The organism is Stenotrophomonas sp. TWI602 (genome assembly GCF_039674045.1).
Taxonomy (GTDB): domain Bacteria; phylum Pseudomonadota; class Gammaproteobacteria; order Xanthomonadales; family Xanthomonadaceae; genus Stenotrophomonas.
In genome coordinates this window covers 56899-112129 of the sequence record NZ_JBDJMT010000001.1, presented here as the reverse complement: position 1 = coordinate 112129, position 55231 = coordinate 56899, and the positions used below count along the sequence as shown (strand labels likewise).

Annotated in this window: 57 protein-coding genes and 1 tRNA gene (1 of these 58 cut by a window edge); 23 read left to right on the top strand and 35 right to left on the bottom strand. The window is 64.7% G+C overall.

All coding sequences use genetic code 11. From position 1 onward, the window contains the following. A protein-coding gene (locus ABE483_RS00550; RefSeq protein WP_313218660.1) for an SOS response-associated peptidase family protein crosses the window boundary here: on the top strand, positions 1-89 show its final stretch. 868 nt of this gene lie to the left of the window's left edge; the window shows 89 of its 957 coding nt (coding positions 869-957); the start codon falls outside the window, past its left edge; it ends in the stop codon at positions 87-89. Between the two features lie 7 nt (positions 90-96). On the opposite strand, the gene ABE483_RS00545 is transcribed toward ABE483_RS00550, so the two are convergent. Continuing rightward, positions 97-477, bottom strand: a complete 381-nt coding sequence (locus ABE483_RS00545) for a response regulator (RefSeq protein WP_313218662.1) — start codon at positions 475-477, stop codon at positions 97-99. A gap of 124 nt (positions 478-601) precedes the next feature. Here ABE483_RS00545 and ABE483_RS00540 point away from each other — a divergent pair. Continuing rightward, positions 602-688 (top strand) — tRNA-Leu (locus ABE483_RS00540). A gap of 355 nt (positions 689-1043) precedes the next feature. Continuing rightward, entirely contained in the window at positions 1044-2672 is a 1629-nt protein-coding gene (locus ABE483_RS00535) for a site-specific integrase (protein ID WP_346480836.1), read from the top strand. Positions 2673-2767: 95 nt separating this feature from the next. On the opposite strand, the gene ABE483_RS00530 is transcribed toward ABE483_RS00535, so the two are convergent. After that, on the bottom strand, positions 2768-3604 hold the full coding sequence (locus ABE483_RS00530; protein ID WP_346480835.1) for a hypothetical protein: 837 nt from the start codon (positions 3602-3604) through the stop codon (positions 2768-2770). Positions 3605-3812: 208 nt separating this feature from the next. Then, on the bottom strand, positions 3813-4244 hold the full coding sequence (locus ABE483_RS00525; protein WP_346480834.1) for a hypothetical protein: 432 nt from the start codon (positions 4242-4244) through the stop codon (positions 3813-3815). A gap of 389 nt (positions 4245-4633) precedes the next feature. Here ABE483_RS00525 and ABE483_RS00520 point away from each other — a divergent pair, with 389 nt between their 5' ends. Next, positions 4634-4966 (top strand): helix-turn-helix transcriptional regulator, encoded by a 333-nt coding sequence (locus tag ABE483_RS00520; RefSeq protein WP_346480833.1) that lies wholly within the window; start codon positions 4634-4636, stop codon positions 4964-4966. A gap of 302 nt (positions 4967-5268) precedes the next feature. Here the strand turns inward: ABE483_RS00520 and ABE483_RS00515 are convergent, their stop codons facing one another. Further along, positions 5269-5826: a recombinase family protein gene (locus tag ABE483_RS00515; protein ID WP_346480832.1), complete on the bottom strand. Its 558-nt coding sequence runs from the start codon at positions 5824-5826 to the stop codon at positions 5269-5271. Positions 5827-5999: 173 nt separating this feature from the next. Between ABE483_RS00515 and ABE483_RS00510 the strand changes: the two genes are divergently transcribed. The 6 genes from ABE483_RS00510 (at position 6000) to ABE483_RS00485 (ending at position 9104) form a co-directional block, all read left to right on the top strand. Continuing rightward, positions 6000-6377, top strand: a complete 378-nt coding sequence (locus ABE483_RS00510) for a TIR domain-containing protein (protein ID WP_346480831.1) — start codon at positions 6000-6002, stop codon at positions 6375-6377. Further along, the gene (locus ABE483_RS00505; RefSeq protein ID WP_346480830.1) at positions 6335-7327 is read left to right on the top strand and encodes a caspase family protein; all 993 of its coding nucleotides are present in this window, start codon (positions 6335-6337) and stop codon (positions 7325-7327) included. The genes ABE483_RS00510 and ABE483_RS00505 overlap by 43 nt, the downstream gene beginning before the upstream one ends. After that, the gene (locus ABE483_RS00500) at positions 7324-7791 is read left to right on the top strand and encodes a hypothetical protein (RefSeq protein WP_346480829.1); all 468 of its coding nucleotides are present in this window, start codon (positions 7324-7326) and stop codon (positions 7789-7791) included. The genes ABE483_RS00505 and ABE483_RS00500 overlap by 4 nt, the downstream gene beginning before the upstream one ends. Beyond that, positions 7788-8321 carry a hypothetical protein gene (locus ABE483_RS00495; protein WP_346480828.1) on the top strand — a complete coding sequence of 178 codons (534 nt, stop codon included), beginning with the start codon at positions 7788-7790 and terminating at the stop codon, positions 8319-8321. The genes ABE483_RS00500 and ABE483_RS00495 overlap by 4 nt, the downstream gene beginning before the upstream one ends. 103 nt (positions 8322-8424) lie before the next feature. Next, entirely contained in the window at positions 8425-8703 is a 279-nt protein-coding gene (locus ABE483_RS00490) for a hypothetical protein (RefSeq protein WP_346480827.1), read from the top strand. Beyond that, positions 8700-9104 carry a hypothetical protein gene (locus ABE483_RS00485; protein ID WP_346480826.1) on the top strand — a complete coding sequence of 135 codons (405 nt, stop codon included), beginning with the start codon at positions 8700-8702 and terminating at the stop codon, positions 9102-9104. Before ABE483_RS00490 ends, ABE483_RS00485 begins: the two co-directional genes overlap by 4 nt. A gap of 111 nt (positions 9105-9215) precedes the next feature. Here the strand turns inward: ABE483_RS00485 and ABE483_RS00480 are convergent, their stop codons facing one another. From ABE483_RS00480 to ABE483_RS00430, 11 genes are all read right to left on the bottom strand, one after another. Next, positions 9216-9749: a hypothetical protein gene (locus ABE483_RS00480; protein ID WP_346480825.1), complete on the bottom strand. Its 534-nt coding sequence runs from the start codon at positions 9747-9749 to the stop codon at positions 9216-9218. A gap of 542 nt (positions 9750-10291) precedes the next feature. Continuing rightward, positions 10292-12139 carry a methyl-accepting chemotaxis protein gene (locus ABE483_RS00475; protein ID WP_346480824.1) on the bottom strand — a complete coding sequence of 616 codons (1848 nt, stop codon included), beginning with the start codon at positions 12137-12139 and terminating at the stop codon, positions 10292-10294. Positions 12140-12436: 297 nt separating this feature from the next. Next, positions 12437-14635 (bottom strand): PAS domain S-box protein, encoded by a 2199-nt coding sequence (locus tag ABE483_RS00470; protein WP_346480823.1) that lies wholly within the window; start codon positions 14633-14635, stop codon positions 12437-12439. 251 nt (positions 14636-14886) lie between these two features. Further along, positions 14887-17262, bottom strand: a complete 2376-nt coding sequence (locus ABE483_RS00465; RefSeq protein WP_346462611.1) for a Tex family protein — start codon at positions 17260-17262, stop codon at positions 14887-14889. Between the two features lie 206 nt (positions 17263-17468). Beyond that, positions 17469-17684 (bottom strand): hypothetical protein, encoded by a 216-nt coding sequence (locus ABE483_RS00460; protein WP_313211150.1) that lies wholly within the window; start codon positions 17682-17684, stop codon positions 17469-17471. A gap of 159 nt (positions 17685-17843) precedes the next feature. Next, positions 17844-18302: a hypothetical protein gene (locus ABE483_RS00455; protein WP_313211149.1), complete on the bottom strand. Its 459-nt coding sequence runs from the start codon at positions 18300-18302 to the stop codon at positions 17844-17846. Then, positions 18299-18502 (bottom strand): PspC domain-containing protein, encoded by a 204-nt coding sequence (locus tag ABE483_RS00450; protein ID WP_123729552.1) that lies wholly within the window; start codon positions 18500-18502, stop codon positions 18299-18301. Before ABE483_RS00450 ends, ABE483_RS00455 begins: the two co-directional genes overlap by 4 nt. Before the next feature lie 47 nt (positions 18503-18549). Beyond that, positions 18550-18921, bottom strand: a complete 372-nt coding sequence (locus ABE483_RS00445; protein ID WP_346480822.1) for a YfeK family protein — start codon at positions 18919-18921, stop codon at positions 18550-18552. After that, complete coding sequence (gene phaC / locus ABE483_RS00440) at positions 18918-19988, bottom strand: class III poly(R)-hydroxyalkanoic acid synthase subunit PhaC (RefSeq protein WP_313211147.1); 1071 nt, start codon at positions 19986-19988, stop codon at positions 18918-18920. The genes ABE483_RS00445 and phaC overlap by 4 nt, the downstream gene beginning before the upstream one ends. Beyond that, complete coding sequence (phaE, locus tag ABE483_RS00435; protein ID WP_346465952.1) at positions 19985-21073, bottom strand: class III poly(R)-hydroxyalkanoic acid synthase subunit PhaE; 1089 nt, start codon at positions 21071-21073, stop codon at positions 19985-19987. Before phaE ends, phaC begins: the two co-directional genes overlap by 4 nt. A gap of 52 nt (positions 21074-21125) precedes the next feature. Continuing rightward, positions 21126-21740, bottom strand: a complete 615-nt coding sequence (locus tag ABE483_RS00430; protein ID WP_070474651.1) for a CDP-alcohol phosphatidyltransferase family protein — start codon at positions 21738-21740, stop codon at positions 21126-21128. Between the two features lie 375 nt (positions 21741-22115). Here ABE483_RS00430 and ABE483_RS00425 point away from each other — a divergent pair, with 375 nt between their 5' ends. Continuing rightward, positions 22116-22766, top strand: a complete 651-nt coding sequence (locus tag ABE483_RS00425) for a methyltransferase domain-containing protein (RefSeq protein WP_313211145.1) — start codon at positions 22116-22118, stop codon at positions 22764-22766. An 18-nt stretch (positions 22767-22784) separates the two neighbouring features. Here the strand turns inward: ABE483_RS00425 and ABE483_RS00420 are convergent, their stop codons facing one another. The 3 genes from ABE483_RS00420 to ABE483_RS00410 form a co-directional block, all read right to left on the bottom strand. After that, positions 22785-23273: an 8-oxo-dGTP diphosphatase gene (locus tag ABE483_RS00420; protein ID WP_313211144.1), complete on the bottom strand. Its 489-nt coding sequence runs from the start codon at positions 23271-23273 to the stop codon at positions 22785-22787. A 57-nt stretch (positions 23274-23330) separates the two neighbouring features. After that, positions 23331-23840, bottom strand: coding sequence for a DUF1249 domain-containing protein (locus ABE483_RS00415; protein WP_313211143.1), 510 nt, complete (start codon positions 23838-23840; stop codon positions 23331-23333). A gap of 83 nt (positions 23841-23923) precedes the next feature. Continuing rightward, positions 23924-24745 (bottom strand): pyruvate, water dikinase regulatory protein, encoded by an 822-nt coding sequence (locus ABE483_RS00410; protein WP_019184148.1) that lies wholly within the window; start codon positions 24743-24745, stop codon positions 23924-23926. A gap of 143 nt (positions 24746-24888) precedes the next feature. Here ABE483_RS00410 and ppsA point away from each other — a divergent pair, with 143 nt between their 5' ends. Then, positions 24889-27267 carry a phosphoenolpyruvate synthase gene (gene ppsA / locus ABE483_RS00405; RefSeq protein ID WP_313211142.1) on the top strand — a complete coding sequence of 793 codons (2379 nt, stop codon included), beginning with the start codon at positions 24889-24891 and terminating at the stop codon, positions 27265-27267. 128 nt (positions 27268-27395) lie between these two features. Continuing rightward, the gene (locus ABE483_RS00400; protein ID WP_346480821.1) at positions 27396-27899 is read left to right on the top strand and encodes a transposase; all 504 of its coding nucleotides are present in this window, start codon (positions 27396-27398) and stop codon (positions 27897-27899) included. A 251-nt stretch (positions 27900-28150) separates the two neighbouring features. On the opposite strand, the gene ABE483_RS00395 is transcribed toward ABE483_RS00400, so the two are convergent. The 5 genes from ABE483_RS00395 to mntR form a co-directional block, all read right to left on the bottom strand. Further along, entirely contained in the window at positions 28151-29263 is a 1113-nt protein-coding gene (locus tag ABE483_RS00395; protein ID WP_346480820.1) for an alkene reductase, read from the bottom strand. 118 nt (positions 29264-29381) lie between these two features. Next, a complete protein-coding gene (locus tag ABE483_RS00390; protein WP_345784559.1) occupies positions 29382-30242 on the bottom strand; it encodes an EcsC family protein in 861 nt (286 codons plus the stop codon). 114 nt (positions 30243-30356) lie between these two features. After that, positions 30357-30926, bottom strand: a complete 570-nt coding sequence (gene orn, locus ABE483_RS00385; protein ID WP_346480819.1) for an oligoribonuclease — start codon at positions 30924-30926, stop codon at positions 30357-30359. 100 nt (positions 30927-31026) lie between these two features. Continuing rightward, the gene (gene tadA, locus ABE483_RS00380; protein WP_313211138.1) at positions 31027-31551 is read right to left on the bottom strand and encodes a tRNA adenosine(34) deaminase TadA; all 525 of its coding nucleotides are present in this window, start codon (positions 31549-31551) and stop codon (positions 31027-31029) included. Then, entirely contained in the window at positions 31544-32002 is a 459-nt protein-coding gene (gene mntR, locus ABE483_RS00375; RefSeq protein ID WP_313211137.1) for a manganese-binding transcriptional regulator MntR, read from the bottom strand. The genes tadA and mntR overlap by 8 nt, the downstream gene beginning before the upstream one ends. Positions 32003-32243: 241 nt before the next feature. On the opposite strand from mntR, the gene ABE483_RS00370 reads away from it, so the two are divergent. The 3 genes from ABE483_RS00370 (at position 32244) to ABE483_RS00360 (ending at position 33457) form a co-directional block, all read left to right on the top strand. After that, the gene (locus tag ABE483_RS00370; RefSeq protein WP_313211136.1) at positions 32244-32858 is read left to right on the top strand and encodes a TlpA disulfide reductase family protein; all 615 of its coding nucleotides are present in this window, start codon (positions 32244-32246) and stop codon (positions 32856-32858) included. A 175-nt stretch (positions 32859-33033) separates the two neighbouring features. Then, positions 33034-33213 carry a hypothetical protein gene (locus ABE483_RS00365; RefSeq protein ID WP_313211135.1) on the top strand — a complete coding sequence of 60 codons (180 nt, stop codon included), beginning with the start codon at positions 33034-33036 and terminating at the stop codon, positions 33211-33213. A gap of 61 nt (positions 33214-33274) precedes the next feature. Continuing rightward, positions 33275-33457, top strand: a complete 183-nt coding sequence (locus ABE483_RS00360; protein ID WP_313218681.1) for a hypothetical protein — start codon at positions 33275-33277, stop codon at positions 33455-33457. 45 nt (positions 33458-33502) lie between these two features. Here ABE483_RS00360 and ABE483_RS00355 read toward each other — a convergent pair whose 3' ends face one another. From ABE483_RS00355 to ABE483_RS00340, 4 genes are read right to left on the bottom strand one after another with little or no spacing between them, the layout of a single operon-like run. After that, positions 33503-34621, bottom strand: coding sequence for a hybrid sensor histidine kinase/response regulator (locus tag ABE483_RS00355; protein ID WP_313218683.1), 1119 nt, complete (start codon positions 34619-34621; stop codon positions 33503-33505). Beyond that, positions 34618-35202 (bottom strand): chemotaxis protein CheB, encoded by a 585-nt coding sequence (locus ABE483_RS00350; protein ID WP_282257514.1) that lies wholly within the window; start codon positions 35200-35202, stop codon positions 34618-34620. The genes ABE483_RS00355 and ABE483_RS00350 overlap by 4 nt, the downstream gene beginning before the upstream one ends. Then, positions 35202-36050, bottom strand: a complete 849-nt coding sequence (locus tag ABE483_RS00345; RefSeq protein ID WP_346462618.1) for a CheR family methyltransferase — start codon at positions 36048-36050, stop codon at positions 35202-35204. Before ABE483_RS00345 ends, ABE483_RS00350 begins: the two co-directional genes overlap by 1 nt. After that, a complete protein-coding gene (locus ABE483_RS00340) occupies positions 36023-39133 on the bottom strand; it encodes a response regulator (protein WP_313211132.1) in 3111 nt (1036 codons plus the stop codon). The genes ABE483_RS00345 and ABE483_RS00340 overlap by 28 nt, the downstream gene beginning before the upstream one ends. A 154-nt stretch (positions 39134-39287) precedes the next feature. On the opposite strand from ABE483_RS00340, the gene ABE483_RS00335 reads away from it, so the two are divergent. The 4 genes from ABE483_RS00335 (at position 39288) to ABE483_RS00320 (ending at position 43005) form a co-directional block, all read left to right on the top strand. After that, positions 39288-40445 carry an ATP-binding protein gene (locus ABE483_RS00335; protein ID WP_346462620.1) on the top strand — a complete coding sequence of 386 codons (1158 nt, stop codon included), beginning with the start codon at positions 39288-39290 and terminating at the stop codon, positions 40443-40445. Next, positions 40438-40806 carry a response regulator gene (locus ABE483_RS00330; protein ID WP_121037386.1) on the top strand — a complete coding sequence of 123 codons (369 nt, stop codon included), beginning with the start codon at positions 40438-40440 and terminating at the stop codon, positions 40804-40806. The genes ABE483_RS00335 and ABE483_RS00330 overlap by 8 nt, the downstream gene beginning before the upstream one ends. Positions 40807-40946: 140 nt before the next feature. Next, entirely contained in the window at positions 40947-42701 is a 1755-nt protein-coding gene (locus ABE483_RS00325) for an EAL domain-containing protein (protein ID WP_346480818.1), read from the top strand. Between the two features lie 64 nt (positions 42702-42765). Beyond that, entirely contained in the window at positions 42766-43005 is a 240-nt protein-coding gene (locus ABE483_RS00320) for a DUF1653 domain-containing protein (protein ID WP_346480817.1), read from the top strand. 38 nt (positions 43006-43043) lie between these two features. Here the strand turns inward: ABE483_RS00320 and ABE483_RS00315 are convergent, their stop codons facing one another. After that, positions 43044-44039, bottom strand: a complete 996-nt coding sequence (locus tag ABE483_RS00315) for a GAF domain-containing protein (RefSeq protein WP_346480816.1) — start codon at positions 44037-44039, stop codon at positions 43044-43046. A 160-nt stretch (positions 44040-44199) separates the two neighbouring features. On the opposite strand from ABE483_RS00315, the gene ABE483_RS00310 reads away from it, so the two are divergent. The 3 genes from ABE483_RS00310 to ABE483_RS00300 all read left to right on the top strand — a co-directional run bounded on the left by ABE483_RS00310 (position 44200) and on the right by ABE483_RS00300 (position 48687). Continuing rightward, on the top strand, positions 44200-44418 hold the full coding sequence (locus ABE483_RS00310; protein WP_346480815.1) for a hypothetical protein: 219 nt from the start codon (positions 44200-44202) through the stop codon (positions 44416-44418). A gap of 163 nt (positions 44419-44581) precedes the next feature. Beyond that, positions 44582-45796: an MFS transporter gene (locus ABE483_RS00305; RefSeq protein ID WP_313211126.1), complete on the top strand. Its 1215-nt coding sequence runs from the start codon at positions 44582-44584 to the stop codon at positions 45794-45796. A gap of 146 nt (positions 45797-45942) precedes the next feature. Then, positions 45943-48687: a UvrD-helicase domain-containing protein gene (locus ABE483_RS00300; protein WP_346480814.1), complete on the top strand. Its 2745-nt coding sequence runs from the start codon at positions 45943-45945 to the stop codon at positions 48685-48687. A gap of 18 nt (positions 48688-48705) precedes the next feature. On the opposite strand, the gene ABE483_RS00295 is transcribed toward ABE483_RS00300, so the two are convergent. Genes ABE483_RS00295 through ABE483_RS00265 form a run of 7 tightly spaced genes read right to left on the bottom strand, consistent with a single transcriptional unit; the run spans position 48706 to position 54975 of the window. Beyond that, positions 48706-49494: a CHAD domain-containing protein gene (locus ABE483_RS00295; RefSeq protein ID WP_346480813.1), complete on the bottom strand. Its 789-nt coding sequence runs from the start codon at positions 49492-49494 to the stop codon at positions 48706-48708. 55 nt (positions 49495-49549) lie between these two features. Next, a complete protein-coding gene (locus ABE483_RS00290) occupies positions 49550-51493 on the bottom strand; it encodes a response regulator (RefSeq protein WP_346480812.1) in 1944 nt (647 codons plus the stop codon). Then, positions 51480-52340, bottom strand: coding sequence for an ATP-binding protein (locus ABE483_RS00285; protein ID WP_313218699.1), 861 nt, complete (start codon positions 52338-52340; stop codon positions 51480-51482). The genes ABE483_RS00290 and ABE483_RS00285 overlap by 14 nt, the downstream gene beginning before the upstream one ends. Beyond that, a complete protein-coding gene (locus ABE483_RS00280) occupies positions 52337-53353 on the bottom strand; it encodes an ATP-binding protein (RefSeq protein WP_346465943.1) in 1017 nt (338 codons plus the stop codon). The genes ABE483_RS00285 and ABE483_RS00280 overlap by 4 nt, the downstream gene beginning before the upstream one ends. Continuing rightward, positions 53344-53745 carry an anti-sigma regulatory factor gene (locus tag ABE483_RS00275; RefSeq protein ID WP_121037420.1) on the bottom strand — a complete coding sequence of 134 codons (402 nt, stop codon included), beginning with the start codon at positions 53743-53745 and terminating at the stop codon, positions 53344-53346. Before ABE483_RS00275 ends, ABE483_RS00280 begins: the two co-directional genes overlap by 10 nt. Continuing rightward, positions 53742-54113: an STAS domain-containing protein gene (locus tag ABE483_RS00270; RefSeq protein WP_019184175.1), complete on the bottom strand. Its 372-nt coding sequence runs from the start codon at positions 54111-54113 to the stop codon at positions 53742-53744. Before ABE483_RS00270 ends, ABE483_RS00275 begins: the two co-directional genes overlap by 4 nt. Position 54114: 1 nt before the next feature. Next, positions 54115-54975, bottom strand: coding sequence for an STAS domain-containing protein (locus ABE483_RS00265; protein WP_313212650.1), 861 nt, complete (start codon positions 54973-54975; stop codon positions 54115-54117). Positions 54976-55231: the final 256 nt, after the last annotated feature.

The following is a 55231-nucleotide window of genomic DNA, read 5'->3' as shown; positions in this document are numbered from 1 at the left end:
TGAACCCGGACCCGCACGACCTCGCTGCGCTGTACCGGATCCTGGACGATCGCGAACCGGTCACACTGGCGCACGCCGAAGCGGCGTGAGAGCTGCTCAGCCGACGACCGAATCGCCTATCCGTGCCCGCCCCAGCGCGGCATTCAACTCGGCCGTCAGGTAGGGCTTGGTCAGGATGATGCCTGCCCGGAAGGCTTCGGGGAGGTGCTCGGTCGCCATGCCGGTGGCCAGCACGAAGGGAATCTGGCGCGCGGCCAACGCCGCAGCAACCGCTTCACTGGTTTCATTGTTGGCCAGGCGGTAATCCAGCAGCACCACCTGTGGCTGGGTCTCGCCGAGCAGACGCAGCGCCTCGGATACCGAGGCCGCCAGCCCCACCACCACCGCGCCGGACTGCACCAACTGCATCTGCAGCAGGGCGGCACTCATTTCGTCGTTCTCGACCACCAGCACCCGAAGATCCTGCAGCGCGCTCATGACGACTCCCTGTATGGTTCAGCGCGATGAGTATAGCGTCCTGCGTAGGTGAAACCCTGACAGGAACTTAAGCATTCAGGTCTGCACAAACGTCGACATCTTGTATACACTACGCGGCCAGCCAGCCGAAGTGGCGGAATCGGTAGACGCAGCGGACTCAAAATCCGCCGCCCTTAAAAGCGTGTGGGTTCGAGTCCCACCTTCGGCACCATGGAATCAGAACGCCCTTTGTCATCAATGACTTAGGGCGTTTTTTCTTGTATGGAACCGAGTTGTGACCAGCGGCTGTGCCAACCCTTGGAGGTTGGATGAAGTCTCCGTCGCACCTGTACCGCCGCAATGGCACCTTCTACTTCCGCTGGGCCCTGACGCCGCCATGCCGAGCGAGACTCGCGCCCTGCCCGGCTGATGTTCGCCTAAGCCTCGCCACGCATCGACGCGCAGTTGCCCTGCAGCGCGCAGCTACCCTGTGGCTGCACGCACTGGCATTGGCGAGCCGCATCATTGCGGGAGGACCACCCTTCAGCTACAACAGCCTGCTTCATGAACTAAGAGGGAAGCTGGACGTGACTGACGCTACCGAAGCTGATGCGGGCGAAGCAGCGCCGAAAAAGGTCGCATTGGCGTCCCTTCTGGGAACGTCGGCCATGAAGGAGCTCCAGGAGGCCGTGGGCCTCCTCTATGCCCGGGGCGTCCCCCTAGCCATTCCAGTTCGATGCGCCGCTGACGTCTATATCCAAGAGGCGGTAGATGACCAGGAAACGGTGGACCGGCTATCAGAGAGGGTGCACAACTTCGTCGCTGAGGTCCGGTTGACCAGCGACCACATTGCGGAGGTCCTCTCGGCCGACAGCTATGAGTTTCATATCAAGGAGTTCTACTGGCATGCGAACCCAGCCGACGATGCACGCCCGCAAGACGGTCAGCTCATTGTCCCGGATGAGCCAATTCCATGCATGCTGCTTGACATCACCACCACGACAAAAGCCCTCGACTACCTGAAGGCAGCGCCTCCCAGAGCAGCTCTAGCAGCGCCAGTGCAGGCTGCGCCGCCCTCACTTCCACCCTTGTTCCAGACGACTCTATCGCGAGGGCTGGAAGAGTGGCTCCTGGCAAATCCCGATTGGGTACCATCCACCAAAGAGGCTGCCGGTTCGGCAGTACGTCATCTGGTTCAAATAGTAGGTGACAAGCCGCCAGCAGAAGTCACACCTCTCGAGCTGGCGGAGTTCGCAGCTTTTCACCAGAAATTGCCTTCCGACTACTTCTCTCGCCGCCAGAAGTACCAGGGCATGAGCATCAAACAAGTCATCGCAAACACAGAGAAGTCAGGCGTAGCAACTTTCAGCAGAAGCACGGCCGCCAACAAGGCCGAGTGGGTCAGTCGATTCTTCGCTTATCTTGAGAGCAAGGGGTACGTCGTTAAAAACGTAGCCGGTGGACTTGCCCCATCCACCAAGAAGCAGGATGGAAAGGAAGCCCGACATCCCTTCAGCAATGACGACATCCAGAGAATATTTGGACAGGCCGGCATCGACCTCATCTCAAAGTACATTGACAGAGAGAAGAAGCAGATAGCCATCTGGGGACCCCTAATCGGACTTTTCACAGGTGCGCGAGCGCAAGAAATTGCCCTGCTTACAGTCGAAAACGTCTACACCTACATCGACGGCACTGAAGTCATCGCAATAACTGACCAAAACTCCAATCAGTCGGGAGCTGCTCGCCTCAAGACCAGCGCAAGCAAGAGGCTGGTCCCGGTACACCCGACCCTGATAGAGCTTGGCTTCATGTCATTCGTTAGCGCCAGAAGACGCCAAAGTAGCAACGCCCTGCTATTCCCAGAGGTCGAAAACTACGCCGTGGTCCATAAGCGGCACACAGCGATGACGAAGTGGTTCAATGATGTTCTGCTTAAAAAGCTAGCTGTAAAGACAGCCAAGAAATCGTTCCACAGCCTTCGTCATTCGGTCATTCAGAAGTTCTTCGAAGATGGAACGAAGGCGTACAAGGCGCACCAGTTCACGGGTCACGAATTGTTCTTGCCTGCTGGCACCAAAGCAAGCACTCAAGTGAACACATATGGCCGCCAGTTCGAGCCCAATGAGTTGGTTGAGCTCCTCGTGCTACTGGATTACGAGGTCGATTGGTCAATCACCAAGGACCTTACCAAATCACTTGGATACAAGGCTTGATGACGTTGCACGCCATCTCTGGGGGCTTACCGCCCCCGAGAGATGGTACCTTCCCTGCGCGACTCGCAATAAAGCCAAACTTGTTAGGGGTCTCCCTAGCCTTCCTGCACAAAGCGACTGTCAACATATCGCCATGCCTTCTTGTCCGGAAGGGAGCGCACTTTTGGCGTGCTACTGGCCCCATCCAGGTAGAAGTTGGTTCCCCGAAATCGAGCGACATCTTCCTGGTACCCCGGGAGGACTTCTCGGCTGACATTGCGCCACTTTCCTTCAGCGTAGCGGTAGGCGGTCAGCTCATGGATGCCGGAATTTCCATCATAGTAGGCAACCAGCGTGTCGGTGGAGCCAGAGGGCAAGTACATCTGTGTAGCCGCATCAAGCTCAGCCAGCCCGGTAACCGCATCTATGCGAGCAAAGTCCGATGCGCTCAAGGTGTCGAAGTCAGGATGTGCTTTTAGCGCAGCTATGGCGTCATGGATGTTGTTGAAGCTGGACGATGCGCCTTCTGTCGTCTCGCAGTTCGGGGTCAGCGGCGACACTATTCGGTTGTCCTTCACCGATACCAGACGAGCCTGCAGGCGCGCGTCATACATCTCGTCCTCCGGAAGCAACGTCAGCGCGGTCAGGCCGACAGACGCTACGCCCTTTGCATCGTATCTGCATCCAGACTTTGCAACACCTCGTGGAAGGCCGAGCAACTTTGCTCCAGCAGAAGGGTTGCTCACGCACAGGGCACCGCCGTGCTGACGGAGCTGCGGACTCCGCGCGATGGAAGCTGAGTCCATCTGGAAGCAGAGATTCAGTCCCTCGTCCGTCTCCATCTTCGACGCATCTCGGTACTCCCACTGGCCGCTGACGTTAAGTAGGGCCTGTGCTTGAGACGCAAAGGGTACAAGTGCAAGAGCCGAGACCAATGTCATTCGCTTCAGCATCTATTCGTCCTTGATTCGGTCAGTTTGAGTAGGGAAGTCGGTAGACGGATTGTGCCCTGTAGCCAGGGTTCTGGGCTTCGGCTGTGCTTCGGGCCTGGTCTGGAGTTGCGGCATGGACCGCCACCACGAACGTGCCACTTCCACCGCCGGGACGACTCATTCTCACTTCATACGTTGCCATTGCGATGCACCTTCATCCTTGGGTTGGTCAGAGGGAAAGAACAGTCGTGAATTGCTTGAGCTTTGGGTCGTCCAGAAGTGCCTGAATTTCGCCGTATGGCGGGATGTTGCCCTCAATGTCCATACAGACGATGGTTGCCGCCCCATCATCGTAGAAGAAGGGCGCAATGCGCTCCTCCCCAGGAGAGAACGTCACACCCCTTAAGGAATAGACCTGCCTAGGCTTGCCTATCGCCCTGCCCTGTCCGTCGAAGCTGGCGCACTCCATGCTCACGCTACGCAAGGCATCCGAGTGGTTCTTCATGACGCAGTTGTAGCTGATGGCCGCCTTTCTTTCGCAAGAGGCGGGGCGTACGTATCCGAACGAGACCAGTTCATTTGGCCCATTGACTGCGGTGAGCTGGTTGCAACCGGCAAGAGGTAGAAGGCAGGCAACGAAAAGAGAGCGGGTGGCGCTCATGACACTCCTTGTGTGTTTGATTCATTGATGATTACCGCGCTGTCGCGCCTCCGGTTAAAGCCATCCCACCAGGAAGGCTTGCCCCGACCACGAGCCAGATGCGCTGGGGAAGGGCAGCCCCGGCCAGCCCGCCTGGACAGGCCTGCGCTCTGGCCACCGACGGACCATACGCACCCCAGGGCAGCACGAGCCAACTAACTCACTTGCACCTTACGTAGCGCTAGACCCCGCAAAAATCTTGTACCGCAACGGTCCTAAGCAGCTCTTTCAGCACCTTGATGGAGGAACAAACAAGTCCTCCAACAATCGAATGCTACAGATAATGTAGCATACGAAGCGTGCCGGGAGAGCCATCCTGTAACTGACCACAGGACTACATCCCACGGCTCATGTCGCCCGCCAATCTCCGCAGCATGTTCACCAAGCGCCTGAAGGAGGCTCGCTTGTCCATGGGCATCTCCCAGCGTGAGCTAGGGAGGCGGATTGGCCTCTCGGAGGATGTCGTGTCCAGCAGGGTTACTCGATACGAGCTGGGAACATCAGAGCCCGACTTTGCGACAGCTAGCAAGTTGGCGAAGGAGCTGGGAGTACCACTTGCGTACCTACTGGCTGATAGCGACGCTCTAGCCGATGTCATTCTTGCCGCGTCCGGCTTGTCACCGACAACGCAACGCAGGCTTGCCGCCGAGATGAGGGCCATGGCTCGCGGCCAAACCAAGTAGACAGCCCCCACAAGGAACTTATGCCAGACGAAATTTCACTCGCTCGAGCAATCGAAATCTTGGAAGCCGCGTTTGCCCCTTTTCGCTGCGTGGCCGAAGCCTGGGACTACGACAAGAAGGTGCGCTTTCGAGTCTTCGATGCTGCAAATGAGCCGCTTCTCACATTCCCGAGCATAGTGTGGCGGAGCGTGAGCAATCTCGACAGGCTAAGCACGCTCATCTCGGAGGCACGTCGTCGGCTCGAGAGCGAAGGTATGGCGCTCGACACTTGGTCCATGCCATTGCGGTGAAGCAGCTGCGCTCTAGCCCTGCCGCAATGCTCGATAGACGCTACTGCGACTGATAGAGAAGCGTTCGGCCAGCTGCTCGATGCTGAAGCCCTCTTCCAAGCGAAGCTTGCGGATGCGCTCTTCTTGAGCCTCCGTCAGGGCCTTCTTCCGACCAAACCGTGTCCCCTTCTGCTGAGCAAGCGCAATCCCGTCCCGCTGGCGCTCCGCGCGGATGTCGGCCTCGAACTCAGCAAACGCGCCCAAGAGGTTGAACATCAGCTTCCCCTCTGATGTCGTGGTGTCCAAACCCTGGTCGAGCACGCGAAGGCTGACGTTCTTGCACTTGAGCCTGTCTGCAATCTTGGCCAAGTCCAAAACGGACCTGGCGATACGGTCAAGACGGGAAACCACGAGCACATCTCCATCACGCACGTACTCAAGCGCGCCTTGAAGCTCGGGGCGGTTCTCCGCCTGACGGCCAGAGCGCTTTTCTTGGTACACCTTTCCGCAGCCCGCCTTGGCGAGCTTGTCCAGCTGCACATCCAAGGACTGACCGGCTGAGCTGACACGCGCGTACCCAATGACTTCCATCCCGAGGCGTCTCCAAAGCTCTAGATGTTTTGATAATACTATTTTGGAATGAATTTTGAAATGCGCTAGCCGGCGTCCCAAGTTGTATAGAATTTGACTTGGAATTCGTTCAGGAAAAATTTACTATTGCGACAGATGTCTTCACATCGCGCTCTTCAAAGGGAGTTGTAAACATGAGCAAGAAGGTCATTTTTGTCGCATTCGCAATCGAAGATGAGCGGATGCGAGATTTCTTAAAGGGGCAGTCTCTTCTCACTAACTGCCCTTTCGAGTACATCGATATGTCCGTGAAGGAAGCCTACGAATCGGACTGGAAGAGTAAAGTGGAGACTCGCATCCGTCGTTCAGACGGTGTAATCGCCCTTATCAGTAGCAACTCGTTGAACTCCTCTGGACAAAAGTGGGAGGTTGCGTGCGCGCAAAAGGAAGGAAAACCCGTTCTCGGGATGTGGGCCTACACCAACGACCGTACTAAGCCCGATTTCATGGCGGGTTATTCTATTGTTGGATGGTCATGGGATGGCATCAAGAAGTTCATCGAAGGTCTGTGATGCGCAGGGCATTGCTTGTCGGGATTGACGACTACGACAACTTTACCCCCCTACGAGGATGCGTGAACGACGTTAATGCACTACGACCTTTGTTTGAGCGGCATGAGGATAATTCACCAAATTTTGAAGTAGTTCCTGTCACTAGCGACAGTTCCAGAGTGACCAAGGCTGGACTGATGTCGAACATCATGGGACTTCTGGCTCCCGGTGCGGATGTTGCGGTCCTCTATTTCGCAGGCCACGGACAGGCAGAAGCCAGTGATGTCACCCTTTGCACGACTGACGGACAGACCGGAGATGAGGGAGTCCCCTTCTCAAAAATCTTGTCTCAGGTGCGCGAATCAAAAGTTGGCGAAGTAATCATCATCCTCGACTGTTGCTTTTCTGGTGGCGCCGGAGGAACAGGTGTGATTGGAGGGGACTTGTCGCTTCTTCGGCCCGGAGTTGCCATTCTGTCGGCAAGCAGAGCCGACCAACCAGCAGGAGAGAACAACGGGCAGGGTGTGTTCTCTTTCTATCTCGGCGGCGCTCTCGATGGCGGCGCATCTGATGTACTTGGTCACGTGACAGTAGCCACAGCCTATTCGTACCTGAGCGAATCATTAGGGGCTTGGAGTCAGCGGCCCACTTTCAAGAGCAACCTTGAGAGGCTGAACGCCCTGCGCAAATGCGAGCCGGCCGTCCCACTCCCCCTCCTGAGACGACTTCCCAGCATCTTTCCTGCAGAGACCTACGAACTGCCTCTTGACCCAAGCTACGAGCCGGATGCAGAGCCAGACCACCCGGAGCATGAGGAGGTCTTTTCGGTGCTACAGAAGTTTCGTTCGGCCAAACTACTGGAGCCAATCGGGAACGAGCATATGTACTACGCCGCAATGAACAACCTAAGTTGTCGCCTCACTCGCCTGGGCCGACACTATTGGCGAATTGCTGCTCGGGGCGCTATATGAAGATTGGATTTTCGGGGCACCAAGACCTCCCGACAGAAGCAGCAATACTGCTTAAACAGCGATTGCAGACTCTCTTCTATGATGCCAAGGCGATAGTGGGTGTATGCGCTCTGGCCGAGGGAGGTGACCACCTCTTCGCTCGTGCTGTACTTGAGCGGAGTGGAGAGCTTGAGGTAGTCGTACCTTGCCAGGGATACGAAACGACATTTGACGAAGAGAGCCGGCTTGAGTACGAGCGCTTGCTTAGGCAGGCCACTAAGATGACGACGCTGGACTTCAGCAGCCCATCAGAAGCAGCCTACATGGCGGCTGGGAAATACATCGTGGAACATTGCGATGTTCTAGTCGCCGCTTGGGATGGCAGGAGCGCTCGCGGCCTCGGCGGTACTGCTGATGTAGTGAAGTACGCAGAGCATGTTGGCGTCAGGGTCATTGTCATATGGCCTGAAGGTGTTGAGCGATGACTGATGCCGAAGAAAACGCCTGCGAACCTGTCAAGCGCCCTCCCAATGAGTACAGGCAGTGGCTTATTGCGGCCGAGCAGAAGGCTCAGGATGACTTTGACAAAGCCGTTCTGTCGCTGTCCGGCGGAGCACTGGGTATTTCCTTCGTTTTCGTGAAGGATATCGTTGGCCCTGACGCGATACTTGAGCCAATTCTGCTCCTGCTTTCTTGGGTGGGTTGGGGCCTTAGTTCTCTCGCAATTCTGTCATCCTACTTCTTTAGCCATCTTGCCTTACGGCGAGCAATCCGCCAGTGCGATGACGGTTCCATCTATAGCAATACGCCAGGCGGCATCTTTGCCCGCATCACGAGCAACCTCAATGCTCTAGGTGCTGTGCTTTTCGTTGCGGGCGTATGCTTTATGGCAGCATTCATCTACGTAAATTTATCGTCTCAAGGGAAACAGCATGTCCGACAAGAAGCCGTCCAACCCGCCAAACCGGCCATCAACTCCCCCACCAAACCGTCCGCCATCGGGAAAGCCCAATGATGGTGGACTACGCACTCCTGGGAAGGGGTACATCCCACCGCCTCCCCCGCGTCGTGGTTGAGCCGTAATCATAGAAGCCGCATCGGTCACTTGAGTGCCTTGGATGAAATGGATTGAGTATCAACAACAAGATGGGAAACGCATCCCAACTTGGAAGCGGACGCTAGGCTTATCGGAGGAAACAGGCGAGGTATTCGTGCCAGCCGCGATGGCAGGTGAGCAGAACGTTCTCCTGTGCGCTGCATATGACGGGACAACGATTGCCAGCAACCACAATCACGTCTATGTCCCTGCAAGTTGGTTATCCCGCGAGTTCCCGGAAACAAAAGAACTGTGCGACATCATGGTCACTCGCGCACGCGAAGCACTGGATTCCGAATGAGCCGTCTGCCCTCCCTGCTTCTTACCTCCGTCGCCCTCCTGATATCCGGCTGCGGTTCGCCTAAAGTTCCCGAGCCGACAAGGGACGGAAACTATGTCGTCTTCTCAGGAGAGAACAATGTGCGTCTGGTCGTCATCCAGAACAGTACCAAGCTCTCTGCCGAGGGTACCTACGAGAACATGACCGGCCTTCCACCGACGGTCGGCCAGCTTGCTCCCTCTTCCGTATCAGGAATTTTCAAGGTTTCAACAAGCACTTGTGGCAAATATGAGTTCGTACTCAGCAAAGGAGACTTCATGCTTTGTACCGACTGCGACAGGGGCTATCCACTTTCCGGGTACAAGGACTGTAGCTTTGAAGGAAGACGCATGCCGATGGATTGGCAAGCAGTTGGTCTATAGCTTAGACAATAGATTAGTCAAGGGCTGGGGTGACCAACCCCCAACTCCGACGATTTCAGCGATGTAAAACCTTGACTCTGGCGCTCCGCAGGGAAGCAGTCTAGCCGCTAATCAAGCAGTCCGAATCTTGCGCGCAAAGTTCCAGAGCACAGGTTGGTGGTCGCCGCAGCACTGCTTCAATGAGTAGTTGACGTACTTCCTCATTACGGCAGGCGTAGCGATTTCAATGAACCATTTGTCGCCATTTCGGTCGTAGACATTTGGGTCTCCGCATACTCCGCCTGCACCAAGCCACTTCTTCCGGACCAGTTCCTTGTGGTCCAGGGGATTTCCGGGAAGCTTGATGCAGCAATGGATGTGAGTCCGCTCGATGGAGTCATAGGGGGCGCCGCTGCACAACGGCCTCCCTGGATAACTTTCAACGACCGGAACCAAGGGCATCCTGTACGTGCATCTTTCCTTGAACAGGCTGCACCGGAGCGCATGCATGAAGCGACCAAAGGTCTCCTCAGCGTAGTGGTAGCTAACCGAGTCTTCAGACTTGAAGGTCAAGGTGATGAAGGCGTTGTAGTCGTCCTGCAGGAAATGGCCTGCCAGCCCCTTCTGCAGCTCAGTTTGTCGCGCTTCGTATTCCCGGTATTCCATTGCGTTCCTCGCGGAGCATTGCGTTTCTGTGCTCTCGTGAGGTATTTGTATCGGCACCGCTCATTTGGCAAAATGCATGACCAAGCGTGGCAATCGTGACCCTAAGGCTTCCCGTAACAGAGACCTTGCCTCAGCGAATCAGGTCCGGCTAAGTGATGCTGACCAGTTCGCCCTTCAAATGATTGAACACCTCAAGGAGGCAACCGCTGATGGCTGCGTAAAACCTACGCACAGGGCGAACTGGCTCAATGAAAAGGGCATCCGGACTCAGCATGGAAAGGAGTGGAGGCACGAAGGTGTAAGGCGCTTGGTTCGACGGATTATCGGGCTGCACTCGCCGCCCTGATGCGGACCGTACTAGGGACAGTAAGGCGACAGGATGTGCCATGACGCTGTGCCAACTCGACACCACCAAGCGAGTCTAAGTCTGTAGAATCAACATCTTACCTAAGCCTGCACATCTGCTTTCGAGTCCCACCTTCGGCACCATGGAAAACCAGAACGCCCCGGATCGACGGATCCGGGGCGTTTTTCGTTACCGCTCAGACCAGCCGAAGCGTCGGATGTGCGGCATTGGCCGCCGGTGGCGCAGCCGGTCGCGACGTTCCCGTCGCCCCCGCCACCCGGAATGCCGCCACCGTCTGCAGCAACTGGGTGGACTGCTCTTCCATGCTGCGGGCCGCCGCAGAGGCCTCTTCGACCAGCGCGGCATTCTGCTGGGTGCTCTCGTCGATGTGCTCGACCACCTGGTTGATCTGCTCGATGCCCTCGCTCTGCTGCTGGGCCGCCGCGCTGATGTCGGCCATGAGATCGCTCACGCGTTTCACGCTGACCACGATCTCGTCCATGGTGCGCCCCGCGCTTTCGACCTGACGCGTACCCGCCCCGACCTTCTCCACCGAGTCGCCGATCAGCTGCTTGATCTCCTTGGCGGCTTCGGCCGAACGCTGCGACAGCGAGCGGATTTCCGAGGCGACCACCGCAAAGCCGCGCCCATGCTCGCCGGCACGGGCCGCTTCCACTGCGGCATTGAGGGCCAGGATATTCGTCTGGAACGCGATGCTGTCGATCACGCCGATGATATCGACGATGCGCCGCGAGGAGTCGTTGATCAGCGACATGGTGGAGACCACCTCATGCACCACATGGCCACCCTGCGCCGCCACCTCGACCGCACCACCGGCCAACTCATTGGCCTGGCGGGCGTTGTCCGCGGTGCGCCGCACGGTCGCGGTCAGCCCCTTCATCGAGACGGCGGTCTCCTCCAGCGAAGCGGCCTGCTGCTCGGTGCGCACGGACAGGTCGCTGTTGCCTTCGGCGATCTCGCTGGCACCCACCGCAATGGTGTCCGCTGCCAGCTTGATCTGGGTGATGATGCCGGCCATCGCTTCGACCAGCGCATTGATGCCCTCGCACAACTCGGCGATCGGGCCGGTCTTGTCCTGGGTGGCGATATGGCCGGTCAGATCACCCCCCTGCGCCGCCGCCACCACTTCACGCGTCTGCGCGACGGCCTGCTGCAGCGCCAGCGAGTCACGCACCTGGGCCGTGATGTCGGTAGCGTACTTGACCACTTTGAACGGCCGTCCGTTCATATCGTAGATCGGGTTGTACGAGGCCTGGATCCAGACCTCGCGACCGCCCTTTCCCAGACGCTTGTACTGGCCGGCGTCGTATTCGCCACGGCCGAGTTTGGCCCAGAACGCCCGGTACTCGCCGCTCTGGCGATGCTCGGGCTCGGCGAATATCGAATGGTGCTGCCCACGCACCTCCTCCAGTGCATAGCCCATGGCAGCGAGGAAGTTCTCGTTGGCGGCCAGGATGCGGCCCTCGAGATCGAACTCGATCACCGCCTGTGATTTGTTGATCGCGGCGAGCTGGCCGGCAAAATCGGCCGCCTGGAATTTCTGCGCGGTGATGTCGGTCGCGAACTTGACCACTTTGTACGGCCGTCCGTGGCTGTCGAAGACCGGGTTGTAGGACGCCTGGATCCAGATCTCGCGTCCACCCTTGCCGATCCGCCGGTACTGGCCGGCGTCGAACTCACCGCGGCCCAGGTTGGCCCAGAAGTCGCGGTACTCCGCGCTCTTCGCATACTCGGCATCGACGAACATGGCGTGGTGCCTGCCTTGGATCTCCTCCAGCGTGTAGCCCAGCGTCTGCAGGAAATTGTCGTTGGCGTGCACGATGGTGCCATCGAGGTGGAACTCGATGACGGCCTGGACTCTATGCAGCGCCTTGATCTGATCTTCGAGCTCGGCCTGCCGTTGCAGCGCAGCCGATGCCGCGGCGCCATGGGCCGCGCGACGGGAAACGAACCGTGCCGTGAGCGCTCGCCACAACGACCCGGCGTCGGCGTCGCTGGCACGACCTGGCACATGCGTGTGCAAGCCTGAAGTAATCATCGTTAGACCTCGGTGTCCGGTTAGCGAATAGGTCAGCGCCGGGCGGTGGCCCGGTGGCGGTATTCCGTTGGCTGGGACTCACGAAGATCGTCAGTGGGGATGACGCAACTTCGATGGGCTTCAAACACCGGGCGGGCCGGCGAACATGAACCATGTAAAAAAGGTGTACGGCCAGATATCCACGTGAGCAGACGGGCAGCAACTGCGAGTCATATAACGGCGGACATTCTGAAAGCTTTAGGGCCATCAACGGCCGCGGCCGGGGCCTGGCCCGGCCGGCCGTCACTCGCCGCTTTCGCTCGCATCCAGGGCGTCAAGGGGGTCCACGGCACCCAGAGCGTCGGCCTCCACCTGCACGTTGTCGCGCCCCATCGCTTTGGCCCGGTAGCACTGCGCGTCGGCGGCGGCCACGGCGTCATCCACGCTCATGCCCCCGAACAATGGCGCGATGCCGATGCTGGCGCCCACGCTCAACCGCCGCTGGTCCCAGGGGATCGACAACCCCCGCATCGCCTCGAGCAGATCGCTGGCGATACGGCGGGCGCGCTTGAGCGAACAGCCGGCCAGGATCACCGCGAACTCGTCGCCGCCCAGCCGCGCCACGATGTCCGAATCACGCACGCCATGCCGCAGCACGCTGGCCACCGCCCACAGCACGGCATCGCCAGCCAGATGGCCGTGGGTATCGTTGACCGGCTTGAAGTGGTCCAGGTCGATATACATCAACGAGGCCGACTGCCCGGTCCGCGCGACCCGGGTGATGGCCTGCTGCAGATGCGCCTCGAAGCCGCGCCGGTTGCTCAGTTCGGTCAGCGGATCGATCTCGGCCAGATGCCGCGCCTCGCGCTGGCGCGCACGCTGCTGGGTGACGTCACGGATCACCCAGACCGCGCCGCTGGTCAGGCCATCCTCATCGCGCAGCCAGGCACGGGTCAGGTCGACCGGCAGCAGATGCGCACCCACTGCCAGCAACAGGTCCGAATGCAGGTCGACTGCATTGCTGTCCGGGTCGAGCAGCACGGCCACATCCAAGGGGGAGCGCGGCGCGTATTCGGTCGTGAGCTCCATCACCTCCTGCAGCTGGCTGCCGGCCAGGACCCCGGCGCCCTCCCCGGCCAGCGCGCGGGTGGCCGCGGCGTTGGCGTACTGGATCCCCCCCTGCAGGTCCAGGGTCAGCACCATGTCCGCCACCGCATCCAACGTGACGCGGGTGCGCTGCTCGGATTCACGCAACTGCTGACCACTGAGCCGTTGGGCGGTCACGTCCTGGATCTGCGAGACGAAGTGCAGCGGCTCGCCATTTTCCGTGCGGACCAGTGAGACCGACAGCCGCCCCCAGACCAGGTTGCCCGCCTTGCCCAGGTACCGCTTCTCCATGTGGTAATGCGCGCGGCGGCCGGCCAGCAGGTCACCGAGCAGGGCCAGGTCGGTGTGCAAGTCATCGGGATGCGTGAGCGTCTGGAAATCGATCTGCAGCAGTTCGGCACGGGTGTAGCCGAGGATGCCGCACAGCGAATCGTTGACGTCCAGCCAGCGCCCTTCCAGCGACACCAGGGCCATGCCAAGCGCGGCCGACGAGAACGCCCCGGCGAATTTTTCCGAGGCCAGGAACGCCTGTTCGCGGACCTGCAGCAGCGGGGTCAGGTCGACCGCCATGCCCACGTAGCCGATTCGGTTGCCGCCGGCGCAGTCCAGCGGACTGATCGACAGGCGCACCTGCCTGCGCTCGCCGTCCTTGCGCAGGAACGTCCACTGATGCGACCAGGTGCCCTGTGCCGCCCGCGCGCTCAACGCCTCGAAGACGGTCGGCAGGCGTCCGTCCGCCTCCATATGGGGCTGCAGGTAGGCGCGCATCTCTTCCGGATCGTGGAACAGCCCCGGGTTGACCCGGCCGATCACTTCATCGGGGCGGTAACCCAGCAGCTTCTGCGCACCGGTATTGAACAGGTTGACCACCCCATCGACATCGGTGGCGATCACCGCCACCTCGTCAGAGGCATCCACCACCGCCTGCAGGCGCTGGCGCATGTTGGCCGCCTCCTGCCGGGCCTGCTGCAGTTCGGTAACGTCGGCATGCGCACCGGCCATCCACAGCGGCCGGCCCTGCCCATCGCGCTCATACACGCGACCGCGGTCCTGCACCCAGATCCAGTGGCCCTGTTTGTGGCGCATCCGGCACAGGCTGTCGTAATGCGGCGAGCGACCTTCCAGATGCGCTTCGAGCAACGTATTGGACTGGGCCAGATCGTCGGGATGCACCAGCTTGAAGAACGTCTCCGGCGTGATGGGTGCCAGTTCCTCACGCGTATAGCCGACGATCTCCGCCCAGCGCTCGTTGACCCGCATCTGGTTGCCCGGGATGTCCCAGTCCCAGGTGCCCGCCGCAGTACCTTCGATGATCATTTCCAGCCGGTGGCGCTGCTCGGCCATGTCGCGCAGCGCGGCGGCCGCATCCCGGGGGACGTCCGGTTGCCGGCTCATGTGTGCGCTCCGGTCCGACACGCCACGCACAGCCCTGCGCCAGCGCGGTAATCGGCGCTGGAGCCCGCCCGGTTGCCCGGTCCTGCCTGGTCGTCTGTCATCTGGGCTCCCCGCCGTCCACCCACCCTACGGGCATTCAACGCGAAGTGTGCGTAAACCCGGGCCAAACCAGAAGTGCCCCTGCCCCTGGAGACCCCTGAAAACGCCAAAAGCCGCCCGAAGGCGGCCTCTGGCAGGCACCCACCGCGGGATCAGCCGCCGCGCTTGGCCCGGGCGAAGGCGTCGGCCAGCGCATTGTTGGCCGGCGGTGCGGCGCTGCCCGGACGCGGGCCGGACGGGGTGCCACGACCGCCACCGCGCGGACCATTGCCCGCCCCGCCGTCACGGCGGCCGCCACCGGCCGGGCGCGCATCGCGCTCACCCTGGGCCTTGGCCGGGGCCGGGGTATCGTCGAGGCGCCGGGTCAGGGCGATGCGCTTGCGCGCCACGTCCACCTCCAGCACCTTCACCTTGACGATGTCACCGGCCTTGACCACATCACGCGGGTCTTTGACGTAGGTGTCCGACAGCGCCGAGATGTGGATCAGGCCGTCCTGGTGCACACCGATGTCCACGAAGGCACCGAACGCGGCCACGTTGCTGACCACGCCCTCCAGGATCATGCCCGGCTGCAGGTGCTTGAGCTCTTCCACGCCCTCGGCGAAACGCGCCGCCTTGAACTCCGGGCGCGGGTCGCGGCCGGGCTTTTCCAGTTCCTTCAGGATGTCGCGCACGGTCGGCACGCCGAAGGTGGCGTCGGTGAACTGTTCGGCCTTGAGCCCGCGAAGGAAACTGCCGTCGCCGATCAACGCCTTGATCGGGCGTGCCGTGGCGGCCACGATGCGCTCCACCACCGGGTAGGCTTCCGGGTGCACCGAGGACGCGTCCAGCGGCTGGTCGCCATCGGCGATGCGCAGGAAGCCGGCGCACTGTTCGAAGGTCTTGTCGCCCAGGCGCGGCACCTTGAGCAGGTCCTTGCGGCGCTTGAACGGACCGTTGTCGTCGCGGTGGCGCACGATGTTTTCGGCCACCGTGGCCGACAACCCGGACACGCGCGAGAGCAGCGCCGCCGAGGCGGTGTTGACGTGCACGCCGACCGCGTTGACGCAGTCCTCCACGCGCGCATCCAGCGCACGCGCCAGGCGGTACTGGTCCACGTCGTGCTGGTACTGGCCCACGCCGATCGCCTTGGGTTCGATCTTGACCAGCTCGGCCAGCGGATCCTGCAGGCGACGGGCAATGGAGACCGCGCCGCGGATCGACACGTCCAGGTCCGGGAATTCCTTGGCGGCAAATTCGGACGCCGAATACACCGACGCACCGGCCTCGCTGACCACGATCTTCTGCAGGCTGGTCTCGCCCAACGCCTTGATCACCTCGCCGGCCAGCTTGTCGGTTTCGCGGCTGGCCGTGCCGTTGCCGATCGCGATCAGCTCCACGTTGTGCTTCATGCACAGCTGCTTGATCGTCTGCAGTGACTGGTCCCACTGCCGGCGCGGTTCGTGCGGGTAAATGGTGTCGGTGGCCACCAGCTTGCCGGTGGCATCGACCACGGCGATCTTGCAGCCGGTGCGGATGCCCGGGTCCAGCCCGAGCACGCTCTTGGGGCCGGCCGGGGCTGCCAGCAGCAGGTCCTTGAGGTTGTCGCCGAACACCGCGATCGCCTCGGCTTCGGCCTTCTCGCGGGCCTGGTTGAACAGGTCCAGCAGCAGGTGCATGTGCAGCTTGGCGCGCCAGGTCAGGCGGCAGGCGTCGAGCAGCCAGCGGTCGCCGGGGCGGCCGGCGTCGCGGATGCCCGCGTTGTGCGCGACACGGCCTTCGGCGTACAGATTGCCGGCCTCGGCATCGTTGCCCGGGTCCAGTTCCAGGAACAGGATTTCCTCGCGGCGTGCGCGGAACAGTGCCAGCAAGCGGTGGGACGGAATCTTCGCCAGCGACTCGGCGTGTTCGAAGTAATCGCGGTACTTGGCGCCCTGCTCTTCCTTGCCCTCGGCGACACGTGCGCGGATCACGCCGTTTTCGCCCAGCCAGGTGCGCAGCTCGCCGACCAGCGCGGCGTCTTCGCCCCAACGCTCCATCAGGATCGCGCGGGCACCTTCCAGCGCGGCCTTGGTGTCGGCCACGCCGTTGTCTGCATCGACGAAGGTGGCACCGAACACCTGCGGGTCCAGGTTTGGATCGGCCAGCAGGCCATCGGCCAGCGGCTCCAGTCCGGCTTCGCGCGCGATCTGCGCGCGTGTGCGGCGCTTGGGCTTGTACGGCAGGTACAGATCTTCCAGGCGCGACTTGGTGTCCGCACCGAGGATCTCGTTGCGCAACTCGTCGCTGAGCTTGCCCTGTTCGTCGATGCTGGACAGCACCGCGGCGCGGCGGTCTTCCAGCTCGCGCAGGTAGGTCAGGCGCGTTTCGAGGTTACGCAGCTGGGTGTCGTCCAGCCCGCCGGTGACTTCCTTGCGGTAGCGGGCGATGAACGGAACGCTGGCGCCTTCGTCCAACAGGGCGATGGCGGCGAGCGCCTGGGCGGTCTGGGCACCGATCTCATCGGCGATGGTCTGGGCGATCTGCTGTGCGAGCTTGATGTCAGGCATTGCTTCCGGCCGGAGCCGCTTTGCGGAAAGAACCCATTCTGGCGATGCGCGGCGGCGGGGGAAAGCCGTTGACAGGCCGGGCCGAACCTGTCGCCCCGTGGCGATGACCACACGAGGGGTCCTGCGTTCACGCCGGCATCCTGCGTGGGGCTGGGATGCCGGCGCGGGCGCCCGCGACAACCGGGCACCTCCGCGGGAGCGCTGGCTTACCGGTAATGCACGGCCGCGCGTTGGTGGACGATGTCGTCCTGCATCGACTCCAACGCCATCACCCGCACCTTGCCTACACCCTGCAGTTCCATGAACCGCTCGGTGTAGATCTCCGGACCCAGCTCGGTATCGGCCTGGGACTTGCTGAAACCATGGGGCACCAGGCCCTTGTCGCCATCCTTGCTACCACCGACATAAAGAACGATTGCCATGTGATGTGTTCCTCCAGAAAAACGGTTGCTCATACAGCGCTGCAAGCTTACCCCGGTAAACCTGACTGGTTCGTCATGCAGGCTAATAACGTTTTTTTGCATGCAGATGACGTCGCGTTGTCGACGTTTTTCTTACATGGATTTAACGCGGAGATAACCTCACTGCGCATCACGACGTGATGGCCACCAGCCCCGCCCCTGCAGTGCATACACATCGGCCGCGCGCTCGAACGGGTTGCGTGCACTGACCCCACCGCACAGCAGGTACACCGGCAGGTAGAGCGGCCCCAGCACCAGATACTGGTAGACGTGCGCACGCTCGTGGTCGTGCAGCCCGATCACCGGCTCGGTGGCGTAACCGGCCTGGTGCGCATACGTGCGGCACGGCACGTCCAGCACCGGTCCCGTGTGCAGGATGACGTTGCCCAGCGTGATCGCTCCGCCCGGCCCCCACGGAAATTCGCGGAACACGATCGCGCAGTCGCGCCTGTTCCACGACGGACGCGCACCGGCCAGCATCCCGGCGGTGCCGGCGGCCAGGCCGATCAGGGTGTTGGGTGAGGTCCACAGTGCGCCAAGCCCCTGCAGCGCGCGCAGCAGCACCGGTGACAGGCTCAATCGGCCTCGTTGGGGATCAACAGCCACAGGATCAGGTAGACCAGGATGCCGGGGAAGGCCGCCGAGCCGATCGAGATCAGCACGAACAGCACCCGTACCAGGGTGACGTTCCAACCGTAGCGATGCGCGATACCGCCCATGACGCCGGCGATCATGCGGTCGTTGAGCGAACGGGACAGCGGGCGCGGCGGTGTGTTCATGCACGGGGTCTCGTTCCGGAATGCGCCGACTCTAGCGCGAACCGTGTCTACGGGGTGCGTTGGCGCAGGGCCTTCAGCCGCGCGCCGAACCACGCCGCGGCGGTCTGTTCCGGCTGGCCCGGACAGGCGATCCGGTAGGGCTTGCCGCTCAGGCTGCTCTGGCTGGCGGCGCGTTCGATGAACTGCTCGGCCGTGTCGACCTTGTCCTTCTTGAGCAGGTAGTCGTACTTGCGCTGCAGATGGGCCCGCGCCTCGGGCGCATCGTGCCAGCTGCCATTGCGCTGGAACCGGCAAGGGGAGCCGTCCAGCGCGCCGATCAGGCCGGCGATCTCGCGGCGGGCGGTTTCACCGGGTGCGGCGTGGGCGGTACCAATGCCCAACAGACCCACAGCCAGCCAGAGAAAGCGAGGACGCTTCATTGCGAACGCTCGTTCAACCAACCGGTGATGGTTGCGGGCACTTCGCGCTGGGCCCGCCCGGAGACATAGATACCGATATGGCCCCCGCGGAAACTGCTCTCGGTGTAATCCGCGCTGCCGATCCGGCCGCGCAGCGCGCGTGACGCATCGGGCGGGACCAGATGGTCCTGCTCGGCATAGATGTTCAACACCGGCAACGTCACCTGCCGGAGGTCGACGGTTGCGTCGCCGATGCGCACGCCGTCGTGCATCAGGCCATTGCCCTGGTAGAACTGCTTGATGAAGTCACGGAACGCTTCGCCGGCGAGATCGGGCGAGTCGAAGATCCACTTCTCCATGCGCAGGAAATCTTCCAGCGCGTCCTTGTCGTCCAGGATGTCGAGCAGCCCCACGTACTTCTGCACGTTGAGGCGGAACGGCTTGAGCATCAGGTAGCTGGCATTCATCAGATCGGCCGGGATGTTGCCCAGCGTGTCCACCAGCAGGTCCACGTCCACCTGGCGCGCCCAGTGCGAGAGCATGTTGTCCGGCGTGTGGAAATCGACCGGGGTGACCATCGTGATCAGGTTGGCCAGCTTGGCCTGGCGCAGCGCGGCATAGCACAGCGCGAACACGCCGCCCTGGCAGATGCCGAGCATGTTGATCGGTTCGCCGCCGTTGTGCGCCTGCAGGTGATCCACCGCGCCATCCACGAAGCGCAGCAGGTAATCCTCCAGCGTCTGGTAGCGCTCGGAGCGGTCCGGGTAGCCCCAGTCCAGCACATACACATCGTGGCCCAGAGCCAGCAGCTTCTGAACCAGTGAGCGGTCGGTCTGCAGGTCGACCATGTACGGCCGGTTGACCAGCGCGTAGACGATCAGCAGCGGCGTGGCGTGCACCGGCGGCTCGGTGCCGACAAAGCGGTACAGCGTGACCTTGCCGTCGCGCCAGACTTCCTCGCGGGTGGTCACGCCGTAATCGACATCGTCCACCGCAGGCAGCAGCTTCAGGCCATCCATCAGCTTGCGCTGCATGGCCAGGGTCTCCTGCAGGAGGTCTTCGGCATTGAAGCCCAGGGGGCCCTTCATGCGCTGCGTTTCCTTGGCTTGGTGGGTTTTCCGGCGGCCTTGGTGGCCTTGGCGGCCTTGGTGGCCTTGTTGGGGTTGGCGGTGGCCTTGGTGGGGTTGGCTGGCCTGGAAGCGCGGGTTGTGCGCTTGCTCGCGGCGGCTGGCTTCACTGCAGCCTTGCGCACCTTGGCCGTGCTGGCAGGTGCCGCACCCGCGGCTGCGCCAGCGGCCATGCGGCGCACCAGCCGCTCCAGCTCGGCGATCCGGCGATGCGCTGCATCCATTTCGGTGCGCGTCGGCAGCCCAAAACTCTCGGTCAGCCGTTCGATCTCCTGCTGGGTGGCCGCGCGCAGCCGCATCTGGGCATTGCCCAGCGAGGCGTACACCGCCTGGAACGGCTCGGACAGCGCAACCTTCGCATAGGCCTCCTCGGCCGCATCGATCCATAGATCGAACATCGCCCGCGCGCTGGTCAGCTGGTTGCCCGGCTGCTCGTGCTCGGCCAGGCGCTGCTCGAACAGGGTGAACGCATCGTCCAGCGCCTGCTTGATCTGATCCACGTAATCGCGCGAGTGCGCCTGGTAGTCCTGCTGGGCCCGCAGCAGCGCCTGCCAGCGCGCCTGGTGCTCACGGCCGGGACCAAACGCCGGGCTCTGCAGCCATGGTCCGAGCTGACGCTGCAGGGTTTCCAACAGCTGCAGCAGGTCCGGGCCCTCGGTGTGGGTATGTCCGCGTGCGCCCTGCAGCATCCACTGCAGCAGCCCGTCACCCTGTCCCAGCACCGCCGTGCGCCACGCCTGCGCCACCTCGGCGCTGGTGGTGTCGCGGCCGGCAAACTGCGCGGCCACCTGCTGCATCGTGCCGTACCACCCACCGGCCTGTTCACGGAAACGGTGCACGGCCTCGTCGGCCGGGCGGCTGGCCGCGTTGGGCATCATCTGCGCCCACCAGTCGATCGCCTGCTGCCAGTTGCCCTGCCCCTCGGGGCCGGCGGTGTGGCCGGGCGGTGCCGCAGCGTGCCGCAGGGCATCGCCCCAGGCACTGAAATACTGCCGCGCCAGGGCTTCTACATCGCCTGCGCCGCTGCCGCTGCCCGCCGTGGTCATGACCGTCCTCCCGTCTCGGGAAACGATGATAGCAATGCCGCGCTGCCCTGCCTCACGGCTTGGGGATGCGCAGGGTCTTGCTGATCATCAGCGAGCCGGACAGCGCGAACAGCAGCACCAGCGGGTGCAACTGCCACGGGCCCAGCTGCCACTGGCCCAGCCACAGGTCCGCGCCGGTGGCCCCGACGCTCGCCGCCACGGCCAGCACCACCACCAGCGCCAGGCTGGTCGGGATCGGGGTGCCTTCGAAGTACGGCACCTTGTCGCCCTCGCCGGCCAGTGCTTCGGCGGTCACGTTGTAGCGGGCCAGGCGGCTGACGCCGCAGCAGACGAAGTAGCTCAGCACCAGCCAGTCCCAGCCGCCCTGCATGCCGCAGGCGTAGGCCAGTGCGGCCGGGGCGACACCGAAGGAAATGATGTCCGACAGCGAATCCAGCTCACGGCCCAGCGTGGAGCTGGATTTGCGCCAGCGTGCGATGCGCCCGTCCAGCGCGTCGAAAATGAAGGCCAAGGGGATCAGGGCCATGCCGAACAGCAGATAGCTGCGTTCGCCATCCTGCAGATAGCGCATGGCGGCAAAGACCGCGCCGGTGCCACAGAACGCGTTGGCCAAGGTGAACCAGTCGGCCAGGTGGAACTCGCGCAACATCGAGAAGTGACGTTTCATGAAGGATCAGGTGGCGGCAATCGCAAGAGAGTACCGCGAGCGGCCCGCGCCGGGACAGCGTTCCCTACGCCACCGTACTCCAGCCTTGCCGCGCCGTTCACGCCAGCACGACCTGCGGTGAATTTTTGGCCACCCATCTTGACAGCGAGCACCGGCGGGGGCCGACGCGGCTTATCCACAAACTTGCCCACGAGTCATCCACACCCCCTGTGGACAACTCCGTCTCAACAGAGGCGACGATGGTGATTTCCTGATCACCGATCCTCATTGCCGCGGCGCGATCCCTTCACACGTGCGCCCATCGGTGCCATCAGTGGGCTAAGCTGGTGGATGGACTCCGCCGCCGCCAGGTCCTGCCGCCCACCGACAGGAGTCTTGCGCGTGCTTTCCCCCGACCATCTGGCCGCCCAGTTGCGCCACCCGCACGGTGAGCACGCGCTCGTCGTGGCCGAATCGATGAACCGCAGCAACGGCGACCTCAACCGGGCCGCCATCGCCCTGCTGTCAGTCACCCCCGGTGAACAGGTCCTGGAGATCGGCCCGGGCAATGCAGCCTTCGCACCCGATCTGCTGCGTACACCGGACAGCCGCTATGTGGGCATTGACGTTTCAGCGGCGATGGTCGCGGCCGGCACTGCGGTGCTGGCCACGCATGGGCTGCTGGATCGTGCCGAGGTCCACCTGGGCGATGCCCATGCCCTGCCCCTGGAGTCGGCCTGCATCGATGCGGCGCTGGCAGTGAACACGCTGTACTTCTGGGACGAACTGAAATTCCCGTTCGCCGAGTTGGCGCGCGTGCTGCGCCCCGGCGGCCGGCTCTGCCTGGCCTTCGGCGATGCCGCTTTCATGCGCACGCTGCCGTTCACAGCACATGGGTTCCACCTGCATGAGCTGGCCGAGGTCGAGCAGGCCCTGCGCAGCGCTGGGTTGACCGTACAAGGCTGGCGCGCCCACCACGAAACCGGGCGCAGCAACGATGGGCGCGAGGTGACCAAGCACTTCCACCTGTTGCTGGCCCGCCGGTAATACCGGCGCTGGCCGGCACTACAGCCGGGTGTAACTCCAGGACTGCATGGCGCCATCGCGGTACGGCATCACGCCATGAAAGGCGCGCGGCTCATCGTCGAAGACCAGTGGCAGGAAGCTGCGGTCGCCTTCCCATAGCGGAAGGCCGTCGATCTTGTCCACGTCCACCCACTCCAGCGTGCCCTCCGGATTGGAGGTCAGCGGCGTGCCGGTAAAGTCATCGATGACGAACACGAAGCCGAACCAGTCCTCGCCGTTCTTGCCGAAGCCCGGCCAGCTGATCGTGCCGCGCAGGCGCATGGTGCCGCACTCGATGCCGGCCTCTTCGCGGATCTCGCGGCGCATGCAGGCAGCGGCGTCTTCATCGCGCTCCATCTTGCCGCCCAGGCCGTTGTACTTGCCCAGGTGCAGGTCACCGGGGCGGGCGTTGCGGTGGATCATCAGCACTTGCTTGCCGTCGGCGGACAGCACGTAGCCCAGGGTGGCCACGATGGGGGTATAGGGCATTTCGCACAGGCTCGGGAACACAGACCCGCGATTATGCGCGATCCGTCCGGGGCCGGCTCAGGGCACCACGCTGGTGCGGCGCGCGTCGGCCGGTGCCGCCACCGCGCCATCGCGGCGCAGCGTGGCCACGCCGTGGCCGCGCTCGGCCAGGTATTCCAGCCATTTGCCGAGGAAGGTGTTCATCCGCATGCGGTGGCTGATCAGCTGGGCCGGCGGCGGGTACATGCCCATCACGTCCTGCCAGCGGCGACCGACGTAGCAATGCGTCGTCTCGGCCTGGCGGGCGTCACGGTACAGGCGCACATAGGCCGAAGGATCCGGCTGCCCGGTGACCGGGTCGGCGAAGTCGTAGGTCAGGCGCAGCTCGACCGTATAGCGGTGGCACTCGATCACGTCCAGGCGCACATCCAGCCCATCACCGATCGATGAGACGTAGCTGCCAGGGACGAGCTCGGCCGGTGCGAACAGGCGCACGAGGTGCTGGTAGTTCTCGGCGTACAGGCCCATCAGCCAGCTCAGGCGGCTGAGCCGGGGAATGCGTTCGATACGGGGCGATGCCTGGGCCATGGGTCGATCCTACACGTTGATCTCCCAACGTGGGGGCGGCAGCCGCCCGGCCAAAGGGGCGGCCCACCACCGGTTCACACCGGTCAATACATCTCGCGCTGCAGCCCCAGCGTGCCCAGCACCTTGCTGGAGATCTCCTCGATCGAGGTGTGGGTGGTGCTCAACGTCGGGATCCGCTCCATCCGGAACATCGTCTCGGCGGCGGCGACCTCGCGGCGGCAGGTCTCCAGATTGGCGTAGCGCGAGTTCGGGCGGCGCTCCTGGCGGATCTGCTGCAGGCGGTCCGGGTCGATGGTCAGCCCAAACAGCTTCTTGCGGTACGGGCGCAGGCGCGGCGGCAGGCGGTCCTGCTCCAGGTCTTCATCGGTGAGCGGGTAATTGGCCGCGCGGACCCCGTAATGCAGGGCCAGATAGATGCAGGTGGGGGTCTTGCCGGCCCGCGACACCGCCACCAGGATCACGTCGGCGTCGTCGTAGTTGATGGCAATGCCGTCATCGTGGGTCAGCGCGAAGTTCATCGCGTTGATGCGCCGGTGGTAGGTCTCGAAGTCCACCATGCCGTGCGCCTGGCCCACCCGGGAGTGGCGGTTGACCGCCAGTTCGCGCTCCAGGGGCTCGATGAAGGGGGCGAACACGTCCAGCATCAACCCACCGCTTTCGGCCAGGATGATGCTCAGTCCGCTGTCCACGCAGGAACTGACCACGATCGGCCGAACCTGGTACCGCTCCCCCGCTGCACGGATCCTTTCACAGGCTTCCCGCGCTTTTTCCGGATCATCGATGAACGACATTCGGTCGGTGATGAAGCTGAACCCGGAGAACTGGGTCAGGAGGCTATGCCCAATGGTTTCAGCGGTGATACCGGTTCCATCGGACACGTAGAACACCGGACGGATCGTCGACATACGGCTTTTACCCCCTCCGAAGCTTAAAAAGGCCGTCGATACAAGCTTGTGCCGACAGCGGTCTGCCCGGCATCATATCGGCTTCTTCCTACGGACGTGGCCATCCAGCCCGCCTCGGGCGATGGCCAAACGGAGCATCGCGCTTGAACGAGAACATCCTGTGGTTGCACGAACTGCGCCTGGCCGATCTGGCCCGCGTAGGCGGCAAGAATTCGTCGCTTGGCGAAATGATCGGCAATCTTGCCGGTCTGGGGGTGTCTGTCCCCGGCGGTTACGCAACCACCTCTGAAGCCTTCAAGGACTTCATCGCCCACAACGACCTGTCCAAGCGCATCTTCGACAAGCTGGCCACGCTGGACGTGGAAGATGTCGGTGCCCTGACCGTGGCCGGCAAGGAAATCCGCGGCTGGGTGATCGATGCCCCGCTGCATCCGGCGCTGGACCAGGACATCCGCACCGCCTACGCCAAACTGTGCAGCGAAAACGGCGGCGGCGACGTGGCGGTCGCGGTGCGCTCCTCGGCGACTGCCGAGGATCTGCCCGATGCCTCCTTCGCCGGCCAGCAGGAGACCTTCCTCAACGTGACCGGCGCCGACGATGTCGTGCTCAAGGTCAAGGAAGTGTTCGCCTCGCTCTACAACGACCGCGCGATCGCCTACCGCGTCCACCACGGTTTCAAGCACGAGGACGTGTTCCTGTCCGCCGGCGTGCAGCTGATGGTGCGCTCGGGCGTGGGGTCCTCCGGCGTGCTGTTCACCCTGGACACCGAGTCCGGCTTCCGCGACGTGGTGTTCGTCACCTCCTCGTTCGGCCTGGGCGAAATGGTCGTGCAGGGTGCGGTCAACCCGGACGAGTTCTACGTCTACAAGCCCACCCTGAGCGCCGGCAAGCCGGCGATCCTGCGCCGCTCGCTCGGCAGCAAGGCGATCCGCATGGTGTATTCGGATGTCCCCGGTGAGCGCGTGCGCATCGAAGACACCCCGGCCGAGCTGCGCAACACCTTCTCGATCAGCGACGAGGACGTGCAGGAACTGTCCAAGCAGGCGCTGGTCATCGAAAAGCACTACGGCCGCCCGATGGATATCGAGTGGGCCAAGGACGGTGTCAGCGGCAAGCTGTTCATCGTGCAGGCGCGTCCGGAGACCGTGAAGTCGCGTGGCCATGCCACCCAGATCGAACGTTTCGCACTGAACCAGAAGGACGGCAAGGTGTTGGCCGAAGGCCGCGCCGTCGGTGCCAAGATCGGTGCCGGTACCGCCCGCGTGGTGCGCACCCTGGACGACATGGCCCGCGTGCAGCCCGGCGACGTGCTGATCGCCGACATGACCGACCCCGATTGGGAGCCGGTGATGAAGCGCGCCTCGGCCATCGTGACCAACCGCGGTGGCCGTACCTGCCACGCGGCGATCATCGCCCGTGAGCTGGGCGTGCCGGCCGTGGTCGGCTCGGGCAACGCCACCCAGCTGATCCAGGACGGCCAGCAGGTCACCGTGAGCTGCGCCGAGGGTGACACCGGCTTCATCTACGACGGCATCCTCGAGTTCGAGCGCACCACCACGGACCTGGGCAACATGCCGCCGGCGCCGCTGAAGATCATGATGAACGTGGCCAACCCGGAACGTGCCTTCGATTTCGGCCAGCTGCCGAACGCCGGCATCGGCCTGGCCCGTCTGGAAATGATCATCGCCAGCCACATCGGCATCCACCCGAACGCGCTGCTGGAGTACGACCGCCAGGACGCGGCGACCAAGAAGAAGATCGACGAGAAGATCGCCGGTTACGCTGATCCGGTCAGCTTCTACGTCGGTCGCCTGGCCGAAGGCATCGCCACGCTGACCGCGTCGGTCGCCCCGAACCCGGTGATCGTGCGCCTGTCGGACTTCAAGTCCAACGAGTACGCCAACCTGATCGGCGGCAGCAACTACGAACCGCACGAAGAGAACCCGATGATCGGCTTCCGCGGCGCCAGCCGTTACGTCGATCCGAGTTTCTCGGCCGCCTTCGCCCTGGAATGCCAGGCCGTGCTGCGCGTGCGCAACGAGATGGGCCTGGACAACCTGTGGGTCATGATCCCGTTCGTGCGTACCCTGGAAGAAGGCCGCAAGGTCGTCGAGGTGCTCGAACAGAATGGCCTCAAGCAGGGCGAGAATGGCCTGAAGATCATCATGATGTGCGAAGTGCCGTCCAACGCACTGCTCGCCGATGAGTTCCTGGAGATCTTCGACGGCTTCTCGATCGGCTCCAACGACCTGACCCAGCTGACCCTGGGCCTGGACCGCGATTCGTCGATCGTCGCGCACCTGTTCGACGAGCGGAACCCGGCGGTGAAGAAGCTGCTGTCGATGGCGATCAAGTCGGCGCGCGCCAAGGGCAAGTACGTCGGCATCTGCGGCCAGGGCCCGTCCGATCACCCGGACCTGGCCGAATGGCTGATGCAGGAAGGGATCGAGTCGGTGTCGCTGAATCCGGACACCGTGGTGGATACCTGGCTGCGTCTGGCCAAGCTCAAAGCCAAGGGTTGATCCCCTCGGCAACGCGATGAAAATCAACACCCCGCGCAAGCGGGGTGTTGTTTTGTGCGGCATCGGTAGAGCCGACCGTTGGTCGGCTGTACCCGCCCATCCCCCACACCCCAACGGCACATCGCCTGATGGCTGCCCTGCACACCGACGGGCACCCTGCAGGCATGCCCAGCCCACGCCTTCATTACGGTCGCCACTCGTGCATCGGCATCGTGTACGCGCTGACGACCATCACGCATGCGCGTGTACCCCACTTCCACCAGCCCGACCTGGCCGGGCCCGTCATGCAGGTGCTGCATGCCATGGAAGACGAGCATCGGGTCTGCAACCTTGCGTGGGTGGTCATGCCAGACCACGTCCACTGGTTGATGCAGCTCCGGCAGGGCGCACTGGGCACATGCATGCAGCGCTTCAAATCACGCAGCAGCCTGCTCATCAATCGGCAGTTGGGCCGCAGCGGGCCTGTCTGGCAACCCGGCTATTACGACCACGCACTGCGCAAGGACGAAGACCTGCGACGCCAAGCCACCTACATCCTCGCCAACCCGGTCCGTGCCGGCCTGGCGGAAGCGATCGGTGAGTATCCCTTCTCGTGGTGCAGATGGCCCACCGAAGACCATCCGCCCGGGTAGAGCCGACCGTTGGTCGGCTGCCGCGCATCGCGCGGCAGATCACATATGCACGGCGTCGGAGAGGAGAGCAGCTGACCAACGGTCAGCTCTACCCACCATGGATCGGGGGCCGAAGCACCGGTAGAGCCGACTGTTAGTCGGCTGGTAGAGCCGACCGTTGGTCGGCTGCCGCGCATCGCACGGCGGATCACGTATGCATGACGTCGGAGAGGAGAGCAGCCGACCAACGGTCGGCTCTACGCGGTGCGCGTTCAGGCCTCGGCGGTCTCGGCCACCGCGTAGTCGGTGAACCCTTCCGCCCCGCCCCCGAAGAACGTCGCTTTGTCCGACGGGTTCAACGGCAGGCCCTGCTGCAGCCGATCCGGCAGGTCCGGGTTGGCGATGAACGGCCGGCCGAAGGCGATCAGGTCGGCCCAGCCCTTCGCCAGCGCCTCCTCAGCGCGCTCCACGGTGTACTTGCCCGCGTAGATCAGGGTGCCACGGTAGATCATGCGCAGCGCTTCCTTGAAGGCGACCGGCATCACCGGGGCATCTTCCCAGTCGGCTTCGGCGATATGCAGATAGCCCACGCCGATCTGATCGAGCAGATGCGCGGCGGCCAGGTAGGTCGCCTGCGGCGTGTCGTCCACCGCGCCCTGCAGCGTGGTCAGCGGCGCCAGACGCACGCCGACGCGCTCGGCACCGATTTCCTCGGCCACCGCTTCGGCCACCTCGCGCAGGAAGCGCAGGCGGTTCTGCAGCGAGCCACCGTAGGCATCGGTGCGCTGGTTGGCCTGGGAATCGATGAACTGGTTGATCAGATAGCCATTCGCACCGTGCAGCTCAATACCATCGAACCCTGCCGCGATCGCGTTGCGCGCGGCCGCCGCGTAGTCGCCCACGATCCCGGCGATCTCGTCGATGGCCAGTGCCCGCGGCATCGAGTGCTGCACCATCTCACCGACGCCGCTCAATGGGCCACGGCCCTCGGGATCGACGAACACCTTGACGCCCTCGGCCAGCAGCGCCGACGAGGACACCGGGGCGGCACCGCCCGGCTGCAGCGCGGTATGCGACACGCGACCAACATGCCAGAGCTGGGCCACGATGCGGCCGCCAGCCGCGTGCACCGCGTCGCTCACGCCGCGCCAGCCGGCGATCTGCGCGTCATCGTGGATGCCCGGCGTCCAGGCGTAGCCCTGGCCCTGCTGGCTGATCTGGGTGCCTTCGCTGACGATCAGGCCGGCCGAGGCCCGCTGGGCGTAGTACTCGGCCATCAACGGTGTGGCGACATTGCCCTCGCCGGCCCGTGAGCGGGTCATCGGCGGCATCACGATACGGTTGGGCAGCGTCAGGGTGCCGCGGGTATGGGGGGAGAACAACATGGGAAATCCTTGATCGGGAGCGCCGCCGCAGCGGGGATGCCGACAAGGATGGGGACAGGGCTGCCCGCTCAACAGACCTGCGACGGCAAAACAGTTGTGCCGCCGATGCAACGATCGATCAGGTACGCTCGGCCGCCAGCATCGAGTAGGCCGCCCGCACGGTCTCGTACCCGTAGGTCCGCTCCAGGCGGCGCACGATGAAATGGCCGCGCGCCACGTCCTGGTAGTAGTCGGTGAACATGGTGTTGAGCGTCGCGCCGGCCACCGCCCCGACAATCGGCACCGCCTGCGCGGCGAACTTCTCGGTGACCACCACACCGAAACGCGCAGCGACCTTCTCCACTAGCTTGGCCAGCCACTTGCCGGCTTCCTTCGGGGTCAGCCCGATCATCACCGGGCTGCCGCCGACCGCGCGGCCGGCCAACTCGGCCGACAGGTGACGCATCACCTCGGCAGTGAAGCCACGCGTGATGTAGTAGCCGGTCTCGCTGGCATCGTCCTTGCCGGAGTTGCCGCCCAGCGCAAACACTTCCAGGCAGGCATGCCGGGTGCTCATCTCGCGCAGGTCGAAGCCTTCGCTGCGGGCCACGTCAGCCACCGAGCGCATCATGATCGTCGTGGACACCGGCAGCTCGATGAACAGCGTGGTGAAACCGAACGCGCCGCCGACCGCACCGGAGGTGGCCGCGGCCAGCTTGTGCCAGCGGGTGGACGCCGCTTTGCCCGGCGTGTTGTCCATCGTCCACAACGCCGCCTGGGCCGATTTGAACAGCGCCGCTTCGACCGCGCCATGGATGCGGCGGGACACCGAATCGGGCAGGCGTTTGACCGCGAACTCCAGCGGCGAACCGATCAGATTGGCCATCTTGGCGGTCAGCGTGGGCGATTCCAGCAGGTCCACCGCACGCTGCAGGTCGCGCCAGTCCTGCGAGGTGGGCAGGATCGAGGACTCCAACGGCGGCGGTTGTGGCGAGGTCATGGCGTTCATGGCCGCGATCATAGCGCCGCCGATGTATACCGCTCGTTGCCTCGCCTGCCGGTGGCTGAACGCCTGCGCACAGGCCGCGTTGCCGGGCGACGCCCGGCGTTCGGGTCAGGCCGGCAGGCCCGACAGCGCGCCCATGAATTGACGGTAATGGCGCAGCTCTTCGATGGAATCATGCACGTCGCTCAGCGCGGTATGGCTGGCGGTCTTGCCGACGCCGGCGGCCACGCCCGGGGCCCAGCGCCTGGCCAGTTCCTTGATCGTGGAAACGTCCAGATTCCGGTAATGGAAGTACTTTTCCAGACGCGGCATTTCACGGTGCAGGAAGCGACGGTCCTGGCAGATCGAGTTGCCGCACATCGGCGAGGCGCCCGCCTTGATCCACTGCTGCAGGAAGGCGATCGTCTGCGCTTCGGCCTGCCCGAGCGTGATGGTGCTCTCGACCACGCGCTGCCACAGGCCGGAACGACGATGCTGGTTGCGGTTCCACTCGTCCATCGCTTCCAGCCGCTCGACCGGATGATGGATCGCGAATTCCGGGCCTTCGGCCAGCACCTTCAACTGCGCATCGGTCACCACGGTGGCGATCTCGATGATCGCATCGTTGTCGGTGTCCAGACCGGTCATTTCCAGATCGATCCAGATCAGTCGCTCGCCTTCTGCGCCGTTGTCCGCCATGTGTTCGCCTTGTGCTGGGCCACCGCTTGCGCCGCGACCGGGAATGGATAAGGCGCCCATGATACCGCCAACCCGTCACGACCCTGTCGCTGCCGGGACCTTATTCCAGCAGCAGTGGCGGCTTGCCGCGCTTGGCGCGGAAGTAGTTGGTCAGCCGGGTGCTGGCGTCCTTGGCGAGCACGCCACCATGGATCTCCACGCGGTGGTTGTGGCGCGCGTCGCCGATCAGATCGAACACGCTGCCGCAGGCACCGGTCTTGGGGTCTGTGGCCGCATACACCAGCCGCGCCACGCGTGCGTGCACGATGGCCATGGCACACATCGCACACGGCTCCAGCGTCACGTACAGCGTGCTGCCGATCAGCCGGTGGTTGGTGATCGCCCTGCCCGCCTGCCGCATCGCCACGATCTCGGCATGCGCGCTGGGATCATGGTCGGCGATGTTGAGGTTCCAGCCTTCGCCGAGCACGGTGCCATCGGCACCGACCAGCACCGCGCCGACCGGAATCTCATTGAATTCACGCTCGGCACGCTCCGCCAGGCCCAGCGCGTGGCGCATCCAATGCTCATCCTGATCGTGCACCGGCACGCCCAGTGGTGGTGGCGGGGCGAGGCGCTCAACCATGACCGTTGGCCTTGCGCACGAAGGCCTCGAAGGCGGCCAGGGTGGCCTCGCTGACGTGGTGCTCGATCCCTTCCGCGTCGCGGCGCGCCGAATCGGCGTCCACGCCCAGCGCCAGCAGGAACTGCTCCACCATCTGGTGGCGGGCGCGCATCTCCACCGCCAGCTGCTCGCCGGCCGGGGTCAGGAACACGCCGCGATACGGCCGCTGGATCGCCCAACCCTCCTTGACCAGCCGCTTGAGCGCCTTGGCCACCGTGGGCTGTGCAACCCCGAGCCGGGTGGCGATATCCACCTGGCGGGCTTCGCGGCCATCGGCGATCAGGTCCGCGATCAGCTCCACGTAATCCTCGACCAGCTCGGACCGGCGCGCTTCACGCACCTGCACAAAGCCCTCGACATGCACCTGGGCGTCGATCAGGGGCGAGGTGGCTTTACGGGTCGGGGACGGCATCGTGGCTCCAGCAATAGGCCGGTGGCGAAGGGCTGCGGCACCCGGACAGTTTACCTCACGGGGGTTTGCGACTGATCCGGGCGGGCCTCGCGTGGTCGGAGCGCCCCGGCTGGCAACAGATAGAGACCAGAATCAAACCGACGTCTCATTCACAGGATCTTTCGTTTGACAAATGATTTTTGGTGCCGGATATATACCCCACCTACTCAGCCATGGACCCGGCCGAAGGCCAAGGAGCAGCATGGACGCATCCGCGCTACGGAAGTACGGCAGCCTCGCTCTGATCATCGTGTTGGCCGCGCTGATGACCGCGCTGGCCGTGCAGAACCGGCAGCTCCGCCAGCAGCAGGCGCTGCTGGTGAGCAAGGTCGAACAGATCTCCAAGGCCGCTCACGGCCTTCCGGAAGGCGCCCAGCCTGAAGCACTCGGCACCACGGCACTGGACGGCCAGGCGGTCACCCTCGCCGGCCCGGCCAGCGGCCGCCAGGTCCTGTATTTCTTCTCTCCTGCCTGCAAGTTCTGCCTGGCCTCCGTGCCGCAGATCCAGGCGCTGGACGCCGCCGGACGGAACAACGGCCACCGTGCCTTCGAGATGATCGGCGTCAGCCTGCCGCCGCATGAAACCGCTGCGGACTATGCACGCCAGCATGGCTTCGCGTTTCCGGTGGTGAACGATACCGATGACCGGATCCGGCAACGCTACACCGCAACCATGGTGCCGATGGTGGTGGTGATCGAGGACGGCAAAGTGATCTATCGCCACGTCGGCCAACTCAAGGACAGCGCGGTCAATGCCATCACCGGCGCCTTCGTGGTGAACGCTGCGCGCAGTGCGGTGCCCGCTCCGGCAGGCTGATTCCCCCTGACGCCGCTCCCCGGCGGCGTACCCAAGGTCTGTCCGCGCCGGCTTATGGGGCGGATCGACAGTTCGTCGGTTTTCCTTCCCCTCCCCGCTGACGGATCCGCCTGCCCGGTAAACCGCATCGCGCACCACCCGCTGCATCCGCATGATCCACAACAGGAGAAACACCATGAAGTCCAAGAAACTCGTCTCGGTCTTTGGCGGTATCGCTGTTGTCTGTGCCCTGGCGTTTGCTTCGAGCCAGGCGGTGGCAACCTCCAGCCAACCCAAACAGCTGGAGGGCTGTCCCTACAAGCCCGGCTGCACCTATGGCGGGCATAGCGAAATCCGCTGCTGCCAGCCGGTGTAACGCCCTCTTCCGTGCGAGCACGTTCGACCGTCAACATCATCCACAAAGGGAAAGATAGACCATGAAGTCGAAGAAGCTGTTGTTGTCGTCCCTGAGCGCCGTCACGATGATCTGCGCACTGGCCTTCGCATCGAGCCAGGCGCTGGCGACCTCAAGCCAGCCCAAGCCCCTGGCAGGCTGCGAAGATCAGCCCGGCTGCACCTACGGCGGCCATGGCCTGTATCTGTGCTGCGAGCCGCTATAAGCACCACGACCATCCCGGCACAATGCCGGGATGGTTCTATCGGCATCAGCGTGGTCGACGCTGAAGCGTAGTCTCAAACAGCACCGTGCCATCGTGATTCTGCGCCACCAGCGTGCCGCCATGCGCACGCGCGAACTCGCTGGCGATGAACAGGCCCAGCCCCAGCCCGCGGCTATCGTGGAAACTGGCCTTGAACGGTTCGAACAACCGCGGCAGCAACGCCTCGGGAATCTGCCCGGCATTGCGCACCTGCAACCGCAGCGGCGCGCTGCGCTCGCCTTCCAGGCGCACCACCACCGGCGCATCGCCACCGTGCAGCACGGCGTTGCCGATCAGGTTGGACAGCAGCTGCGCCAGGCGATCCGGATCGCCCTGCAGGTGGGCATCGCCCTGGACCTGCAGCTCGATCGTCGCCTGCGGATGCGCACGCCCGATCTCGGCCACCACCGAGGCGGCCACGTCCGCCAGATCGCATTCGGTGCTGTGCAGGCGCAGGCCACCGGTGCGGATCTTCGAGAAATCCAGCAACTGATCCACCATCCGCGCCATCCGCTGCGCACTGTTCTCAAGGTGGCCAAGCGTGCGCTGCACCGCGCCATCGTCGGGCAGATCCAGCGACAGCTTATCGGCGCACAGCAGGATCGATGCCAGCGGCGTGCGCAGATCGTGCGTCAACACAGCCATCATCGTCTCATTGAGCTTGAGCGCATGCTCCAGCGCATCGTTGCGCGTCTTCAGCAGCTGCTTCTGCTGGTAAAGCTCGATGAACACATTGACCTTGCTCATGATCACCTGCGGCTCGATCGGCTTGTGCAGGAAATCCACGGCGCCGGATTCGTAGCCCTTGAAGGCCCGCACGGGGTCGTTCGGTGAGGCGGTCAGGAAGATGATGGGTACATCGCGGCTGCGCTGCGAGCCACGCATCAGCTCGGCCAACGAAAACCCGTCGATTTCCGGCATGTGCACATCCAGCAGCGCGAGCGCGACTTCATGCTCCAGCAGCAGCTCGAGCGCTTCGGCACCGGACAACGCGCACAGGATCTCCAGGCCGGGGCGGCGCAGCAGCGCCTCCATCGCGACCAGGTTCTGCGGAATGTCATCGACAATCAGCAGCTTCACGCAATCGGTGGTGGCAGTCGACCCGGCGGGTTCGATCAGGTTCATCGGGTAAGACCTTTCATACGCGTGCAGATGGAGGTGAGCGGGAGCACCGCATCGGCACCGGCGTGCGCCAGGGCGGATGCGGGCATCATCGAGGAATACGCCTCCTCAGGGCATTGGATCCAGGCTTCGCCGCCGGCCTGGCGGACAGCGGCGACGCCATCACTGCCATCGGCGCTGGCGCCGGTCAGCAGGATCGCCAGCACGCCATCGCCGAACACATCAGCGGCGCTTTCAAACAGCGGATCGATGGCCGGACGCGAGAACAGCACCGGCGGGTCCACCGACAGCGCCAGCGTGGCACGGTCCTCGACCAGCAGATGGTAATCCGGCGGCGCGAAGGTGACGGTGCCCGGCTGCAGGGGCTGCTTGTCCTCGGCCTCGCGCACCGGCAGCGGGCAGCCGGCGTCGAGCAGGCCAGCAATGCGGCTCGGTCGATCACGTGGCAGATGCAGCACCACCAGCACGGGCAGCGCCAGTGTCGTCGGCAGCGATGACAGCAGCGCCTGCAGCGCACTGACCCCACCGGCCGACGCGCCGATGACCACCAGATCGAACCGGCTGCGTTGCGACGCGCCGCTCATCAGGCCAGCTTCCGATACAGGCGCTGGTCGCGCGCGCAGGCTTCGAACAGATCGGCGTGCGCGCCGAACTGCAGCGATTCCTTGCTGCCCAGCCCCAGGAAGCCGCGATGGACCAGCGCCTCGTGGAACAGGCCGATGGCGCGGTCCTGCAGGGGCCGCTGGAAATAGATCAGCACGTTGCGGCAGGACACCAGGTGCACTTCGGAGAACACGGTATCGGTGGCCAGGCTGTGGTCGGCGAACACGATGTTGCGCTTCAGGCGGCGATCAAACACCACGCTGCCGTAGCCGCTGCTGTAGTAATCCGAGAGCGACCCGGTGCCGCCGGCGGCCAGATAGTTGCGGCTGAACTGCGCCAGCCGGTCCAGCGCGAACGCCCCGGATTCGGCCGCCTGCAGTGCTTCGGGATTGATGTCGGTGGCGTAGATGATCGCGCGGTCGAGCAGGCCTTCCTCATGCAGCAGGATCGCCAGCGACCATACCTCTTCGCCGGTACTGCACCCGGCGATCCACAGCTTGATCGACGGATAGGTGCGCAGCACCGGCACGGCGTGCTCACGCAGCATCCGGAAATACGGCGGGTCGCGGAACATCTCCGAGACCTGCACGGTGAAGTACTGCATCGCCTGGGCGAAGGTCTCCGGTTCGTGCAGCAGCCGGTGCTGCAGCGCCCCCATGGTCGGGCAGTCGAAGCGCGCCATGGCATGCCGCATGCGCCGCCGCAGCGATGCCAGCGCATAGTCACGGAAGTCGTAGTGGTAGCGCTGGTAGACCGCCTCCAGCAACAGCTTCAACTCCAGGTCGAACAGCTCCGTTTCATTCATCGGCGCGAGCACCACACCCGGCACAGCGAGACCAGCTTGTCCACGTCGATCGGCTTGGCGATGTAGTCATTGGCACCGGCCTGCAGGCAGTGCTCGCGGTCGTCCGGCATCGCCTTGGCGGTCAGCGCGATGATCGGCAGGTCGCGCCAGCGGTTGTCGGCACGGATCTCGCGCATGGCGGTCAGCCCGTCCATCTCCGGCATCATGATGTCCATCAGCACCAGGTCGATCTCGGGGCGCAGCTTCTCCAGCGCCTCGCGGCCGTTGCGGGCGATATCCAGGGTCACGCCCAGCGGCTCGAGCACGCTGGACAGCGCGAAGATGTTGCGCACATCGTCCTCGGCCAGCAGCACGGTGCGGCCATCGAGCACCGCATCGCGGCGGCGGGCCTCGCGCAGCAGGCGCTGCTGGTCGGTCGGCAGGGAGGCCTCGACACTGTGCAGGAACAGGGTCACCTCATCGAGCAGGCGCTCGGGCGAACGCGCGCCCTTGATGATGATGCTCTTGGAATAGCGGCGCAGGCGCTGCTCTTCATCGCGGGTCAGCGCGCGGCCGGTATAGACGATCACCGGCGGGAACGCGACGGCATCATTGCCGGCCATGCGCTCGAGCAGGTCATAGCCGGTGCCGTCGGGCAGCGCCAGGTCGGTGACCATGCAATCGAAGGTGGAGCCGGCCAGTTCGGCCATCGCCTCGGTGATGGTGCCTACCCCAGTGATCTCGAGCTGGTCGCGGCCGAGCAGCAACTGCAGATTGGAGCGCAGCTCGCTGTCGTCCTCGACGATCAGCAGGCGGCGCATGTCGCGCTGGCTGGTGGCCTCCAGCTGCTGGATCGCGCCGAGCAGGCGCTCGCGCGTGGCCGGCTTGATCACATAGCCGATCGCGCCCAGCTCCATCGCCACCTGCGAACGCTCCAGCCCGGACACCACGTGCACCGGGATGTGACGCGTGGCCGGGTCGCGCTTGAGGCGCTCCAGCACGCTCAGCCCGGAGACATCGGGCAGGCCGATATCGAGCAGGATGCCATTGGGGCGCAACTCGGCAGCCAGACTCAGCGCTTCCTCGGCAGTGCCGGCGACCACGCAATCAAAGTCCAGTTCGTGCGCCATCGAGACCAGCGCGCTGGCGAACGCCGTATCGTCCTCCACCACCAGGATCATCCGGCCCGCGCGGCTGCGGCGGCCCCGGTCATCCATCACCCTGGCCGCGGGCGCGGGTGCAGGGGTGGATTCGGCGTGGGCACGGCCCAGCGAAGCAGCGGCAGGCACGGCCGGTGCTGCCACGGCGGCGGGACGTACGTCGTGCACGACGTTGTGAGGGCTGCCGGTACCACCACCGGCCAGCAGCGGCAGCTCCAGCGTGAAGCAGCTACCCCGGCCCGGCTCGCTGGAGACGGTGATGCTGCCGCCCATGCGTGCCGCCAGATCGCGCGAGATCGACAGCCCCAGCCCGGTGCCACCGTAACGGCGGCGGGTGCTGCCATCGGCCTGGCGGAAAGCTTCAAAGATGACCGCGGTCTGTTCTTCGGGAATGCCGATGCCGGTATCGGACACGGCGAACTGGATCCGTCCTGCCCCGGCACTGCGCACCTTCAACGACACGCCGCCGTGTTCGGTGAACTTGACCGCATTGGCCAGCAGATTCTTCAGGATCTGCTGCAGGCGTTGGCTGTCGGCCAGCAGTTGGGCCGGCGCGTCCGGCGCGGCGCTGATCTCCAGGCTCAACCCCTTCTGCACCGCCATCGGCTCGAAGGTTTCCTTCAGGCGCTGCAGGACGCTGGAAACCGCGAGGTTTTCTTCGACCAGCTCGACATGGCCAGCCTCGATCCGCGACAGGTCCAGAATGTCGTTGATCAGCGCCAGCAGGTCGTTGTTGGAGGAATGGATCGCCTGGGCGTACTTGACCTGTTCGGCGGTCAGCGTGCCGTCCTTGTTGTCGGCCAGCAGCTTGGCCAGGATCAGCGAGCTGTTGAGCGGCGTGCGCAGCTCGTGGGACATGTTGGCCAGGAATTCGGATTTGTAGCGCGAACTGGCCTCCAGTTCGGCGCTGTTCTGGACCAGCTGCGCCTGGGCCAGCAGCAGCGCCTGCTGGCGCGACTCCAGCTCGTGGGTGCGCTCTTCGAGCTGCACATTGGTCTGTTCCAGCTCGGCCTGCTGCTGCTCCAGGTTGGCCTGGGAATGCAGCAGGCTGCGGCTCTGCTCTTCCAGTTCCTCGTTGGCCACGCGCAGCTCTTCCTGCTGCGTCTGCAGCTCTTCGCTCTGGCGCTGGGTTTCCTCCAGCAGTTCCACCAGCTGCGCATTGAGCAGCGCCGCGCGCAGCGCGATGCCGATCGGCTCGGCGCACTGCAGCAGCAGCGCCATCTCCAGGCCACGCGCAGGCGAGACGCCGGCCCGGCCCAGCTCGATCACGCCGATCACCACGCCATCGGCGGTGATCGGCCCGAGCAGGCGCTGGTGCACGGTAGTGCGGCCCAGGGGGGTATCGATATCCAGCGGGCTGTCGCTGTCCTCCAGCCGACGCGCGCGGCCCTCCCGGATGATCTCGCCCCACTGCCCGGTATGGGCGGGCAGCGTCTCCGGCAGCTGCGAAGGCAGCGCCGCACCACCGACCAGCACCAGCCGCTCGCCCTGCAGGCGATACATGGCCCCCACATCCGCATTGAGCTGCGCGCACAGCGCGCGCATGGCCGCATCGGCCAGTTCACGCGGGGTGGGATCGCCCTGCAGGCTGGTACCCACCACGTTTTCGCCGGCCTGCAGCCACAGCGCATCGGCCGCTTCACGGCGCGCACCGATGGCCTTCATCACGGTCAGCGCCATCATCAGGAAAGCAACGCCGCCGATGCTGCGGTTGACGAAGGAGAACGCCGAGTTGCTGCTGGACGGCGCCACGTTGTAGCCCACCGCAAGCAGGATGCAGGACCCGATCGCCACCAGCAGAGGTACTTCCATCCGGCGCTGGAACAGCGTGATGCCGACCGCCATGAAGTAGGTCAACCAGACCGCGTAGCCCAGCGGCACCACCATCTCCGTGCCCAGCGTGGCGGCCATCAAGGCGGCCGACGCAAGCCAGATCCAACGGTCACGGGAGGTAGGCGCAGAATTCATGCCGTGTTCCAGCTTAAAAGGGGCCTGATGGTACCCGAAGCGGTAAACGGGTGTTAAGCGCCGGAAGTCAGCGTGTTTGCCGCACGTTCTTGACACTTTCTTCACATCGTCGCCCCTACGGTTCGGTCCCTTATCGGGGGAGTCGATAACCGTCGTGGTCCAGGCCGTATCCAGCGTTGCACCGCTCGCCGACGAAAGCCGGCAGCTGAAGCTGTTGATCGACAACGTGAGCGATCACGCGATCTATCTGCTCGATACGCAGGGCAGTATCTGCAGCTGGAACCGTGGCTGCGAACGGGTCAAGGGCTATGCCGCCGAGGCCGTCATCGGCAAGCACGTCAGCCTGTTCTATACCCCCGAAGACCAGCAGCTGGGCGTCCCGGAGCAGGCGCTGGCGCACGCCCGGGACCATGGCCGCTTCGTCGGTGAAGGGTGGCGGGTGCGCTGCAATGGCGAGCGGTTCCGCGCCGGCGAGGTGATCGAGCCTGTCCGCGAAGACGGCTGCCTGCTCGGTTTCGTCAAGGTCACCCAGGATGTCACCGAACGCTACCAGGCCCAGCGCCTGCTGCAGGATGCACAGCGCGCCCACGTGCAGCAGCGCCAACTGGACAATGTCGGCCGGCTGACCCGCGGCCTGGCCCATGAATTCAACAACCTGCTGACCACCATCGGCAACGCCCTGGACCTGATCGCCCTGCGCCCCGGCGCCGACGGGCGCACCCAGGCGCTGGTGGACCTGGCCCATGCCGCCGCCGACCGCGGCTCGCTGCTGACCCGCCAACTACTGGCGTTCTCGGCTGATCAGACGCTGGTGCGCGAGCCGGTCCTGGTACAGGATTTCCTGCTCGATGCCCTGCCCGTACTGCGCCGCGCCTGCCCGGCGGGCATCGAGGTGCAGCTGGATCTGACCTCGGATCTGCCCCCGATCGTCACCGATGGCGTACAGTTGCACAGCGCCGTGTTGAATCTGGTGCTCAATAGTGGCGAAGCGATGCCCCAAGGCGGCACGGTCACGATCACGGCCGAGGTCGAACAGCGGCTGGCGCCGGATCTGTCCCAGCCCATGCGCCGCCACTATGTCGCCATCGCGGTGACCGATCAGGGCAATGGCATGCCCCCGGACATCGCCGAGCGCGCCAGCGAGCCGTTCTTCACCACCAAGGAAATCGGCAAAGGCAGCGGACTGGGGCTGAGCCAGGTGTTCGGCTTCGTTTCCCAGTGCGACGGCTTCGTCGACGTACAAACCGCCCCCGGACGCGGGACCACCGTCCGTCTGTTGTTACCTGTCATTGAGGAAGTCGAGCATGTCTGAGCCCCTACGCGTATTGATGGTCGAAGACCAGCAGGACCTGCGTGAACTGATCGGCCAGGCGCTGCAGGACTTCGGCATTGAAATCCACACCGCCGACGACGGCCCGGCCGCGCTGCGGCTGATGCAGGACCCGGGCGGTTTCGATGTGGTGTTCAGCGATATCAGCATGCCCAACGGCATGAGTGGGGTTGAGTTGAGCGAGCATGTGGCCGATGTGCTACCCAATGCGCGCATCATCCTGGCCTCCGGTTACGCCCGCTCGCAGCTGCCGCCGCTGCCCGAACATGTCGAATTCCTGCCCAAACCGTATCGTCTGCGCCAGCTGGTGACGTTGCTGCAGTCACCGGTCGCGCCCTGCTGAGCGAGCGCACTGCCGCCAGCGTGAACGCTTCATCCGCGCCGCTCGTGCTTCACATCGGTTCTGCATTCCACTGGGGATAGTAGTGGTGTAGTCGGAACAGGGTGCGGTAGATGCTGGACAGAAGTGATGATGTAGATCGGATGGCGTTGATCGAAGCGCTCAACGTGATGGACCCTGCGTTGGGTACTGCGCTGGACCCGATCACCGAACTGGCGGCGTTTACCTTCGGCGTTCCAATTGCGCTGGTGTCCATCTTCGATGCCGAGCACCAGCACATCATCTCGCGCGTCGGGCTGACGCTCACCCGCAACGAACGGCACGCATCGATCTGCGCATGGGCGTTGGGCGCCAGCGCCGTGCTGCAGGTGACGGACCTGCGCCTGGATGCGCGTTTTGCCGACAATGCCCTGGTGACCGGCCCGCAGCAGCTGCGCTTCTACGCTGGTGCCCCGCTGATCACCAAGGCCGGCATCGCACTCGGCACGCTGTGCATCATGGGCCGTGAGCCCCGTCAGTTGTCGGCCGAAGAACAGCTGCAGCTGCAGACGCTGTCACGGGTGGTGGTCGCGCAGATGGAGCTGAAGATGTCGCTGGGCCGGCGCGAGCAGATCAGCGGCCTGCCCAACCGGCAGCAGTTCCAGGCCGACCTCAATGCCCTGTCCCGCCGTGGCCAGTCCCATGCATTCACCGCAGTGCTGCTGGATGTATTCGATCTGCAAAGTGCCAACGAGGCCGGCCAGGCGCTGGGCATGAAGCCGGTGGAAACCTTGCTGCGCCAAGCGGCGCTGCGGGTGCAGGACGTGCTGCGCGATATCGCACAGGTCTATCACGTGGGCGTGACCCGTTTCGCCTTCCTGCTGCCGGACCACTCGCACCACCAGACCGAGGCACTGCTTGAGCGCCTGCGCATCCGCATGCGCCGGCCGCTGATGGCCGGCCGCATTCCGATGTCGCCGCAGTTCCACGCCGGTGTATGCGACTTCCGCCCCGTCCCGGGCCAGACCGCGGATCTGGTCCGCAAATGCCTGGTCGCCATGCACCACGCGATCCAGACCGATGCCTGCCTGTGCTGGTACTCGCAGGAACGCGACGATGCGCTTCGCCGGCGTTACCGCTTGGCCTCCGACGCCGGGCGCGGGCTGGCCCAGCACCAGTTCAGCCTGGTGTACCAACCACGCTTCGATCTGCTCGACGGGCTGCCGGTATCGGCCGAGGCACTGCTGCGCTGGACCCACCCGATGCTGGGTCCGATCAGCCCCGGCGAATTCATCCCGGTGCTCGAGCGCACCGCGCTGATGCCGGCGATCAGCCGCTGGGTCATCGATCACGCCCTTGCCCAGGCCGCGCAATGGCAGGAGCGCGTGCCCGGCTTCAGCCTCTCCATCAATCTTTCGCCACGCGACTTCGATGATCAATGCGTATGGAGCGTCCTGTCGGAGCGACTGCACGCGTACGGTCTCGCCCCCGGCCTGATCGAAATCGAAATCACCGAAGGCCAATGGCTCAACCATCATCCTGCGGCGTTGCCGCAGTTGCGCGACATGGCGGCTGCCGGCGTGCGCATCGCGATTGACGACTTCGGCAGCGGCTACAGCAATTTCGGTTACCTCAGCGAGGTGCCGATCAGCCACATCAAGATCGACCAGACGCTGGTCACCGGGCTGGCGCGCTCGCGCACCGCGCGGCTCAAGGTGGAGGCCATCATCAAGCTCGCGCGGCAGCTCGGGTATCGCACGGTAGCCGAAGGCGTGGAGAACGAAGCCGAGCTCTCGCTGTTGCGGCTGTGGGGCTGCGACGAAGCACAGGGCTATCACCTCGCGCGGCCCATGCACCCTGACGCGGTGCTGCAGCTGGTCAGTGCCTGCCGCGCCGGTCCGTTGCCGGATGCCGGCTGAGACCCCGCGACGCCGTCGGCAGCCCGGGCGATAATGGCCAGCCCGCCTGCCTCGCTGCCAGACCATGACCGTTCTCACCCCGCTGCCCGCCCTGCCGCTCGGCCATTACCGCCATTTCAAAGGCGGCAACTACGAAGTGATCGGCGTTGTCCGCCACAGCGAAACGCTGGCGCCGATGGTGCTGTACCGGCCGCTGGATTCGGAGATCGGGCTGTGGGTGCGTCCGTTCGAGATGTTCGTCGCGCAGGTGGAGGTGGACGGGCAGTGGCGTGCGCGTTTTGCGCGGGTCGAGGTAGACGGCTGAGGGGACAAAGACCTGCGCAGCGCTGCCCAGCGGCGGGATCAGCCCAGGACTGCCCCTCGCGCGTCCACCAGCTCACGCAACCGCGCGGTCACCGTGCGGAACTGCTCCGGCAGCATCGCCGCCTCCAGTGCGTCGACCTGACCGGACAGCACCGACAGTGCATCACTCATGCTGGCCACCTTCTGGCCCGCCTCGGCGGATGCCTCCGGCACCTCCAGCTGCGCGCCGATGACGCCGGCCAGGATCTCGAATGCCTTCACCGTGGCGGTATCGAGCCTGGAGGGATTCGGATCCAGCGCGCACAGGGTGCCGTGGAACCCGCCATCGCGGCGGAACATCGGAACCGAGATGTAACTCTCGAACCCGTACAACGCCGGCGTGGGGTGGCTGGAAAATACCGGGTGGGTGCTGGCCTGATCGAACTGCACCAGATGGCGATGCTCACGGATTTCATCGCAGATGGTGGTTTCCAGCACCAGGTCTTCGCCCGGCCGCAGACCAAAATCGAGGCCGTCATGGACGGCGCATGCCGTCCATCGATCCGCCGTGACGCGTGCCACGGCGACGAAACGCATGCCGGTCATCGCACTGGCCAGTTCCAGCATGCCCGGCACGGCAGGCATCGCCAGCAACGCCGCGACATCGTCCAGACGTGGATCCGCCGAGATCGCAGGATCCGCCAAGGGCGCCGCGCCGGGACCGTCGTCGTCGAGCGGGTTCTCCATCGCGGCCAAGCGGCGATCCAGCACCTTCGCGTTGACCTCGTTGAAGAGACCGCGCACCGACGCGGACAACGCGCGCGGGTCCTTGATGGCGCCCACGAAATGGATGCCCTGCCCGACCAGCCGGATCTGCTCGACGCCGTGATCCAGGCGCAGCGATGGCCACGCCAGACGGTGCAGGATGCGCATCCAGTCATTGGGGGGCTTGCCATCCACAAGCGCGGTGACGATCACGCGTGACGCGCCAGCCCCATCCTGCAGACCGGGCAGATCAAAGCCGATGAGCGCTGGAAAGCCCGTACTGATAGACATCACAACCCCTATGGCCACATGGCGCAGCCATCGACAGGTGGTGGCTTTGAAGGCAAATTGTCGCACGAATGAGCGAGACTGGCCTTGACCGAAGCCGCCCGAACGGTGCAGCGGCCATCATGCGCGCACGGACATCTCTGCCACTGACAAAGGAATGCACATGCTGGACGGTTTCTCGCTGTTTATTGGCCTCGGCTGGGCGCTGTTCGGGCTGCTGTGGATCTTCGTTCCCTTCGCCATCTTCGGCATCAAGGGGCTGCTGCGGGAGATCCTGGCCGAACAGAAGCGGACCAACGAGATTCTCAGCCGTGCGCATGGGGTCAGCCCCCCGCTGGACACGCCGGAGGGACTGCCGTTCAGGCCCGAGCGCTATCCGTGAAGACTCGACAACAGCCCATCAGGACGGGCGTCCCGGGCTGACCCGGATGCCCTTGCCGCAGGTGCGCAGTGTCCCGCGGATCCAGCGTTCTACCCAAGGGCCTGATTAATGTTGCGCCGCAGCAGTACAATGCCGCGCTCCCCCGATCGACGCCGCCGCCTGCATGAGCTCCTCCTCCGTCCCTCTGGCCGCCCGGCTCTCGCCGCGCGAGCGCACTCTGATTCTGCTGGCCTTGTCGCTGGGCGGCTTCGCCATCGGCACCAGCGAGTTCGCCAGCATGGGGCTGATGCTTGAGATCAGCCGTGGTCTGTCCATCAGCGAAACACAGGTCGGCCACCTGATCAGTGCCTACGCCGTCGGCGTGGTGGTCGGCGCACCAGTACTGGCCTTTGCCGGTGCCGGCTTCGCTCGCCGTAACCTGCTGCTGGCGCTGATGGGGTTCTATGCCATCGGCAACCTGGCCAGCGCGCTGGCGCCGAACTACGGCACGATGTTGCTGGCCCGCTTCGTCGCCGGTCTGCCGCATGGCGCGTATTTCGGCGTGGCAATGCTGGTGGCCGCCGCGATCAGTCCCCCGGCCCAGCGCGGCGCGGCGGTCTCGAAGGTGCTGCTCGGCCTGTCCGTTGCCATCCTGGTCGGCAACCCACTGACCACCTGGCTCGGCCAGCAGCTCAGCTGGCGCACTGCTTTCGCGGTGGTCAGTGTGTTGGCGATTGCCACCGTGGCCATGATCGCGCGCTTCCTGCTGCCCGATCCGGATGAAGTCCGCACCTCGCCGATGCGCGAGCTGCGCGCCTTCAACCGCACCCAGGTGTGGCTGGCGCTGGCGATCGGTTCGGTCGGTTTTGCAGGCATGTTCTGCGTGTTCACCTACCTCGCCCCGACCCTGGTGCAGGTCACCGGCCTGGCCGAATCGTGGATGCCGCTGGCGGTGGGCATTTTCGGCATCGGCGCGATCATCGGCAACGTGGCCGGGGGCTGGCTGGTGGACCGCTTCCAGTTCCGCGCCGCGGCCGTGGTGCTGGTCTGGTCGATCCTGGTGCTGCTCGCCTTCCCGCTGGCCGCGCAGTCGGTGTGGAGCGTGTTCCCGATGATCATTGCCGTCGGCACCATGGGCGCCCTGGCGGCCGTACTGCAGACCCGCCTGATGGATGTGGCGGGCGAAGCGCAGACGCTGGCGGCCGCCTCCAACCACGCGGCGTTCAACACCGCCAACGCACTGGGGCCGTGGTTCGGCGGCATGGCGATCGGCGCCGGCTTCAGCCCGGCGGTGACCGGTTACGTGGGCGCCGCCACCGCGCTGGGCGGCCTGCTGCTCTGGGGCGTGGCGATGCTGGTGGATCGCCGCTCGCGCAGCGTGCCGGTGCTGCAGCAGTAAGCGCACCGCCAGCCCCGTCGGCCAATTCAACTCCCTGCCCAGGCAGGGATTTTTTTTGGTTTCCCCTATCATGGGCATCCGATCAAACCGCGCCACCCGTGCTGTTCCGACCACGGCCGCAACGATGGCCGCACCTGGATACACCGATGACGTACGAATGGGCCCCGAGCGACTGGGGTCAACGCCTCACGCGATCACCGCACTGGCGCCTGCGCCTGGAAGGCGACCAGCTTGTGCTGACCGTGGACGGCCGCCCCTGCCCCGCGCCGCTGGAGGCACTGCAGGTGCACCCGCGCCTGCCGTGGGCACGGCTTACCCTGCACCGCGACGGGCAGGCCCCGCTGACGCTCGGCGGCCTGAACGCCGCTTCGGCTCGACAGTTGGCCTCCACCTTGGCCGAGCTGCGCGGTGAACAGCGCCAGCGCGACCATGTCGCCCTGTTCCAGCAGGCCTACGCCGCGATCGAGCGCTGGCTTGGCCAGGTGCAGACCGCCACCGAACGGGCCGACGAGGAAGCGCTGTGGCTGACCCACGAGCAACAACAGGCGCTGCTGCAGGCGCGCCCCGCCCTGCCACTGGAGGAAGAGGCGCTGTGGGCGGTGTTCGACAACGCCGCGCTGCGCAGCCAACTCGACGGTGATCCCGCTGCGATCGAAGCAACCTTGATGCTGTGGCTGGCCGACTGGCCAGCGATGTGGGCACGCCGCAATGAGGCCCATCAGGCGCGCGAGCGGATGGCCAGCCGTGCGTTGCTGGATCACGTGGAAAGCCGCCCGCTCACCGATGAGCAGGCCCGGGCAGTGATCTGCTTCGACAACCGCGTCCAGGTGGTGGCCGCCGCGGGTTCGGGCAAGACCTCGACGATGGTGGCCAAGGCGGCGTACGCGATCGAACGCGGCCTCGTCGCGCCAGAGCGCATCGTCATGCTCGCCTTCAACAAGGAGGCCGCCACGGAACTGCAGACACGCGCCGATCGCGCGTTCCATCGCATTGGCCTGGGCGAGGTCCGGGTGGAGGCGCGTACTTTCCACGCGCTGGGCCGGCACATCATCGCCCAGGCCACGGGGCGGATGCCGCAGGTGCCGGAGTGGGCCGTGGATGCCACGCAGGGCTTTCACCGGCTGGCCGAGATCATCGACCAGCTCAAGGACCGCTCTCTCCATTTCCGTACCCAGTGGGACCTGTTCCGGCTGGTGTTCGGTCGTGATCTGCCCGTCACCGGCGGGCCGCTGGATGCCGAGGAATGGGACAAGGATGGGCAGGGCTACGTGCGTACGCTGCAGGGTGAGCGCGTGCGCAGCATCGAAGAATGCGTGATCGCTGACTGGCTGTTCTACAACGGCGTGGACTATGCGTACGCCCGGCGGCACGCCTTCGATGCCGGAACGGACGAGTACCGCCAGTACCGGCCGGATTTCTGCTACCCCGGCATTGGGCTGAACCACGACCACCTCGCCCCGGATGGTCACGGCCCGTCGCCGGCGCCGCCGGATGGCCACCCGCGCTCCCACGGCGCCGAGCGGATCGAGACCTCCTCGCACGAACTGCGCACGGGCGAACTGTTTCTGCGGCTGGGCGATGCACTGTCACAGCGCGGTCTCGAGCTCGACCCGAATCCCGACCGCGAACTGCCCGAGGGCGGCGCGACACCGATGCCGGATACCGACCTGATCGGCCTGGTCCGGACCTTCATCAGCCACGCCAAGAGCAACGGCCTGCACGTGCAGGACATGGTCGAGCGGCTGCGCGGGCTGCCGGACGATCACTTCAAACACCGTTACCGCCTGTTCCTCGAGCTCATCATTCCGATCCTGGACGGCTGGGACGATGCGCTGGTCGCGGAAGGTGGGATCGACTTCGAGGACATGCTCAACCAGGCTGCCGAGCACCTGGAACAGGGTCGCTGTGTCGCGCCGTTCGACCTGGTGATGGCCGACGAATTCCAGGATGCCTCGCGCGCCCGGGCGCGTCTGTGCCGCGCGCTGGTGCAGGCGCCGGGCAAACATCTGTTCGCGGTCGGTGACGACTGGCAGTCGATCAACCGGTTCGCCGGCGCGGACGTCTCGGTGATGACCGGCTTCCTGGATTGGTTCGGCCCGGGCCAGGTGCTCAAGCTTGAACAGACGTTCCGCTGCCCGCAGGCGCTGTGCGATGTCTCCAGTGCGTTCGTGTCACGCAATCCAACGCAGATACCCAAGCAGGTCCACTCGCTCACCCCGGCGTATGGCGCGGTGCTGCAGGCCTTCCAGGTGGCCTCGCGCGACCGGCTGGCCGGCGCGGTCGAGCAGTACCTCGAACGACTGCACCAGCAGCTGCTGACCGGCCAGGTACCGCCAGGCCGGGACGGCAAGGTCACCGTCTTCGTGCTGGGCCGCTACAACGCCGAGCGCGCGATGCTTCCGGCCAGCTGGAACGCGCGTTACGGGCAGCACATGCAGGTCAGCTTCCTCACCGCACACCGGTCCAAGGGCATGGAAGCGGACTACGTGATCCTGCCCGGCATGCTGGATCGCCGCTTCCCCAACGCGCGCGCGGATGACCCCGTACTGGCGCTGGCGATGCCCGACGGCGATGCGTACCCGCTCGGTGAGGAACGCCGGTTGTTTTACGTCGCGCTGACGCGCGCGCGCCGTTCGGTGGCGATGTTCACCGTGCAGGGCCGACGTTCGGCGTTCCTCACCGAACTGGTCAACGACGGCGCGGTACGCGTGACCTCGATGGCCGGAGACACGATCCACGAGCAGGCCTGTCCCGCCTGCAAGGTGGGGGTGATCGTGCCGCGCACCGGGCCGTATGGCGCGTTCCAGTCATGCTCGGCGTATCCCCGCTGCGAGTACAAGCCGCCGAAGGCAGGGGGCCATGCCGGCGTGCGTACGGTCGCGGGGGCCTGAGGGATACGCTTGCCTTGCTCAGCCGAGCGCAGCGGCCAGTGCGGCATCGATCTGCGCAAGCAAGCCACGCCGTTCCGGCACGCCCGGCATCACCCGCACCAGGTTGCGGACCATCCGCAGGTCCTGTTGCCTGCCAAGCTGATCACCCAGGGCATGCAGCGCGCGCGCCTGGTGGCCCGGCCCTTTCCGTTTGATCGAGGCCGCAAGCGCACTGTCCAGCGCGGGCATCGCCTCCAGCTGCATCCGCAGGCGACGCACTCTGCGCCGCCAGCGATGCAGGTCCTGCGGATCTCCGGTGCGGGCAGCGCGCTTCTCCGCCTTGGCAGTACGGCGTTCACTGCGGGCCAGACCCCTGCGGAGATCGCGCCCGCTCAGCGCGTCCCATGGCTGCGCCTGGAGTTCGCGGGCGATACGCAGCAGCGCCGCGTGACGACGCGCAAACGCCGGGTCGCGCGCCAGCGCCCGGGCGAGCACTACGTCGCGCCGCGCCATCAACCGCCTGCACACCTCCGTCCACGGCGGGGCGGGCTGCTGCGCGGCAAGGTGCTGGCAGGTCTCCACCACCACATGGGCATCGCGCAAGGCCGACAACCCTTGCCCGAGCCGGCGCAGGCTCGCGTCGGTCCGGCCGGTCTCAAGGTCGCTGCTCTCCAGCACGGCCAGCAGCGCGCGAAGGCGGCGGATCGTCTTGCGCGCCCGATGCACGGCATCGTGGACATCGGGCTGGAGCGCCAGCGCAGCGGCGATGGCCCTGCACTCACGGTCTGCCAGTGCGCGGGCGGCAGGGCCGATGGCGGGTGGCGACATGGCGGTTTCCCCCGGAGGCGTCGGGGGATTGTACCCATGCCGGCGGTCCGCCAGCTCAGCCCGGGTTGAACATCTGCCGCACGCCCCGAAGCAGCTCGTTCACGCTGAACGGCTTGGGCAGCAATGACATGCCCTGCCCCAGGAATTCATTGCGGACGGCTGCACTCTCCGTGTAACCGGTGACGAACAGCACCGGCAAATGCGGGCGCAACACCCGAGCCGCATCGGCAAGCTCGCGGCCGTTCATGCCCGGCAGACCCACATCGGACAGCAGCAGGTCCAGGTCACGGTCCGAATGCAGTTCCAACAGGGCCTGCTGTGCGTTGATGGCTTCCACGACCTGGTAACCGGCCTCGACCAGCATCTCCCGGACCATCATGCGTACCGAATCGGTATCGTCGACCAGCAGAATCCGCTCGGCGCTGCCACGGGTCAGCTGTGCGGGTGCCAATGTGTCGTGGGCCGCAGACTGGAGCTGCCCCTCGGGCAGCAGCAGCTCGATCTCGGTGCCCTCGCCACGTTCGCTGGCAATGCGCGCACTGCCACCGGACTGCCGCGCGAACCCGTAGGTCATCGACAACCCCAGCCCGGTGCCCTCGCCCTGCGGCTTGGTGGTGAAGAAGGGCTCGAATACCTTGGTCAACAGCTCTGCGGGTATGCCGACGCCATTGTCGAGCACCGTCACGGTGATGTAGTGGCCAGGCGCCAGCTCATGGTCGCGCTCGATCCGGGCACGCCCGGCGCGGATGCGGATCAGCCCCTGGCCCGCCAGTGCATCGCGGGCGTTGATGACCAGGTTGAGGATCACGTTCTCGAACTGGTTCGGGTCGGCGACCGCGATCAGGGGTTCAACGCCCAGTTCCAGCTCGAGTTCGATGTTCTCACCGATCGATCGCTGCAGCATGTCTTCCAGCGAGCGCACCCGCGCGACCACATCGAAGGTCTGCGGATCGAGCGGCTGCTTGCGGGCAAACGCCAGCATGCGCTGGGTCAGCGCAGCGGCACGGTGTGCCGAGCCCGTGGCGATCTCGACGTAGCGCGAAGCTTTGTCCCATTTACCGCTGGAGGCGGCGATCTCGATCATGTCCAGCCCGGAGATGATCGTGGTCAGCAGGTTGTTGAAATCGTGCGCGATGCCGCCGGTGAGCTGGCCCAGCGCGTCCATCTTCTGCGCCTGCATCAACTCGATCTCGGTGCGCTCGCGCTCGGCGATCTGGAACGCCAGTTCGGACGTGGCGCTTTCCAGTTCCTGGCGCTGCTCGTTGGCGCGCGCATGGTGTTCGGTGGTGTCTTCGATCAGCACCAGGCCCTGCCCGGCGGCCTGGTACGGGGTCACCCGCCATTCGGTCATGCGCAGGACCCCGCCGACCCGAAGGCTGAAGGTACCCTGCCAGCGCTCGCCTTCGGCCAACGCCACTTTCAATGCACTGAGCGGGGCGAGCTGATCCTGCAGCAGCTGATCGAGTTGGCCTGGTCCTGCCTGCTGACCCAGCAGACGGGTAAAGGCATCGTTGGCATCATGGGCGTTGAGCGACGCATCCAATACCGCGATCGGGGCATTGATGTGACGGAAGATTTCGCGGAACCGCGCCTCGGTATCGCGCAGGGCTTCCTCGGCACGACGGGCGCGCAGCAGGCTGCGCAGCGTCGCCAACAACACATCCGGATCGACCGGATGGATCAGATAGGCATCGGCGCCGGCGTTGAGGCCAGTGATCATGTCACCGGTCGCGATGGATGCGGCCGAGACGTGCACCACGGGAAGCAACTGCAGCCGCGCGTCCTCACGCAACTGGCGCACCACATCGAAGCCGCTCATGTCCGGCAGATTCACATCCAGCACCAGCGCGCCGAAATCATGCTCGGCCAGGCGCGCGAGCCCCTCACCGCCGGTGCCCGCTTCCTCGACATGGAACCCGTGGTGCTCGAGTACGCGGCGCACCGCGTAGCGGGTCGCCACATTGTCATCCACCACCAGGATGCGATCAGGGCTGGGCATGCGTGGCCTCCGTGGCCAGTGTCAGCGGCAGTACGACATAGAAGTCCGAGCCTTTACCGACGTCACTCTCGACCCCGACATGCCCACCCAGCAGCTCGGCAAATCGCTTGCACAGGGACAAACCAAGACCGGTTCCGCGCAGGCGCTTCTGCAGCGGGGTATCCACCTGCACGAAATCCTCGAACAGGGTCGACTGGAGTTCGGCGGGGATACCGATGCCGGTATCGCGCACGCTGAAGCGCACGGCGTTCTCACCTTCCAGCCGGGTTGATACCACCACCTGGCCATTGGGCGTGAACTTCAATGCGTTGGAAATGAAATTGCGCAGGATCTGCGCCAGCTTCTTGTCGTCGGTATAGAGCAGCGGCATGACCGGCGGGTCTTCGAATACCAGGTCCACCTGGTTGCCCTCCACCAGCGGGCGGAACATGCCACGCAGCGCAGAGAACAGGTCCATCAGGTCGAACCAGGCCGGTGAAATGGTGATGCGCCCCGCCTCGATCTTGGCCAGATCCAACAGGTCGTCCACCATCTCGCGCAGTTCACTGGTCGAGGCGCTGATGAAACGCACCTGCCGGCGCTGCTCCTCGGTCAGCGGGCCATCCATGCCGTCCTCCAACAGCCGCGTCATGCTCAGGATCGAGCCCAGTGGCGTGCGGAACTCATGGCTCATGTAGGACAGGAACCGACTCTTCAGCTCGGACACCTCGCGCAGCTGCTCGGCCTGCTCGTCCAGCTCGGCATACAAGGCGAGCACCCCCTGATTGGTTTCATCCAACTCAGCGCGCAGCGCATCGGCTTCCAGGCGCAGCCGTTGCAGCTCCTGATCATCGGGTGAAGCGCTCAATGCAGATCTCCAAGACGCAGGGCAACAATGCCGGCGTCATCCCGGCCACGATCGAAATCACGCTGCAGCACCGCCACGATCAATGCCGGGTGGCGGTGCAGCAAACCGGGGTAGTCACGCAGGCTCCAGCGTGCCTGCAGGCCATCACTATGCATGACCAGCAGCGTGCCTGCGGCCGCGTGAAAATGGAATGGTTGTGCCTTGCGGTACTGCACGCCCACGATACCCGGGTGTGACGCCAACCCACGCGAACCGGTGGGCTCGCACAGGCTCGCGGCGATATTGCCGATACCGGCAAACTCCACCTGCAGGGTGGCCACGTCCACGCAGGCAACGGCCGCTGCACCGCCCCGGGTGCCGGACATGCCCGCGTGCAGGACGCCGATCAATGCCGGTGCGCCGCCCGCGGCCGTGTGCGCGACCGCCTCCACGCCGGCCCGCGAGGCATCGGCGGCGGGAAGTCCATGGCCGAGTCCATCGATCACGGTCACCGCCACGGTCTGTCCGTCGGCGCGGATATGCCAGGCATCGCCGCAGGCCAGCTCGTGCCGCATCGGAATGCGCAGCGCACCGTAGGCCACATCGATATCGCGTGGCGCACGACTGGCGTAGATCCGCGCCACCACCACCGCTCCCTTGGCATCGGACCAGGCATCCAGCACGGTGGCCTGGCGCTGGATCGCACCCAGCCCCAACCCCTGGGTGCCCCCGGTCGAGTAGCCGTCTGGAAGACACTCCGCCAGGGAAAAGCCCGGACCGGTGTCCACGGTGCACAGCTCCACGCCGTTACCGCCGCGGCCACAGACCACGGACAGGTACATGCGTCCGCCGCGCCCATGCTTGAGCACGTTGGTCGCCATCTCCGTGGCCACCAACGCCGCGCGGCCGGCGTCCATTTCATCCAGGCCGACATGATCGGCCAGCGCCAGCGCTTCGCGCCGGGCCTGTCCGACCTGGGAGGTTTCTTCGACCAGCACGACCCGCGTTACCTGGCCGGCGAAGTTCAGCTCCATTTGGTGATCGTGATGCGGGTGCCCTGCCCCGGCGCACTCTCCAGTTCGAATTCATCCACCAGGCGACGCGAACCGGACAGCCCCAAGCCCATGCCCGAGCCGGATGACCAGCCATCGGTCAGGGCCTGCGCGACATCGGGGATGCCGGGCCCGTTATCGGCGAAGACCAGCCGGACGCCTTTGCGCAGGCCCTTCTCCACGACCTCCCAGTCCATGGTCCCGCCGCCGCCGTAGATCACGGCGTTGCGGGCCAACTCGCTGGCGGCCGTGACCAGCTTGGTCTGGTCGATCAGACGCAGCTTGCATGCCACGCAGATCTGGCGTGCGGCCTGGCGGGCCAGCACGACGTCCTGCTCGATGCGGATCGGCAGCGAACCACTGGACGCACTCATGAGGCAGCTTCGTCTTCGTCGGTACGCTGCAGCAGCTTCATGCCACGCTCCACATTGAGCGCGGTGCGCACGCCACTGAGCGTAAGCCCCAGCTCCACCAGCGTGATTGCCACGGCCGGCTGCATGCCCACCACCACGGTGGTGGCATCCATGATCCGGGCCAGCGACGAAATGGTGGCGATCATGCGGCCGATGAACGAATCGACGATATCCAGTGCGGAAATGTCGATCAGCACACCGCGCGCGGAGGTGCTGCGGATCTTCTCGGTGAGGTCGTCCTGCAGCGTCAGCGCGAGCTGGTCATGCATGTCCACCTGGATCGTCACCAGCAGCAGATCGCCCATCTGCAGGATCGGGATGCGCTCCATCTCAGCGGGCGGTCCGGGTGACGGTCTGGCCGGTGCGCTTGAGCGCCAGCGCCAGTGCGTCGGCCAGATTGGCCTTGGTCACGATGCCCTGCAGGTCCAGCCCGAGGTGCACGATGGTCTGGGCGATCTGCGGCCGCACGCCGCTGATGATCGCATCGGCGCCCATCAGGCGGATGGCGGTGACAGTCTTCAGCAGATGCTGGGCCACCAGCGTATCCACGGTCGGCACGCCGGTGATATCGATGATGGCGATTTCAGAACCGGTATCCACGATGCGCTGCAGCAGCGACTCCATCACCACCTGGGTGCGCTGCGAATCCAGCGTGCCGATCATCGGCAGCGCCAGCACACCGTCCCACAGCTTCACCACGGGCGTGGACAGCTCAAGCATTTCTTCCTGCTGGCGCTGGATCACGTCTTCGCGGGTTTTCTGGAACACGCTGACCGTGTGCAGCCCGAGCTGATCGATCAGCTCGGAGATCGCCCACAGCTGGTCGCCCAGGTGCGCCGGGTCATTGGCATACCCCTGCTGGATCACGTCGAACAGCGGTCGCTTCAGCGAGAAGATGAAGCTGGCGGTCTCCGCGGAATTGAATCCCTTCAGGACGCGCTCGCGCGACAGTTCCTCCAGGAAACGCCGGATATCCTGCCACTCTGCCCGCGCGACGGCACTCACGTCGGTGGCCGACAGCGCATCCAGGAACAGGCGCCAGAACTCGCGGACCTGGACATCCAGCTCGCGGGAGGAAAGGCGGCCGTCCTGCGCCTGGCTGGTACCGGCCAGATTGCCGGCCCATGCGGCGAGCACAGGCTCCTGGTGGCTGCGGATGAGATCGATCGTGCGCTGCTGCAAAGCCGCCATGGAGAGGGTCCTGGAAAAAGGGGGGATACGGGGGTGACGCGCGACCCATCTCCGATATGAATGGGGGCCGCAATGGTGAAAGCTTAAATGAATTCAGGAAGATTGGGCACGAAGGCCGATGCCCGCAACGTGAAGGTTTTCTCCACCTCCCTGACTCGTTCAGACAGCCACGCCGCAGCGAGCGCCCAGCGCCTCTACACCATCGGGTCCCTACAACCCATCAGGCCGCCCGAAGGCGGCCTGATGGGTGAGCGGT

What these genes read in the sequence shown, in the direction of transcription:
- ABE483_RS00320 (WP_346480817.1), top strand. Translation starts at nt 42,766, where the DNA reads ATGACCGTTCTCACCCCGCTGCCCGCCCTGCCGCTCGGCCATTACCGC.
- ABE483_RS00430 (WP_070474651.1), bottom strand. Translation starts at nt 21,740, where the DNA reads ATGAAACGTCACTTCTCGATGTTGCGCGAGTTCCACCTGGCCGACTGG.
- ABE483_RS00480 (WP_346480825.1), bottom strand. Translation starts at nt 9,749, where the DNA reads ATGGAATACCGGGAATACGAAGCGCGACAAACTGAGCTGCAGAAGGGG.
- ABE483_RS00515 (WP_346480832.1), bottom strand. Translation starts at nt 5,826, where the DNA reads ATGGAAGTCATTGGGTACGCGCGTGTCAGCTCAGCCGGTCAGTCCTTG.
- ABE483_RS00370 (WP_313211136.1), top strand. Translation starts at nt 32,244, where the DNA reads ATGGACGCATCCGCGCTACGGAAGTACGGCAGCCTCGCTCTGATCATC.
- ABE483_RS00505 (WP_346480830.1), top strand. Translation starts at nt 6,335, where the DNA reads ATGGTCATGGGATGGCATCAAGAAGTTCATCGAAGGTCTGTGATGCGC.
- ABE483_RS00295 (WP_346480813.1), bottom strand. Translation starts at nt 49,494, where the DNA reads ATGTCGCCACCCGCCATCGGCCCTGCCGCCCGCGCACTGGCAGACCGT.
- ABE483_RS00350 (WP_282257514.1), bottom strand. Translation starts at nt 35,202, where the DNA reads ATGAGCGGCGCGTCGCAACGCAGCCGGTTCGATCTGGTGGTCATCGGC.
- ABE483_RS00520 (WP_346480833.1), top strand. Translation starts at nt 4,634, where the DNA reads ATGTCGCCCGCCAATCTCCGCAGCATGTTCACCAAGCGCCTGAAGGAG.
- ABE483_RS00340 (WP_313211132.1), bottom strand. Translation starts at nt 39,133, where the DNA reads ATGAATTCTGCGCCTACCTCCCGTGACCGTTGGATCTGGCTTGCGTCG.
- ABE483_RS00325 (WP_346480818.1), top strand. Translation starts at nt 40,947, where the DNA reads ATGGCGTTGATCGAAGCGCTCAACGTGATGGACCCTGCGTTGGGTACT.
- ABE483_RS00470 (WP_346480823.1), bottom strand. Translation starts at nt 14,635, where the DNA reads ATGAGCCGGCAACCGGACGTCCCCCGGGATGCGGCCGCCGCGCTGCGC.
- ABE483_RS00490 (WP_346480827.1), top strand. Translation starts at nt 8,425, where the DNA reads ATGAAATGGATTGAGTATCAACAACAAGATGGGAAACGCATCCCAACT.
- ABE483_RS00460 (WP_313211150.1), bottom strand. Translation starts at nt 17,684, where the DNA reads ATGGCAATCGTTCTTTATGTCGGTGGTAGCAAGGATGGCGACAAGGGC.
- phaC (WP_313211147.1), bottom strand. Translation starts at nt 19,988, where the DNA reads ATGAAGGGCCCCCTGGGCTTCAATGCCGAAGACCTCCTGCAGGAGACC.
- ABE483_RS00315 (WP_346480816.1), bottom strand. Translation starts at nt 44,039, where the DNA reads ATGTCTATCAGTACGGGCTTTCCAGCGCTCATCGGCTTTGATCTGCCC.
- ABE483_RS00360 (WP_313218681.1), top strand. Translation starts at nt 33,275, where the DNA reads ATGAAGTCGAAGAAGCTGTTGTTGTCGTCCCTGAGCGCCGTCACGATG.
- ABE483_RS00465 (WP_346462611.1), bottom strand. Translation starts at nt 17,262, where the DNA reads ATGCCTGACATCAAGCTCGCACAGCAGATCGCCCAGACCATCGCCGAT.
- ABE483_RS00500 (WP_346480829.1), top strand. Translation starts at nt 7,324, where the DNA reads ATGAAGATTGGATTTTCGGGGCACCAAGACCTCCCGACAGAAGCAGCA.
- mntR (WP_313211137.1), bottom strand. Translation starts at nt 32,002, where the DNA reads ATGCCGTCCCCGACCCGTAAAGCCACCTCGCCCCTGATCGACGCCCAG.
- ABE483_RS00290 (WP_346480812.1), bottom strand. Translation starts at nt 51,493, where the DNA reads ATGCCCAGCCCTGATCGCATCCTGGTGGTGGATGACAATGTGGCGACC.
- ABE483_RS00330 (WP_121037386.1), top strand. Translation starts at nt 40,438, where the DNA reads ATGTCTGAGCCCCTACGCGTATTGATGGTCGAAGACCAGCAGGACCTG.
- ABE483_RS00400 (WP_346480821.1), top strand. Translation starts at nt 27,396, where the DNA reads ATGGCTGCCCTGCACACCGACGGGCACCCTGCAGGCATGCCCAGCCCA.
- ABE483_RS00415 (WP_313211143.1), bottom strand. Translation starts at nt 23,840, where the DNA reads ATGGCCCAGGCATCGCCCCGTATCGAACGCATTCCCCGGCTCAGCCGC.
- ABE483_RS00510 (WP_346480831.1), top strand. Translation starts at nt 6,000, where the DNA reads ATGAGCAAGAAGGTCATTTTTGTCGCATTCGCAATCGAAGATGAGCGG.
- tadA (WP_313211138.1), bottom strand. Translation starts at nt 31,551, where the DNA reads ATGGTTGAGCGCCTCGCCCCGCCACCACCACTGGGCGTGCCGGTGCAC.
- ABE483_RS00420 (WP_313211144.1), bottom strand. Translation starts at nt 23,273, where the DNA reads ATGCCCTATACCCCCATCGTGGCCACCCTGGGCTACGTGCTGTCCGCC.
- ABE483_RS00495 (WP_346480828.1), top strand. Translation starts at nt 7,788, where the DNA reads ATGACTGATGCCGAAGAAAACGCCTGCGAACCTGTCAAGCGCCCTCCC.
- ABE483_RS00280 (WP_346465943.1), bottom strand. Translation starts at nt 53,353, where the DNA reads ATGGAGCTGAACTTCGCCGGCCAGGTAACGCGGGTCGTGCTGGTCGAA.
- ABE483_RS00525 (WP_346480834.1), bottom strand. Translation starts at nt 4,244, where the DNA reads ATGAGCGCCACCCGCTCTCTTTTCGTTGCCTGCCTTCTACCTCTTGCC.
- ABE483_RS00275 (WP_121037420.1), bottom strand. Translation starts at nt 53,745, where the DNA reads ATGAGTGCGTCCAGTGGTTCGCTGCCGATCCGCATCGAGCAGGACGTC.
- ABE483_RS00265 (WP_313212650.1), bottom strand. Translation starts at nt 54,975, where the DNA reads ATGGCGGCTTTGCAGCAGCGCACGATCGATCTCATCCGCAGCCACCAG.
- ABE483_RS00445 (WP_346480822.1), bottom strand. Translation starts at nt 18,921, where the DNA reads ATGAAGCGTCCTCGCTTTCTCTGGCTGGCTGTGGGTCTGTTGGGCATT.
- ABE483_RS00270 (WP_019184175.1), bottom strand. Translation starts at nt 54,113, where the DNA reads ATGGAGCGCATCCCGATCCTGCAGATGGGCGATCTGCTGCTGGTGACG.
- ABE483_RS00305 (WP_313211126.1), top strand. Translation starts at nt 44,582, where the DNA reads ATGAGCTCCTCCTCCGTCCCTCTGGCCGCCCGGCTCTCGCCGCGCGAG.
- ABE483_RS00545 (WP_313218662.1), bottom strand. Translation starts at nt 477, where the DNA reads ATGAGCGCGCTGCAGGATCTTCGGGTGCTGGTGGTCGAGAACGACGAA.
- ABE483_RS00365 (WP_313211135.1), top strand. Translation starts at nt 33,034, where the DNA reads ATGAAGTCCAAGAAACTCGTCTCGGTCTTTGGCGGTATCGCTGTTGTC.
- ABE483_RS00450 (WP_123729552.1), bottom strand. Translation starts at nt 18,502, where the DNA reads ATGAACACACCGCCGCGCCCGCTGTCCCGTTCGCTCAACGACCGCATG.
- ABE483_RS00355 (WP_313218683.1), bottom strand. Translation starts at nt 34,621, where the DNA reads ATGAACCTGATCGAACCCGCCGGGTCGACTGCCACCACCGATTGCGTG.
- phaE (WP_346465952.1), bottom strand. Translation starts at nt 21,073, where the DNA reads ATGACCACGGCGGGCAGCGGCAGCGGCGCAGGCGATGTAGAAGCCCTG.
- orn (WP_346480819.1), bottom strand. Translation starts at nt 30,926, where the DNA reads ATGGCGGACAACGGCGCAGAAGGCGAGCGACTGATCTGGATCGATCTG.
- ABE483_RS00485 (WP_346480826.1), top strand. Translation starts at nt 8,700, where the DNA reads ATGAGCCGTCTGCCCTCCCTGCTTCTTACCTCCGTCGCCCTCCTGATA.
- ABE483_RS00395 (WP_346480820.1), bottom strand. Translation starts at nt 29,263, where the DNA reads ATGTTGTTCTCCCCCCATACCCGCGGCACCCTGACGCTGCCCAACCGT.
- ABE483_RS00410 (WP_019184148.1), bottom strand. Translation starts at nt 24,745, where the DNA reads ATGTCGACGATCCGTCCGGTGTTCTACGTGTCCGATGGAACCGGTATC.
- ABE483_RS00530 (WP_346480835.1), bottom strand. Translation starts at nt 3,604, where the DNA reads ATGCTGAAGCGAATGACATTGGTCTCGGCTCTTGCACTTGTACCCTTT.
- ABE483_RS00300 (WP_346480814.1), top strand. Translation starts at nt 45,943, where the DNA reads ATGACGTACGAATGGGCCCCGAGCGACTGGGGTCAACGCCTCACGCGA.
- ABE483_RS00390 (WP_345784559.1), bottom strand. Translation starts at nt 30,242, where the DNA reads ATGACCTCGCCACAACCGCCGCCGTTGGAGTCCTCGATCCTGCCCACC.
- ABE483_RS00310 (WP_346480815.1), top strand. Translation starts at nt 44,200, where the DNA reads ATGCTGGACGGTTTCTCGCTGTTTATTGGCCTCGGCTGGGCGCTGTTC.